Source organism: Pacificibacter maritimus (genome assembly GCF_003814915.1).
Classification (GTDB): Bacteria; Pseudomonadota; Alphaproteobacteria; order Rhodobacterales; family Rhodobacteraceae; genus Celeribacter; species Celeribacter maritimus.
In genome coordinates this window covers 125,184-182,230 of record NZ_RKQK01000002.1, presented here as the reverse complement: position 1 = coordinate 182,230, position 57,047 = coordinate 125,184, and the positions used below count along the sequence as shown (strand labels likewise).

57 protein-coding genes and 1 pseudogene (1 of these 58 only partly in view) are annotated in these 57,047 nt (G+C 52.4%); 34 read left to right on the top strand and 24 right to left on the bottom strand.

Annotated features, from left to right (window positions below; genetic code table 11):
• The 6 genes from EDD53_RS07430 to EDD53_RS07405 all read left to right on the top strand — a co-directional run.
• A protein-coding gene (locus tag EDD53_RS07430; protein WP_123792607.1) for an ATP-binding cassette domain-containing protein crosses the window boundary here: on the top strand, positions 1–668 show its 3' portion. It extends 151 nt beyond the left edge of the window; the window shows 668 of its 819 coding nt (coding positions 152–819); its start codon lies off the left edge, out of view; it ends in the stop codon at positions 666–668.
• A 74-nt stretch (positions 669–742) separates the two neighbouring features.
• Positions 743–2,683 (top strand): bifunctional 5-dehydro-2-deoxygluconokinase/5-dehydro-2-deoxyphosphogluconate aldolase, encoded by a 1,941-nt coding sequence (locus EDD53_RS07425; protein WP_123792606.1) that lies wholly within the window; start codon positions 743–745, stop codon positions 2,681–2,683.
• Between the two features lie 10 nt (positions 2,684–2,693).
• Positions 2,694–4,550, top strand: coding sequence for a 3D-(3,5/4)-trihydroxycyclohexane-1,2-dione acylhydrolase (decyclizing) (gene iolD / locus EDD53_RS07420; RefSeq protein WP_123792605.1), 1,857 nt, complete (start codon positions 2,694–2,696; stop codon positions 4,548–4,550).
• A gap of 18 nt (positions 4,551–4,568) precedes the next feature.
• Positions 4,569–5,474 (top strand): myo-inosose-2 dehydratase, encoded by a 906-nt coding sequence (gene iolE / locus EDD53_RS07415; RefSeq protein ID WP_123792604.1) that lies wholly within the window; start codon positions 4,569–4,571, stop codon positions 5,472–5,474.
• Between the two features lie 10 nt (positions 5,475–5,484).
• The gene (gene iolB, locus EDD53_RS07410; RefSeq protein ID WP_123792603.1) at positions 5,485–6,282 is read left to right on the top strand and encodes a 5-deoxy-glucuronate isomerase; all 798 of its coding nucleotides are present in this window, start codon (positions 5,485–5,487) and stop codon (positions 6,280–6,282) included.
• A gap of 29 nt (positions 6,283–6,311) precedes the next feature.
• Positions 6,312–7,091, top strand: coding sequence for a TIM barrel protein (locus tag EDD53_RS07405; RefSeq protein ID WP_211331598.1), 780 nt, complete (start codon positions 6,312–6,314; stop codon positions 7,089–7,091).
• A gap of 72 nt (positions 7,092–7,163) precedes the next feature.
• Here EDD53_RS07405 and EDD53_RS14825 read toward each other — a convergent pair whose 3' ends face one another.
• Together EDD53_RS14825 and truA are read right to left on the bottom strand one after the other, a co-directional pair.
• On the bottom strand, positions 7,164–7,313 hold the full coding sequence (locus EDD53_RS14825; RefSeq protein WP_170162714.1) for a hypothetical protein: 150 nt from the start codon (positions 7,311–7,313) through the stop codon (positions 7,164–7,166).
• A 102-nt stretch (positions 7,314–7,415) separates the two neighbouring features.
• Complete coding sequence (truA, locus tag EDD53_RS07400; RefSeq protein ID WP_123792602.1) at positions 7,416–8,186, bottom strand: tRNA pseudouridine(38-40) synthase TruA; 771 nt, start codon at positions 8,184–8,186, stop codon at positions 7,416–7,418.
• Positions 8,187–8,318: 132 nt separating this feature from the next.
• Here truA and EDD53_RS07395 point away from each other — a divergent pair, with 132 nt between their 5' ends.
• Complete coding sequence (locus tag EDD53_RS07395; RefSeq protein ID WP_123792601.1) at positions 8,319–9,722, top strand: YcjX family GTP-binding protein; 1,404 nt, start codon at positions 8,319–8,321, stop codon at positions 9,720–9,722.
• Positions 9,719–10,729, top strand: coding sequence for a YcjF family protein (locus EDD53_RS07390; RefSeq protein WP_123792600.1), 1,011 nt, complete (start codon positions 9,719–9,721; stop codon positions 10,727–10,729). Before EDD53_RS07395 ends, EDD53_RS07390 begins: the two co-directional genes overlap by 4 nt.
• Before the next feature lie 33 nt (positions 10,730–10,762).
• Here the strand turns inward: EDD53_RS07390 and EDD53_RS07385 are convergent, their stop codons facing one another.
• Complete coding sequence (locus tag EDD53_RS07385; RefSeq protein ID WP_123792599.1) at positions 10,763–11,959, bottom strand: FAD-dependent oxidoreductase; 1,197 nt, start codon at positions 11,957–11,959, stop codon at positions 10,763–10,765.
• A 47-nt stretch (positions 11,960–12,006) separates the two neighbouring features.
• Positions 12,007–12,429, bottom strand: a complete 423-nt coding sequence (locus EDD53_RS07380) for a group III truncated hemoglobin (protein WP_123792598.1) — start codon at positions 12,427–12,429, stop codon at positions 12,007–12,009.
• A gap of 278 nt (positions 12,430–12,707) precedes the next feature.
• On the opposite strand from EDD53_RS07380, the gene EDD53_RS07375 reads away from it, so the two are divergent.
• Complete coding sequence (locus EDD53_RS07375) at positions 12,708–12,893, top strand: hypothetical protein (RefSeq protein ID WP_123792597.1); 186 nt, start codon at positions 12,708–12,710, stop codon at positions 12,891–12,893.
• Between the two features lie 245 nt (positions 12,894–13,138).
• The gene (gene ileS, locus EDD53_RS07370) at positions 13,139–16,081 is read left to right on the top strand and encodes an isoleucine--tRNA ligase (RefSeq protein ID WP_123792596.1); all 2,943 of its coding nucleotides are present in this window, start codon (positions 13,139–13,141) and stop codon (positions 16,079–16,081) included.
• A gap of 52 nt (positions 16,082–16,133) precedes the next feature.
• On the opposite strand, the gene EDD53_RS07365 is transcribed toward ileS, so the two are convergent.
• From EDD53_RS07365 to fsa, 4 genes are all read right to left on the bottom strand, one after another.
• Complete coding sequence (locus EDD53_RS07365; protein WP_123792595.1) at positions 16,134–16,832, bottom strand: CDP-alcohol phosphatidyltransferase family protein; 699 nt, start codon at positions 16,830–16,832, stop codon at positions 16,134–16,136.
• 105 nt (positions 16,833–16,937) lie between these two features.
• On the bottom strand, positions 16,938–17,888 hold the full coding sequence (locus EDD53_RS07360) for a tyrosine recombinase XerC (RefSeq protein WP_123792594.1): 951 nt from the start codon (positions 17,886–17,888) through the stop codon (positions 16,938–16,940).
• A complete protein-coding gene (locus EDD53_RS07355) occupies positions 17,885–18,622 on the bottom strand; it encodes a DUF484 family protein (protein ID WP_123792593.1) in 738 nt (245 codons plus the stop codon). Before EDD53_RS07355 ends, EDD53_RS07360 begins: the two co-directional genes overlap by 4 nt.
• Positions 18,623–18,827: 205 nt before the next feature.
• A complete protein-coding gene (fsa, locus tag EDD53_RS07350) occupies positions 18,828–19,481 on the bottom strand; it encodes a fructose-6-phosphate aldolase (RefSeq protein ID WP_123792592.1) in 654 nt (217 codons plus the stop codon).
• Positions 19,482–19,606: 125 nt separating this feature from the next.
• Here fsa and EDD53_RS07345 point away from each other — a divergent pair, with 125 nt between their 5' ends.
• On the top strand, positions 19,607–21,802 hold the full coding sequence (locus tag EDD53_RS07345) for a primosomal protein N' (protein ID WP_123792591.1): 2,196 nt from the start codon (positions 19,607–19,609) through the stop codon (positions 21,800–21,802).
• A gap of 1 nt (position 21,803) precedes the next feature.
• On the opposite strand, the gene EDD53_RS07340 is transcribed toward EDD53_RS07345, so the two are convergent.
• The gene (locus EDD53_RS07340; protein WP_123792590.1) at positions 21,804–22,094 is read right to left on the bottom strand and encodes a DUF6958 family protein; all 291 of its coding nucleotides are present in this window, start codon (positions 22,092–22,094) and stop codon (positions 21,804–21,806) included.
• A 74-nt stretch (positions 22,095–22,168) separates the two neighbouring features.
• The gene (locus EDD53_RS07335; protein WP_123792589.1) at positions 22,169–23,386 is read right to left on the bottom strand and encodes a calcium-binding protein; all 1,218 of its coding nucleotides are present in this window, start codon (positions 23,384–23,386) and stop codon (positions 22,169–22,171) included.
• A gap of 142 nt (positions 23,387–23,528) precedes the next feature.
• Between EDD53_RS07335 and EDD53_RS07330 the strand changes: the two genes are divergently transcribed.
• The 22 genes from EDD53_RS07330 (at position 23,529) to folD (ending at position 42,470) form a co-directional block, all read left to right on the top strand.
• Positions 23,529–24,773 (top strand): MFS transporter, encoded by a 1,245-nt coding sequence (locus tag EDD53_RS07330; RefSeq protein ID WP_123792588.1) that lies wholly within the window; start codon positions 23,529–23,531, stop codon positions 24,771–24,773.
• A 72-nt stretch (positions 24,774–24,845) separates the two neighbouring features.
• Positions 24,846–25,505, top strand: a complete 660-nt coding sequence (gene msrA, locus EDD53_RS07325; protein ID WP_123792587.1) for a peptide-methionine (S)-S-oxide reductase MsrA — start codon at positions 24,846–24,848, stop codon at positions 25,503–25,505.
• 65 nt (positions 25,506–25,570) lie between these two features.
• Positions 25,571–26,443 carry a 50S ribosomal protein L11 methyltransferase gene (locus EDD53_RS07320; RefSeq protein WP_123792586.1) on the top strand — a complete coding sequence of 291 codons (873 nt, stop codon included), beginning with the start codon at positions 25,571–25,573 and terminating at the stop codon, positions 26,441–26,443.
• A gap of 102 nt (positions 26,444–26,545) precedes the next feature.
• Positions 26,546–26,893 carry a hypothetical protein gene (locus EDD53_RS07315; protein WP_123792585.1) on the top strand — a complete coding sequence of 116 codons (348 nt, stop codon included), beginning with the start codon at positions 26,546–26,548 and terminating at the stop codon, positions 26,891–26,893.
• A gap of 186 nt (positions 26,894–27,079) precedes the next feature.
• The gene (gene ruvC / locus EDD53_RS07310) at positions 27,080–27,652 is read left to right on the top strand and encodes a crossover junction endodeoxyribonuclease RuvC (protein WP_123792584.1); all 573 of its coding nucleotides are present in this window, start codon (positions 27,080–27,082) and stop codon (positions 27,650–27,652) included.
• Entirely contained in the window at positions 27,649–28,335 is a 687-nt protein-coding gene (gene ruvA / locus EDD53_RS07305; RefSeq protein ID WP_123792583.1) for a Holliday junction branch migration protein RuvA, read from the top strand. The genes ruvC and ruvA overlap by 4 nt, the downstream gene beginning before the upstream one ends.
• A gap of 3 nt (positions 28,336–28,338) precedes the next feature.
• A complete protein-coding gene (gene ruvB / locus EDD53_RS07300; protein WP_123792582.1) occupies positions 28,339–29,382 on the top strand; it encodes a Holliday junction branch migration DNA helicase RuvB in 1,044 nt (347 codons plus the stop codon).
• Positions 29,383–29,521: 139 nt separating this feature from the next.
• The gene (locus tag EDD53_RS07295) at positions 29,522–29,863 is read left to right on the top strand and encodes an ArsR/SmtB family transcription factor (protein ID WP_123792581.1); all 342 of its coding nucleotides are present in this window, start codon (positions 29,522–29,524) and stop codon (positions 29,861–29,863) included.
• Positions 29,860–30,327 (top strand): SRPBCC family protein, encoded by a 468-nt coding sequence (locus EDD53_RS07290; RefSeq protein ID WP_123792580.1) that lies wholly within the window; start codon positions 29,860–29,862, stop codon positions 30,325–30,327. The genes EDD53_RS07295 and EDD53_RS07290 overlap by 4 nt, the downstream gene beginning before the upstream one ends.
• A 95-nt stretch (positions 30,328–30,422) precedes the next feature.
• The gene (locus EDD53_RS07285; RefSeq protein WP_123792579.1) at positions 30,423–30,842 is read left to right on the top strand and encodes a VOC family protein; all 420 of its coding nucleotides are present in this window, start codon (positions 30,423–30,425) and stop codon (positions 30,840–30,842) included.
• Positions 30,839–31,321 (top strand): VOC family protein, encoded by a 483-nt coding sequence (locus tag EDD53_RS07280; RefSeq protein ID WP_123792578.1) that lies wholly within the window; start codon positions 30,839–30,841, stop codon positions 31,319–31,321. Before EDD53_RS07285 ends, EDD53_RS07280 begins: the two co-directional genes overlap by 4 nt.
• Positions 31,322–31,540: 219 nt before the next feature.
• The gene (locus tag EDD53_RS07275) at positions 31,541–32,182 is read left to right on the top strand and encodes a hypothetical protein (protein WP_123792577.1); all 642 of its coding nucleotides are present in this window, start codon (positions 31,541–31,543) and stop codon (positions 32,180–32,182) included.
• Between the two features lie 64 nt (positions 32,183–32,246).
• Positions 32,247–32,636: a tol-pal system-associated acyl-CoA thioesterase gene (gene ybgC, locus EDD53_RS07270; RefSeq protein WP_123792576.1), complete on the top strand. Its 390-nt coding sequence runs from the start codon at positions 32,247–32,249 to the stop codon at positions 32,634–32,636.
• A 148-nt stretch (positions 32,637–32,784) separates the two neighbouring features.
• Complete coding sequence (tolQ, locus tag EDD53_RS07265) at positions 32,785–33,480, top strand: protein TolQ (protein ID WP_123792575.1); 696 nt, start codon at positions 32,785–32,787, stop codon at positions 33,478–33,480.
• A gap of 3 nt (positions 33,481–33,483) precedes the next feature.
• Entirely contained in the window at positions 33,484–33,969 is a 486-nt protein-coding gene (gene tolR, locus EDD53_RS07260) for a protein TolR (RefSeq protein WP_123792574.1), read from the top strand.
• Positions 33,970–33,979: 10 nt separating this feature from the next.
• Entirely contained in the window at positions 33,980–35,101 is a 1,122-nt protein-coding gene (locus EDD53_RS07255; RefSeq protein ID WP_123792573.1) for an energy transducer TonB, read from the top strand.
• A complete protein-coding gene (tolB, locus tag EDD53_RS07250; protein WP_123792572.1) occupies positions 35,098–36,450 on the top strand; it encodes a Tol-Pal system beta propeller repeat protein TolB in 1,353 nt (450 codons plus the stop codon). Before EDD53_RS07255 ends, tolB begins: the two co-directional genes overlap by 4 nt.
• A gap of 84 nt (positions 36,451–36,534) precedes the next feature.
• On the top strand, positions 36,535–37,089 hold the full coding sequence (gene pal / locus EDD53_RS07245; RefSeq protein WP_123792571.1) for a peptidoglycan-associated lipoprotein Pal: 555 nt from the start codon (positions 36,535–36,537) through the stop codon (positions 37,087–37,089).
• A gap of 29 nt (positions 37,090–37,118) precedes the next feature.
• A complete protein-coding gene (gene ybgF / locus EDD53_RS07240; RefSeq protein WP_246002287.1) occupies positions 37,119–37,961 on the top strand; it encodes a tol-pal system protein YbgF in 843 nt (280 codons plus the stop codon).
• Between the two features lie 124 nt (positions 37,962–38,085).
• Complete coding sequence (gene tilS, locus EDD53_RS07235) at positions 38,086–39,381, top strand: tRNA lysidine(34) synthetase TilS (protein WP_123792570.1); 1,296 nt, start codon at positions 38,086–38,088, stop codon at positions 39,379–39,381.
• Positions 39,382–39,461: 80 nt separating this feature from the next.
• The gene (gene ftsH, locus EDD53_RS07230) at positions 39,462–41,396 is read left to right on the top strand and encodes an ATP-dependent zinc metalloprotease FtsH (protein ID WP_123792569.1); all 1,935 of its coding nucleotides are present in this window, start codon (positions 39,462–39,464) and stop codon (positions 41,394–41,396) included.
• Between the two features lie 171 nt (positions 41,397–41,567).
• Positions 41,568–42,470 carry a bifunctional methylenetetrahydrofolate dehydrogenase/methenyltetrahydrofolate cyclohydrolase FolD gene (gene folD / locus EDD53_RS07225; RefSeq protein ID WP_123792568.1) on the top strand — a complete coding sequence of 301 codons (903 nt, stop codon included), beginning with the start codon at positions 41,568–41,570 and terminating at the stop codon, positions 42,468–42,470.
• 88 nt (positions 42,471–42,558) lie between these two features.
• Here folD and EDD53_RS07220 read toward each other — a convergent pair whose 3' ends face one another.
• Positions 42,559–42,921, bottom strand: coding sequence for a hypothetical protein (locus EDD53_RS07220; protein ID WP_123792567.1), 363 nt, complete (start codon positions 42,919–42,921; stop codon positions 42,559–42,561).
• A 37-nt stretch (positions 42,922–42,958) separates the two neighbouring features.
• Positions 42,959–44,287: a P-loop NTPase family protein gene (locus tag EDD53_RS07215; RefSeq protein WP_123792566.1), complete on the bottom strand. Its 1,329-nt coding sequence runs from the start codon at positions 44,285–44,287 to the stop codon at positions 42,959–42,961.
• 156 nt (positions 44,288–44,443) lie between these two features.
• Here EDD53_RS07215 and EDD53_RS07210 point away from each other — a divergent pair, with 156 nt between their 5' ends.
• Positions 44,444–46,069 (top strand): hypothetical protein, encoded by a 1,626-nt coding sequence (locus EDD53_RS07210; RefSeq protein ID WP_123792565.1) that lies wholly within the window; start codon positions 44,444–44,446, stop codon positions 46,067–46,069.
• Positions 46,070–46,098: 29 nt separating this feature from the next.
• On the opposite strand, the gene EDD53_RS07205 is transcribed toward EDD53_RS07210, so the two are convergent.
• From EDD53_RS07205 to EDD53_RS07150, 12 genes and pseudogenes are all read right to left on the bottom strand, one after another.
• The gene (locus tag EDD53_RS07205) at positions 46,099–46,593 is read right to left on the bottom strand and encodes a prepilin peptidase (protein WP_123792564.1); all 495 of its coding nucleotides are present in this window, start codon (positions 46,591–46,593) and stop codon (positions 46,099–46,101) included.
• Positions 46,593–47,450 carry a tetratricopeptide repeat protein gene (locus EDD53_RS07200; RefSeq protein WP_123792563.1) on the bottom strand — a complete coding sequence of 286 codons (858 nt, stop codon included), beginning with the start codon at positions 47,448–47,450 and terminating at the stop codon, positions 46,593–46,595. The genes EDD53_RS07205 and EDD53_RS07200 overlap by 1 nt, the downstream gene beginning before the upstream one ends.
• A 124-nt stretch (positions 47,451–47,574) precedes the next feature.
• On the bottom strand, positions 47,575–48,165 hold the full coding sequence (locus EDD53_RS07195) for a tetratricopeptide repeat protein (RefSeq protein ID WP_246002286.1): 591 nt from the start codon (positions 48,163–48,165) through the stop codon (positions 47,575–47,577).
• A gap of 59 nt (positions 48,166–48,224) precedes the next feature.
• Positions 48,225–49,214 carry a type II secretion system F family protein gene (locus EDD53_RS07190; protein WP_123792562.1) on the bottom strand — a complete coding sequence of 330 codons (990 nt, stop codon included), beginning with the start codon at positions 49,212–49,214 and terminating at the stop codon, positions 48,225–48,227.
• A gap of 18 nt (positions 49,215–49,232) precedes the next feature.
• A complete protein-coding gene (locus tag EDD53_RS07185) occupies positions 49,233–50,201 on the bottom strand; it encodes a type II secretion system F family protein (protein ID WP_123792561.1) in 969 nt (322 codons plus the stop codon).
• Positions 50,202–50,215: 14 nt separating this feature from the next.
• Positions 50,216–51,679, bottom strand: a complete 1,464-nt coding sequence (locus tag EDD53_RS07180) for a TadA family conjugal transfer-associated ATPase (protein ID WP_123792560.1) — start codon at positions 51,677–51,679, stop codon at positions 50,216–50,218.
• Between the two features lie 33 nt (positions 51,680–51,712).
• Positions 51,713–52,960, bottom strand: a complete 1,248-nt coding sequence (locus EDD53_RS07175; RefSeq protein WP_123792559.1) for a CpaE/TadZ family protein — start codon at positions 52,958–52,960, stop codon at positions 51,713–51,715.
• Between the two features lie 195 nt (positions 52,961–53,155).
• Entirely contained in the window at positions 53,156–53,818 is a 663-nt protein-coding gene (locus EDD53_RS07170; RefSeq protein ID WP_123792558.1) for an OmpA family protein, read from the bottom strand.
• Between the two features lie 4 nt (positions 53,819–53,822).
• Positions 53,823–55,235 (bottom strand): type II and III secretion system protein family protein, encoded by a 1,413-nt coding sequence (locus tag EDD53_RS07165; protein ID WP_123792557.1) that lies wholly within the window; start codon positions 55,233–55,235, stop codon positions 53,823–53,825.
• Between the two features lie 283 nt (positions 55,236–55,518).
• Positions 55,519–56,367: a Flp pilus assembly protein CpaB gene (gene cpaB, locus EDD53_RS07160; RefSeq protein ID WP_123792556.1), complete on the bottom strand. Its 849-nt coding sequence runs from the start codon at positions 56,365–56,367 to the stop codon at positions 55,519–55,521.
• Positions 56,368–56,607: 240 nt separating this feature from the next.
• Positions 56,608–56,793 carry a hypothetical protein gene (locus EDD53_RS07155; RefSeq protein WP_123792554.1) on the bottom strand — a complete coding sequence of 62 codons (186 nt, stop codon included), beginning with the start codon at positions 56,791–56,793 and terminating at the stop codon, positions 56,608–56,610.
• Positions 56,794–56,834: 41 nt separating this feature from the next.
• Positions 56,835–57,047: pseudogene (locus tag EDD53_RS07150) on the bottom strand (hypothetical protein); the annotation flags it as partial.

The window sequence follows — 57,047 nt, the reverse complement described above, 5'->3', positions numbered from 1 at the left end:
GCGATAACGGCGCAGGTAAATCGACATTCATCAAAACGATGTCTGGGGTTCATAAACCCACCAAAGGTCAAATCTTGTTCCACGGTAAGCCGATGAATTTCAGCACACCGCGTGACGCGATGGAGGCAGGCATTGCGACTGTGTTCCAAGACCTAGCGATGATCCCTTTGATGTCTGTTACCCGTAACTTCTTTATGGGGCGCGAACCGACGATTGGACGTGGTCCTTTGAAGCGGTTCGATGTGAAGACAGCCAATGAAATCACGGTGTCTAGCATGCGTGATATGGGCATCAATCTACGCGGGCCTGATCAGGCTGTGGGCACTTTGTCGGGCGGTGAACGCCAAACAGTAGCCATCGCACGGGCTGTCCACTTTGGCGCGAAAGTGCTGATCTTGGATGAACCGACATCGGCTTTAGGTGTACGTCAAACTTCAAATGTTTTGGCCACGATCGACCGTGTACGCAAGCAAGGCGTTGGGGTTGTTTTCATTAGTCACAACGTGCGTCACGCTTTGGCTGTGGGCGACCGCTTTACAGTGCTCAACCGTGGTAAAACGCTCGGCACAGCTTCGCGCGGAGAAATTTCGCCAGAAGAGTTGCAAGAACTGATGGCGGGTGGCCAAGAGATGGCTGAGCTTGAAGGCTCGCTTGGCGGCACGATTTAAAGACCGACTCCATTTAAACTATGATTGCTCCGTGCCTTTGGGCACGGACGCCAAATTTGAGACTTAGGTGACCTATGACGACTGACATTGACGTAATCACACTCGGACGCTCAGGCGTTGATTTATACGGAGCGCAGATTGGCGGTCGTTTAGAGGACATGGGGTCTTTTGAAAAATATATCGGTGGCTCCCCCACGAATATCGCTTGCGGTACGTCGCGTTTGGGGTTGAAAACCGCTTTGATTTCCCGTGTTGGCGATGAACACATGGGACGTTTTATTTTGGAACAACTCGCGCGTGAAGGCGTGTGTACCGATGGGGTCGTCACCGATCCTGATCGCCTCACTGCTCTGGTGATCTTGGGCATCCGTGACGAAGACCAGTTCCCTTTGATTTTCTACCGTGAAGACTGTGCTGACATGGCGCTTTGCGAAGACGATATTGACCCTGATTTTATCAAACGCACGCGCGCTTTGGTGGTGACAGGTACGCATTTGTCGAACCCAAGAACGGCTGCGGCGGCGATCAAGGCATTGAAGATTGCGCGTGAAAACGGCATCCGCACGGCGCTTGATATTGATTACCGCCCGAATCTTTGGGGCGTTGCTGGCCACGGCGATGGTGAAAGCCGCTTTGTTGAAAGCCAAGCTGTCACAGATAAGCTTTTGGCAACGCTGCACTACTTTGATTTGATCGTCGGCACAGAAGAAGAGTTCCACATCGCAGGCGGCTCCACCGATACATTGGAAGCCCTGCGCATGGTGCGATCAAAATCGCCTGCGACTTTGGTGTGCAAACGCGGCGCCGAAGGTGCCAGCGCCTTTGAGGGCGATATTCCTGCCAGCTTAGATGACGGCCAAACAGGGCCAGGTTTCCCGATTGAAGTGTTCAATGTTTTGGGCGCGGGTGATGGATTTTTCTCGGGCCTTTTGAAAGGTTGGATGGAAGCTGACAGCTTGGATGATGTGAGTTGGCCGACAGCTTTGAAATACGCCAATGCGTGCGGCGCTTTCGCTGTGTCGCGCCACGGCTGCACGCCTGCTTACCCCAGTGTTGAAGAGCTAGAGTTTTTCCTAGAACGCGGCGTTGTGCAAAAAGACCTGCGCAATGATCCTGCGCTTGAGCAAATCCACTGGTCCACGACGCGCCACACGCGCAATGCAGGCGATTGGTCATCGGTCAAAACCTTTGCCTTTGATCACCGTCTTCAGCTCGAAGAAATGAATGGGTATACACTGGAAAAAGCAGGGGCCTTCAAAGAATTGTGCTTAAAGGCAGCTTTGGATGTGCAAGGCGGTGACAGTGGTTATGGCATTCTATGTGACAACCGCATTGGCCGTAAGGCTTTGCATGCGGCTTCTGGCACAGGCCTTTGGATCGGTCGCCCGACCGAATTGCCTGGCTCACGCCCGATTGAATTTGAACCTGAATTGGGTATCGATTTTGGTCAATTTAATGAGTGGGCCCGCGAAAATGTGGTCAAGCTTTTGGTTTTCTGTCACCCTGATGACGATGCCGAAACGCGCGCTTTGCAAGAAAAGCGTGTTAAGCGTCTGTTCACAGCAGCGCGCCGCAATAATCTGGAATTCTTGCTGGAGGTCATTCCATCGAAAGTGGCGCCAACCGATGACACAACCACAGCAACTTTGATCCGCCAATTCTATGAGGCGGGCGTCTACCCTGACTGGTGGAAGCTAGAGCCAATGGCGACAGATACAGCATGGCAGAATGCTGTAAATGCAATCGAAGATTATGATCTGCACACCCGTGGAATCGTGGTTTTGGGCCTAGATGCGCCTGAGGCCGAATTGGCTGCAAGCTTTGAAGTGGCGGCAAAATACCCGCTGGTCAAAGGCTTTGCTGTCGGTCGTACAATCTTTGGCGATGCTGCGCGGGCTTGGTTGTCAGGTTCCATGGAAGATGGCGCTGCAGTCGAACAAATGTCTGAACGCTTCGCGAAACTGTGTAAGATCTGGGATACTGCGCGCGAAAACGCTCGCCTGAACGCTGAGTGAGGAAAGTCACATGAGCAAAACAATTCGTCTGACGGCCGCACAGGCCATGGTGAAATGGCTTTCGGTTCAACTGACCGAAAGCGGTGAGCGCTATATCGAAGGCATGTGGGCCATTTTTGGTCACGGAAATGTCGCAGGGCTTGGGGATGCGTTGCATAGCAACAAAGAAGTGTTCCCCACTTGGCGCGGGCAAAATGAACAGACGATGGCGCATTCCGCTATCGCTTACGCAAAAGGCAAAAAACGCACCCGCGCGCAGGCTGTCACGGCCTCTATCGGACCGGGGTCAACGAACCTTGTGACGGCTGCAGCTTTGGCGCATGTCAATCGCTTGCCTTTGTTGATCGTGGCGGGCGATGTCTTTGCCAATCGCCGCCCTGATCCTGTGTTGCAACAGGTTGAGGATTTTGACGATGGCACAGTCTCAGCCAATGATTGTTTGCGCCCCGTGTCTCGTTACTTCGATCAAATCACACGGCCTGAACATATTTTATCAGCTTTGCCACGTGCTTTGCGCATGATGACAGATCCCGCCAATTGCGGCCCTGCGACTTTGGCGTTTTGCCAAGATGTGCAAGCTGAAGCCTATGATTACCCAGAGTCCTTTTTTGAACCACGGGTCTGGCATATTCGCCGCCCTGCGCCTGATGCGCGTGAGTTTGATGAGGTCACAACCCTAATCAAGGCAGCAAAACGCCCCGTGATTTTAGCTGGCGGTGGCGTGATTTATTCCCAAGCCGAACAGACCCTTGCGGATTTTGCCACCAAACACGGCATTCCCGTGGTGGAAACCCAAGCGGGGAAATCTGCCTTGGCGCAAAGCCATGAAATGAATCTCGGTGCCTCTGGCGTTGATGGCTCTGCCGCTGCAAATGCGGCGACCTCAGCGGCTGATTTGGTGATTGGTGTGGGTACACGTTTGCAAGATTTCACAACAGCTTCACGCACCTTGTTTGATGCGGATGCCAAATTGATATCGATCAATGTTCACGGCTATGATGCGGCCAAGCACGCGGCTGTCAGCCTTGTTGCTGATGCAAAAGTCGCACTTGAAGGTCTCTCTGAAGCGATCGGGCCCTACAAAGCGGATGTGGTTGATGCCGCGGCGCGTGCGGATTGGTTGCGCGCGGTCGATGCCTATTGCGCACGCCCCGATGATCAGACTGCTGTGCCAAATGACGGTCAGGTTATCGGAGCTGTCCAGCGCGCTGTTTCGGATACCGCGATTGCCATGTGTGCTGCTGGCACAATGCCTGGAGCGCTCAAACTTTTGTGGCAACCTGCGCAAGGCGGCTACCATATGGAATATGGGTTTTCTTGCATGGGCTACGAAATCGCAGGCGCCATGGGGCTAAAACTTGCTCAGCCTGAGCGCGAAGTGATTTGTTTTGTCGGTGATGGGTCATACATGATGGCCAATTCCGAATTGGCGACAGCCGTGATGCGCCGCATTCCTTTCACTGTTGTTCTGACGGACAACGCTGGCTACGGCTGTATCAACCGCTTGCAATCATTGGGGGTCGGTGGCGCGCCCTTCAACAACATGTACGTGGATTGCAACATCGAAGATCAACCGCAGATCGACTATGTGGCACATGCCGCAGCGATGGGGGCACATGCAGTTAAAGCGGCTGACACAGACCAGCTTGAGGCCGAAATCAAAGCGGCAGGCAGCCGCAATATTCCAACAGTTATCGTGATTGAAACCACTGCAAAAGAATTCCCAGGTACGGGACTTAGCACAACCGCTGGCGACCATGGCGCCTTTTGGGATGTGGCCGTACCAGAGGTATCGGACAGCGCAACGCAACGCGATTACTACACGCAATATATCAAAAATATAACAGGCCAAGCCCGCCTAAACTAGGCGCAGCGGAGACAAACTATGATCCAATTTGGAACAAACCCGATCGCTTGGGCGAATGATGACGACCAATCCTTAGGCAAAGATATCCCAACTGAGCGTATCCTTGATGAAGCAGGTCGTCAGATCGGCTTTGACGGCATCGAAAATGGTCATCGCTGGCCACAAGATGATCCAGAGGCTTTGAAATCATTGTTGGGTGACTACGGGATGAAATTCATCTCGGGCTGGCATTCTTTGAATGTTTTGACCAATTCCTTGGACGATGAAAAACTCGCGATCCAGCCGCATTTGGACAAGCTCAAACACAATGGCTGCAAGGTCTGCATTGCTTGTGAGACATCAAATACCATTCAAGGCGATGACAAACCTCTGTCAGAACGCCCTGTCTTGGATGCCGCAGGGATGAAAGACTTCGCAACTCGCGTTGAAGCCATCGCGCAATATTGCGCGGATCAAGGGATTGCTTTGGTCTATCATCATCACATGGGCACCGTTGTGCAAAGCCCTGAGGATATCGATGCCTTTATGGCTGAAACTTTGGCGGCAGGCGGCGCGACCAAATTGTTGTTCGATGCAGGCCATTGTTACTTCGGTGGCGGTGATCCGGTGGCAGTCTTAACAAAACATGCGGATCGTGTTGCACATTTCCACGCGAAAAATGTGCGCCCAGCAGTGCGCACACAGGTTGAATCGGAAGGCTGGTCATTCATGGACGGCGTGCGCGGCTCTGTCTTTACGGTTCCAGGCGATCAAGAGGGCGGGGTTGATTTTGAACCGCTTTTGCAAATCCTTAAAGACACAGGATATGAGGGTTGGATCGTGATTGAAGCCGAACAAGACCCTGATCTGCGCAATCCGCTTTTGTACCAAACTCTTGGATTGGCAACGCTGAAACGCCTCGCTGCTCAAACCGGACTTATTTAAGGAATTCCTCATGGCTGATCTCCTCAAACGCCCCTTTGGCACCCACGGCAAAGTGCATCAAATCACGCCTGAAAGCGCAGGCTGGCGCTATGTGGGATTTGATCTGCACAAGCTGCGTGCGGGCGATGATGTCTCTGATATTACAGGCTCAAACGAAGTCATTCTTGTTATGGTCGAAGGCAAAGCAACCGTGACCGCAGCAGGCAAAGACTGGGGCGAACTGGGCGACCGTATGAACGTTTTTGAAAAAACACCGCCCCATTGTTTGTACGTACCAAACGGGCAAGATTGGGCCGCGACTGCGACCACGGATTGCACCATCGCGGTCTGTAAAGCGCCCGGCATTGGCGGTCATGAAGCGCGCAAAATCGGTCCCGATGGCATCAGCCTGACCCAACGCGGTGAAGGTGCAAACACGCGCTTTATCAACAATATCGCGATGGAAAACGAAGATTACTGCGACAGTCTTTTGGTGACCGAAGTCTTTACACCTTCTGGCAATTGGTCGTCTTACCCAAGTCACCGACACGACGAAGATGACTTTCCACGTATCACATATCTCGAAGAGACCTATTACCACCGTCTTAATCCTGCGGATGGTTTCGGCGTGCAGCGCGTCTACACTGATGATTTGCAACTTGATGAAACCATGGCTGTGCATGACGGTGATGTGGTCTGCGTACCCAAGGGCCACCACCCATGTGGCGCGCCTTACGGCTTTGAAATGTATTACCTAAATGTAATGGCTGGCCCGCGCCGCGCTTGGCGATTTGTCCCTGCGCCGAATGTTGAACACCTGATGAAATAAAGGGCTAAGCCCTGATTGAAAGAGAAACTGTGACACATTCTTTTCCGTTAGCCGTTTGCGCTGAAATGCTTTGGCCCGATCACCCCATCGACTGGCGCGCAGCACGTTTGACTGAGCGCGGGTTGGGCGTTGGTCTTTGGAACTACCCCGATCACGATCTTGCCAAACTTGAAGCGGTCGGCGCAAATTACACGATCATGAACGGCTATCTTGAGGGGCGTTTGGCGGATGATGAAGGCGCAGACATGTTGCTGGCTTCGGCTCGTAAAACCGCGCAAGTGGGCAAGCGCTTGGGCGTTGACCGTTTGAACCTGCACGGCACAGGCCTTGGGGATGGCGGTATACCGATTTGGCAGCACGATGTCGTTGATGGCAAAATGTGGCTCAAAGCGCGCGACACTTTGAACCGTATTTGTGACATGGCCGAAGAAGAAGGCGTCGTGTTCACACTTGAGAACCTCAATCTACTTGATCACCCAGGGTGTCCCTTTGGGTCTACCGAAGATGTCTTGGCTTTGGTCAGCGCGATTGATCGGCCTCAGCTTAAAATCAATCTGGACCTGTATCATACCCAAATCGGTGAAGGCGACCTACTGCGTTGGTGCGAAAAATGTTTGCCTTGGATCGGTGAAGTCCAAGTCGCCGACAATCCAGGTCGCTGCGAACCGGGCACAGGCGAGATTAACTATGCTGGTATTGCGGCAGGTTTGAAGGCGATGGGGTACGATGGTCCTGTTGGTATGGAAGCCAATGCAAAAGGCGATAGTGACGCAGCTGTAGATGCTTTTGTGGCAGCCTTCACGCTCTAAGTTACAAAGGAACCTCCCGGAAAAGGGCTTGGCTTCGGCCACGCCCTTTTTTGGTCAATACGCCTTTCGGGTTTAGCTGTTTTCGCCAGCGGTCGTGTCAATGAACCAACCGTTTGGTCCCGCAATATGATCTGGCAGCACGACAATCATGATTTCACGAATAGCGATGACGGTCATGACTGACATGGCCAACTGGTCAAATGTGATCGATGAAAACTGCATATGCGCCTGCTTTGTTCGTTTGATGTGCCCTGAATTTGGCGACAAAATGTGTTTCAAACAGGGCAAGGCCTTGGCATGTTGGCGGCATATTGCATCGAATACTTAAAATCCAAACGGTTTTTCTTTATATCCTACGCCCGTCATAAATAGACCGTCAGGCGGGGTGACGGGGCCACAGGCGTTGCGGTCACGGGCCTCCAGCACTTCGGTGATTTTTTCAGGCGCCCAATGACCTCCGCCAACACGTTCAAGCGATCCCACAATGGACCGCACTTGATTGTGCAAAAATGACCGCGCCCGCAGGTGAAAGCGAAATTCCTTGCCGTAAGAATAATCATGTTCTTCGATGGTGATCTCATCCATGGTTTTCACAGGGCTTTGCGCTTGGCACATGGTCGAGCGAAAAGTGGTAAAATCATGCGTGCCCAGCAAACGCTTGGCACCCTCTTGCATTGCCGCCAGATCCAAAGGGCCACGTACTTGCCATGCAAGCCCAGCCGCATGGGCCGCAGGGGCACGTCTTGCGATCAAATGAAAGGTGTAGCGCCGCTCATAGGCAGCATAGCGTGCGTGCCAATCATCGGGCATGGGCACTGCATCCAAAATCGCAATCGGATTTGGTTTCAGGTGAAAATTCACCGCCTCCATCAGGCGAAAAGGTTCCCAATCGCGTTTCAAATCGCAATGGGCCACTTGGCCTTTGGCATGCACACCTGCATCCGTGCGCCCAGCTGCGCCAATCGTGGGGCAATCGGGATCAATCTTGCGCAAGGCTTCTTCGACGCATTGCTGCACAGAAGGGTGGTCCTTTTGGCGCTGCCATCCCGAAAAAGGCGCACCGTTATATTCTATGAGTAAAGCAAATCTAGGCATGTCCGCGATGTACCCAAAGTCATGCGCCGCGTCTAGTGTTTCAAAGCGTCAAAGCCAATGGCACCTTTTAAATCCTGTTGGCGCTGCTTATGTTTCCCTTACAAATATATCAAAACGCAAAGGGGCAGGGGTTTGATCATAGGTGATATTGCTGACCGTATCGTGCGCGGTGTTGAAACTGTGCAAGATGGTGTCAATGAGGCGCTGTTCGAACCCGTGATCCGCGTGGGGATAACAGGCCTATCGCGGGCGGGGAAAACCGTGTTTATCACATCGCTTGTTGCCAATCTTTTGGACCGTGGCCGCATGCCTCAACTTGGCGCGAGCGCCTCTATCACTGCCGCATATTTGCAGCCACAGCCCGATGATACTGTACCGCGTTTCGACTATGAAACGCATCTTGCGGCGCTGACTGCGCCTGATCCTCATTGGCCTGACAGCACGCGCACCGTGTCCGAACTACGCTTGTCATTTAAGGTGCAGCCGACAGGTATCTTGGGGGTCTTTTCAGGTCCGCGCACCGTGCACTTAGATATCTTGGATTATCCAGGAGAATGGCTGCTAGACCTTGGGTTGTTGGAAAAATCATACAGCGAATGGTCACAAGCCGCGATCAAAGCGGCGCAGAATCGTGACCAAGGGGCTGAATTTCTGACCGCATTAAATAGTATAAACGCAGATGAAAAGCACGATGAACAGGCCGCTAAATCCCTTGCGCAAAGCTTTACCTCATATCTGAAGTCCGCGCGCGAGGCGGGATATTCAGATTGCTCTCCGGGTCGGTTTCTTTTGCCTGGCGATCTAGAGGGCTCGCCTGTTTTGACTTTTGCGCCACTCGGTTCTAACGCGAATAAACGGGGCACGCTGGCACGCGAATTCGAACGTCGCTATGAGGCCTATAAACGCGAAGTGGTAAAGCCCTTTTTCCGCGATCACTTCGCCAAATTAGATCGCCAAGTTGTGTTGGTTGATGCACTAGGTGCCATCCATGCAGGGCCAAAAGCGGTTGAAGATCTGCGCCATACCCTTAGCGATATTCTGAGTGCTTTTCGTCCAGGTCGTGTGGGGCGGCTGCTTGCCCTTTTGGGGCAACGCCGTATTGACCGCGTGCTGTTTGCTGCCAGCAAGGCCGACCATATTCACCACAGCCAGCACCCACGTTTGACCGCCATCATGGAAGCCTTGGTGCGAGATGCGAAAGACCGCGCAGATTTTGCTGGCGCAGGTACAATGGCAATGTCCATCGCCGCCTTACGCGCAACAGTTGAAGAAACAATTGATCACAATGGTGATCCCCTTGACTGTGTTCGGGGCCGCACAAGCGATGGAAAACAAGCTGCATTTTATCCCGGTGAATTGCCTCAAGATCCCGCGCACATTTTGACGCCTGCGCGCAAAGGGGCCACGGATTGGCTGGACGGTGATTATGAAATCATGCGCTTTGAACCTGCACGCCTGACCCTAAAACCAGGCGAAGGCCCACCTCATATCCGTCTTGACCGCGCGGCTGAGTTTTTGATCGGAGACAAACTATGACCGACACGCCCCCCCGCAAGCCCAGCCGTGGTCCCGTGCGTATCGATCTGGATGATGCGCCCGCGACCGTCACGCCTTCGACGGCTGAACCTGTACCTGATCTCACACCATTACGCGCACCCTCTGCGATGGAGCGCGCTGCGGTTTTTGCTGCGCGCAAGCCATCGGTTCTGGCGCGTTGGTTCTGGCGTTTGTTGCTCACGCTGGTGACCTTTGCTGTGACTTTGGTCAGCTATGATTTTGTTGCAGCTTTGATCGCACGCAACCCGATTTTGGGCTACAGTGCCTTGGCGCTGGTGCTCGCATTTTGCGCGGTGCTCTTGACGATTGCGCTTAAAGAATTGGCAGGCTTTGCGCGCCTCAAGCGCATTGATACGTTGCAAAAAGCAGCTATCGATGCCGCGGCAGCACAAGATTTGAACGCCGCGCGTGTGGTTACTGAAAAACTGCAAACGGTCTATAAATCCCGCAATGATGTATCATGGGGCAATGATCGTTTTAACGAACGCAAAGGCGAAGTGTTTGATGCCGATGGTTTATTAAAACTTGCTGAAACCGAGTTTTTGATCCCGCTTGATACGGCTGCGCGCCGCGAAGTTGAAGCTGCAGCACGCCAAGTCGCTATGGTCACAGCACTTGTACCTATTGCTTTGGCCGATGTTTTCACAGCGCTCACGGCCAATCTACGCATGATCCGTCGCATTGCTGAAATTTATGGCGGGCGTTCGGGCACACTTGGGTCTTGGCGCGTCACGCGATCAGTCTTGACCCATTTGGTGGCCACAGGCGCTGTTGCTGTGGGCGATGATCTGATCGGATCACTTGCTGGCGGTGGTGTTTTGGCCAAAGTGTCACGTCGCTTCGGCGAGGGCGTGGTCAACGGCGCTTTGACCGCGCGTGTGGGCGTGGCTGCGATCGAAGTTTGCAGACCATTACCATTCTCGGCCGCTAAAAAGCCATCGGTGACAGGCACTGTGCAGCGGGCTTTAACAGGGCTGTTCGGGTAGGGGTAAGTACGGCCTGCGAACAGGGTGATTTGGCTATAGATCTGGTGTGATCTTCGCCTGTTCTTGTGGTGTAAGATACCCCAAAGGCGGTAAGATATTCCCACGTACCAAAGCTGTTAAAATCTGTTTTGTGGGCGGTAGAACTGACAAGGGAAACAGGATGCGGTCACGGATGAATGGCAAGATGCGGCTGTGCGATTGATACTGCGGTGTAAAGGCGGCCGACATAGCTTGATAGGCCATCACATGACCACGCCGCGCCCGCCCGTAAGCTGGCAAAGCTTTGGCGATAGGAAAGTGTTTCAAAGCTTCGCTGAGGGCCCATGCATCCAATAGTGCCATGTTCGCGCCTTGTCCTAATTGTGGCGAGGCACGGTGGGCGGCATCGCCGATATAAGCTATCGCGTCGCCATAAGGTTTGCGCAGCGTTCCATGGCTGTATCGCGCCATAACCATCTGATCGCGATGGGTTATTTGATCCAAAAAAGGTGCAAGGTCTGGCCAAAGTTTTAAGGCTTCGGCTTTCCACACGTCCAATCCTTGTGCATGCCAAGTTTTATATCCGTCACTGGGCAAAGAATAAAACAATGCCGCTTTTTTCGTCGAGTCATTGGGTAGCGTGCCGATGGGCATGACGCCAATCATGCGGTTCGCATGGCGGTATTTTTGCGTCAGTTGTTGCTGGGACAAGTGGGTGTCTGGCCAATCCACAGTGGTCCAAATAGCGCCAAAAGGCAGGTCGCGTGCGCTAAGCGGGCTGAGCACAGATCGCGCACCGCTGGCGTCGATGATCAGATCAAAAGGCTTGGACATCGCGCCATTTTCAAACACCAACTGCGTGCCGTCACGCCCCATCACTTTGTGGTTTTCGCACATCGAAATGTCGCGGCGTTGCGCGGCATTGAGCAGGCTTTGAAATAGGGCTGCGCGATGGATAGCCAAGCCGTAACTCTGGCCATAACTGACATCTAAAACGCGGTGTCCATTGCGGGTTTCTCGCCCCAGCATACGGTGAATTTTTTGTCCCATGGCGCGCGCATCATCGCCTGCGCCGAGGACGTCCAAAACCCTGCGCCCGACAGGCTGAATCACCAGACCTGAACCGACAGGTTTCGCCTGCTCAAATTGATCAAACAGAGTGATGTCATGGGATTGATCCGCAAGCAAGGATGCCGCTGCCAAGCCGCCTATACCTGCGCCTGTGATGCCAACTTTTAAAGACTGTGTCATTGAGAAATTTGACCTTAAGGAAAGACTATTGCACCGATGACATCAGGCTAGGACAGTTGAGGAGGCGCGTCTGTCGGGATGTCGCGTTGAGCAATACTTATTTTCAATGCACGCCCAATCCGATGCGCGAGCTCAGACCAGCATTGCGCTGTGTGCCTTGGAAGACAGTCGTATAAAACCTCATCAAAAATCGCCAACCAGATCGCAAAATGCGCTGTTTTGATATCACGCGCTTTCATATGCGTTTGCTGCGGATTTCCAGTATAGCCGCGTTTCATCCCAATAGCATTGTGCCAAAACTGAGAAATTTTATGCTCATGAGGCGGCCAATCTTCGATGTGGTTGGCAAAAATGGGAGCCAGATCTGGGTGGATGCGCAGGCGGGCGTAAAATTTGGCGACAACGAGGTCTATCTGCGAACTGGTGATCGGAAACTTTTGGGCTGGTTTAAGGCTGCGCTCTTGGTTCATCGTCGCTGTAATCCGTCAATTCATCGCACAAGGTACCCTAAGGTATGCGCTGTGGCAGTGCAATTGCGGTCATGAAGACGATTGAAAGCTGATCGCTTTAATCAGAATAAACGCGATATACCTGAGTGTTTTTATGGCCCGGTAAATCAGTCAACTAATTGATTTTAATGAAAAATAATTGACATTCATTTGCGCCTCCTCAATATTATCTTGGAGATAGCCAGCCAAATTGCCAGCCAGTCCTTGTTCAACTTTAAAAGTAAGTCTGGAGAGTTCCCGTGGCCGCAACAGCATGTAAATCTTGTTCCTATTTCGAAGCAGAACAATCCTTGACCGCTCAAGATGGCTTATGCCGCCTGAATCCACCTGTCTTTTTAACCGAAGATGAACTGCGCGGCGCTTGGCCAACTGTGAAAACCGACGATTGGTGCGGAAGTCACTCCAGCTCGAATACAGCGCATTAGGCACGTATTTTTTGCGAGTTTAGGTTGATGAAAAGGGGCATTGTTTGCCCCTTTTTTTGTGGCAACTGCTTAGAGGCTTTACCCCAGCTAAAGCGCGCCATATAAGGCCCGTATGAATTTTTTGGTGGCGATTATTATTCGAATTACCAGCCCGGCGCTCTAACATTGAGCCGCCGGGACAAGGCGTATGGACAGCCGCGCCGACCCACACCCTTTGACAGACTTATCTGACAGGATTAGACGCGATGTGCGCTGATACACCTTCCGAAACGATCGACTATAAATCCACTTTGAACCTGCCCCAAACGGACTTCCCAATGCGCGCAGGACTGCCAAAACGCGAGCCTGGCTGGCTAGAGCGCTGGGCGCAAATCGGTGTTTACGACCAATTGCGTGCCAAAGGCAAAGCTGACGGGCGCACGCCTTTTACCCTGCATGACGGACCGCCCTATGCGAACGGCAATCTACACATCGGTCACGCATTGAACAAAACCATTAAAGACATCATTGTGCGTTCTCATCAGATGATGGGCCACGATGCACGCTATGTGCCAGGTTGGGATTGTCACGGTCTGCCGATCGAGTGGAAGATCGAAGAACAGTACCGCCAAAAAGGCAAAAATAAAGACGACGTGCCTGTGGTGGATTTCCGCCAAGAATGTCGTAAATTTGCCGAAGGTTGGGTCGATATCCAGCGAGAAGAATTCAAACGTCTGGGCATTCAAGGCAACTGGGAAGACCCCTACCTGACGATGAATTACCACGCAGAAGCGGTGATCGCAGAAGAATTCACCAAGTTCTTGATGAATGGTACTTTGTATCAAGGCTCAAAACCTGTGATGTGGTCGCCCGTTGAAAAGACCGCATTGGCCGAAGCTGAGATCGAATACCAAGACAAAGAAAGCTTTGCTATCTGGGTGAAATTCCCTGTGCGCGATACAGACAATGAGGCGCTCAAAGGTGCCTCAGTCGTTATCTGGACAACGACGCCTTGGACCATACCATCCAACAAAGCTGTGGTTTACTCTGACACGATTTCTTACGGCGTTTATGAAGTGAACGCCGCACCAGAAGACAATTGGGTCCGCACAGGCGAACGCTATGTTTTAGCTGATGCCTTGGCGGAAGCCGTGTTTGCAAAAGCGCGCATCGACGATTTTACACGTCTGTCGGATGCGGGCGATATGAGCGGCACATCCTTGTCGCACCCTCTGGCGGGGACAGAAGGCTCGGGCGGCGAATGGGACACCCCACGTGATTTCCGCGCAGCGCCTTTCGTAACAGATGGCGAAGGCACGGGCTTTGTACATTGCGCGCCATCCCACGGTATGGATGAATTTGAATTCTACCGCGATCTGGGCATGCTCGAGACCATGATCACCTATAATGTCATGGAAGACGGGCGTTTCCGCGATGATTTGCCATTCTTTGGCGGCAAAGCGATCTTGCGTGAAAAAGCCAATAAAAAGAACAAAAACAACCCTTGGGAAGGCGACGCCAACACGGCTGTTATGGCCAAGTTGACTGAAGAAGACGGTCTATTTGCGCGCGGCGTGATCAAGCACAGCTATCCGCATTCTTGGCGGTCAAAAGCGCCGATCGTCTACCGCAATACGCCGCAATGGTTTGCCTCCGTTGACAAAAAACTCGATGATGGCATGGGCCAATATGGGGATAGCATTCGTGAGCGCGCCCTGCGCTCCATCGACGAATTGGTCGCTTGGACGCCTCAAACAGGTCGCAACCGTTTGCATTCCATGATCGAAAGCCGCCCTGATTGGGTGCTGTCGCGTCAACGTGCTTGGGGTGTGCCTCTGACATGTTTCACCAAAAAGGGCAGCTTGCCGACGGATGCGGATTTCTTGTTGCGCAGCGAAGAGTTGAATGCGCGCATCAAGGCCGAGTTCGAAGTGCACGGCGCGGATATTTGGTATGCGGATGGTTTCAAAGCCCGCATTTTGGACGGCATCGCCGACCCTGACGATTACGATCAAGTGTTTGACGTTTTGGATGTGTGGTTTGATTCTGGCTGTACCCATGCTTTCGTTTTGCGCGACCGTGAAGACGGCACCGAAGATGGCATTGCTGATGTCTACATGGAAGGCACCGACCAGCACCGTGGTTGGTTCCATTCGTCTTTGTTACAAGCATCGGCAACCAAAGGCCGCGCGCCCTATAAAAACGTTGTGACGCATGGGTTTACGCTGGATGAAAAGGGCATGAAAATGTCTAAATCCATCGGCAATACTGTGGTTCCTGAAACCATCGTCAAACAATATGGCGCGGATATCTTGCGTCTTTGGGTGGCCCAAACCGATTACACCAGCGACCAGCGTATCGGGCCTGAAATCTTGAAAGGCACGGCGGACAGCTACCGCCGCCTGCGCAACACAATGCGTTACATGCTTGGCTCATTGGCTGATTTTTCTGAAAGTGATCGTGTTGAACCAGCGGATATGCCAGAGTTGGAACAATGGGTTTTGCACCGCGTGCAAGAAGTCGATAACGCCGTTCAAAAAGGCTACCGCGCCTTTGATTTCTCTGGCGTTTGGCAGGCTGTTTTCACATTCGCTACGGTTGATCTGTCAGCGTTCTATTTCGATGTGCGCAAAGATGCGCTGTACTGTGACGGCGATACATTGAACCGCCGCGCTGCACGCACGGTGCTGGATCTGTTGTTCCACCGCATTACCAAATGGCTTGCGCCGATCTTGGTGTTCACGATGGAAGAAGTCTGGCTTGAACGCTTCCCTGCTGAGGGCAACTCAATCCACCTTGAGGATTTCGTCAGCACACCAAGCGCGTGGAAAAACGATGCTTTGGCCGCAAAATGGGCCAGTGTTCGCCAAGTGCGCCGTGTGGTCACAGCAGCATTGGAAATTCAGCGAACTGAAAAAGTTATCGGCGCATCGCTTGAAGCAGCACCGGTGGTCTATTTGCGTGATGAAACCACAGTCGAGGCACTTAAAACCGTGTCTTTCGATGATCTATGCATCACTTCTGGCGTCACTTTTTCAACAGATGCAGCCCCAGAAGGTGCCTTTACCTTGGCAGAGGTGGATGGCGTAGCGGTCGTGTTTGAAAAAGCTTCAGGCGAAAAATGTCAGCGCTGCTGGAAGATCTTGCCCGATGTCGGCACGCATAGTCATGATGGTGTGTGCGGGCGCTGCGATGCGGCGCTTGGCTAAATTCAAACCACATCCATAAAATGCAAAAGGGGGCTTCGGCCCCCTTTTTTGTTCAGTGTTTGCTGCTTTGGGCGGGCAGGATTTGTTGTATTCCGCCAGCTGTAAGCAAGTACAGACTGGTGATGATCAATCCCGTGCCGACAAAATGCGTATAGGTGCCAACCAATAAAATAACAGAACAAACAATCCAGACCAATGTGACGGGCAGCGTGATCATGCTCCACCTACGGGTGCGGACTGGGTGTACGAAATGCACGGGTAAAAACATCATGGGGGTGAGGATCAACATGATTGAAACCATTGCCCAAATCGGTGGTTCCATCGCGAAAAACACCAAGGCCACCATGTTCCAGCAGCCTGGAAAGCCATCAAAGCTGGCGTCTTCGGTCTTCATGCTGGTATCTGCAAAATAAAGCGCTGACACCGTGACAATGCTCAAGGCGCATAGCCATCCTGTCCAGCCGGGGATCATGCCAGATTGAACGATCGCAAAAACAGGCACGAAGACATAGGTCAAAAAGTCGACGACCAGATCAAGTAGCACACCGTCAATGCGCGGGGCGTTTGCTTTTGTGTCCACGCTGCGTGCAAGCGGGCCATCCACACCATCCACAATTAGCGCAGCAAGCAACCATAAAAACATATGGCTCCACTCTTCATGGGCTGCGGAAAATAGCGCTAAAAGGGCCAAAGCGGCCCCCGTCGCAGTTAGTAGGTGTACGGCATAGCCGTTACGGACATTGGCTTTCATGTAACTTTGATGCCTGCCTTCGCCGCATCTTGCAAGGGCTAGCGGCGCAATGTTGCACAAATTTTGTGCCGCTTGCCCACCGCTGGTACAAGGGCGTCAGGGGCGCTAAGGCGTGTTGGGTGCGGACTTGGCGCGGGGATGCGCTGCATCGTAAACTTCTAACAGGCGTGCCGTATCCACGGCAGTATAAGCTTGGGTTGTTGATAAAGAGGCATGTCCTAAAAGTTCTTGGATGGCGCGCAGATCGCCGCCTGCGGTCAACAGATGTGTCGCGAAAGAATGGCGCATCGCATGGGGCGTGACCGTGGCGGGCAGGCCAAGCTGCATCCGCGCCTGTTCTGTGACGCGCGAGATTAAGCGAGGGTTCAACGCCCCTCCGCGCTTGCCACGAAACAGCGCTGCATCATCGTGCAAATCATAGGGGCATTCTAAGATATACGCATCGACAGCTTTGCGCGCGACGGGCAAAACGGGCACAACGCGTTCCTTATTTCCCTTCCCTGTAATGCGAATGCTGTCGGATAAAGGTACATCTTTACCCGTCAAAGACAGGGCTTCAGAAATGCGCAAACCACAACCGTATAGCAGGGTCAAAACCGCCATGTCTCTTGCCGCGATCCAAGGTTCTGAATGCTGCAACTCTACCGTCGAAATCATGTCTTTGGCCGCCTCTACGGTGAGGGGGCGGGGAAGCTTTTTGGTGAACTTTGGCGACCGCGCTGACAAGATGCCAGTGGCGTCAAACCCGTCACGTTCGGCGATCCAACGGGTGAATGTTTTAACGGCTGACAATGCGCGCGCCAAAGACCTTGGCCCAACGCCGCGCCCGCGCTCTGATGCCATCCATGCGCGCATATCGGATATGGTTAAGTCTGCGATTTTCGCCGTGCCAAAGCCTGCGCCATGATGATGCATTAAAAACGATAACCAGCCCGTCACATCGCTGCGGTAGGCTGTAATTGTGTTTTCAGAAACGCCTTTCAGCGCGCGTTCCAAATCCAACCAGTCTGCGATTGCGATACGCAAACCATCTGTCAAAGAATAGGGCGCGGTCATGCCAGCCAGCGGCGCATGGTCCGTTCAAAAACGCCTGCAAAAAATGACAACAGATCAGTGCCTTGCGTGGATTTAAACATGTGGGGATCTTCTGCCCCAAGGATCAACAATCCAGGCAGGCGCCCAGAGCCGAAATCAAGCTTTAGACAGGCTTCGGAATGGATAAACCCTGTTTCGTCGCCGTAAATAATATCCGTGTCTGGGGCCACTTGACGAAGGGTAACAGCCCGCGCAGGGATGTTGCGCCCAAGTGTGAGATAGGTGTTGATAAAGCCAGGTTCGGCGGTGACCAAAACATCGCCCAATTTACGCACTACAGGATCATCGTCTTCGACCTTGGTTTCCAGTAACAACTTCACGCTGTCCACGCGCAAGATGTCAGAAACTTCGCCGCCCAAATCGCGTAGGAAGGTTTCGAAATCCAAAGGGTCCATCATGCGCAAAATGGCACGGTGAATTTGGTTGGTGCCTGCAAGGTTTTCATAAGCCGCCGCAATCACACCGCGATGGGTATCTTCGAGGCGATCAAGGCGATCTTCCAAGCGGTCCATTGCTATGCCGCGTAGGTCAACAATATTGCCGCCACCCGCTTTTTCATTGGCTGCGATCAAGGCTTTCATCACATCAATGTCGTCCAAAATCATATCCGGTTCGGAAATGATTTTTTCACGCAATTCCTCAGCCAATGGGGCCAGCGTTTTGGACGTGGGAGTCGTAGGGATCGTGGTGCTCATGTCTGTCGCCTCAAGCTATAGCTGGATTTTTCCAGTCTGTTGGGGGGCAATGTGACGGTTTTAACGGCTTTGCGCAAGAAAAATGCCAATCCGCGCATTGCATGACCCGCTCTGCGTTCTCAGCGCAACAGGGCCAAAATGCAAAACGCCCCGCAGGATTGACCTTGCGGGGCGTTTAATCAAATGGATGTGTCGCCAAATTGGCTTAAAGAATTTTGATCCCTGCGGCTTTGATGTCAGCCACAAATGCATCAAGACCTTTGTCTGTCAAAACGTGGTTTGCCATCGCTTTGATCACATTGGCAGGGGCGGTGATTACGTCAGCACCGATTTTCGCACATTCAGAAATGTGGTTCACAGTGCGGATAGAGGCAGCCAAGATTTCTGTGTCGTAACCGTAGTTATCGTAGATGGTGCGGATGTCTTCGATCAGGTCTAGACCATCGATGTTGATGTCATCCAAGCGGCCGATAAAGGGCGAAATGAATGTTGCGCCAGCTTTCGCAGCCAAAAGCGCTTGGTTGGCTGAAAAACACAAAGTGACGTTGATTTTGTGACCCTCTGAGGCAAGCACTTTACAGGCTTTCAAACCATCCAAAGTCAGTGGCAATTTAATAACCACGTTGTCTGCGATCTGCGCCAATTTGCGGCCTTCTGCGATCATTGTGTCTGCGTCTAGCGCGACAACTTCAGCAGAGACAGGGCCATCAACCAAATCACAAATTTCTTTCGTGACTTCCAGAATATCGCGACCAGATTTTTTGATCAAAGATGGGTTTGTTGTTACACCATCGCAAAAGCCAAGATCATTTAGCTCACGGATTGCATCAACATCAGCGGTATCGACGAAAAATTTCATAGGAGTGTCCTCTGTATACCTGTGGTTTCCTTGTCCTGATAGCGCAAACTTGACCTAGGAGAAAGGGGCTTTCGTGCAAAAGCGGCTCTGGTACGGGCGGCATAAAGCGCTTATTGAATTTGCCTATGACGCAAGACGATTATTTCCCCCAAGGCGCGTTGGTCGCTGTGCTTACGACAGAGCCGCTGGACCGCCCGCTTGATTACAAATCGCCAGGCGGCGGCTGCCGTTTGGGTGATTTTGTGCAGGTACCACTTGGTCCGCGCAAAGTTTTGGGCTGTGTTTGGGGGCAGGGAAAAGGCGGATTTGACCTCAGCAAAGCACGCAGCATTTCCAATATTTTGGATGTCGCCCCAATGCCCCCCGCAATGATGGAGTTTTTGGGAAAAGTTGGCAGTTATACCCTAACGCCCATGCCTGCGATGCTGCGCCTTGCCACGCGGGCGCCCGGCTTGCTAGATCCGCCGTCCATGCGCAAAATCTACCGTTTGGGTACAGGAGAAATGCCGCGCGAAACCGACGCACGAAAACGCGTGATTGCGGCCTTGAAAGAAACGCCCAACTTGGCCTTTACCCTAAAAGAATTGGCCGAACACGTGGGCGTGGGCACGGCTGTGATCAAAGGTATGGTGCCATCGGGTGCGATCCTTGAACAAGACAGCCCCCGTGATCTGGAATTTCCGCGCCTTGATCCCAGCCGCGATGGTAAAGTGCTCTCAGATGCGCAAGCCAGTGTCGCCACGGCCCTGCGCGCCGAAGTGGCGGCTGAGCGCTATAGCACGACTTTGTTGAAAGGTGTCACAGGGTCGGGCAAAACTGAAGTTTACCTAGAAGCCGTGGCAGAATGTTTGGCCCAAGGGCGCCAAGCTTTGGTGCTTTTGCCTGAGATTGCGCTGACCTCAGAATTCTTGGACCGCGTCGAAGAACGCTTTGGGTGCAAGCCTGCGGAATGGCATTCAGGTGTAACCATGACCGAACGCCGCCGTGTGTGGAAAATGGTCGGATCAGGCGGCGCACAAATGGTGATTGGCGCGCGCTCAGCATTGTTTTTGCCTTATCAAAACCTTGGATTGATCGTGGTCGATGAAGAACATGACACATCGTACAAACAAGAAGAAGGCGTGCTGTATAACGCCCGCGATATGTCCGTTTTGCGTGCATCTTTGTCTGGCGCTGCGGTGATCTTGGCCTCTGCCACGCCCAGTTTGGAAACATGGGCCAATGTGCAAGCAGGCAAGTACAAACGTCTCGATTTGGAAAGTCGTTTTGGGCCAGCTGTAATGCCTGAAATGCGCGCCTTAGATATGCGCACAGAAAAGCTGTCAGCCACGCGGTTTATATCCGATCAATTGGTTGCGGCAGTCAATGAACGCATTGAAAAGGGAGAACAATCCCTGCTGTTCATCAATCGTCGCGGCTATGCGCCTGTGACGATTTGCAGGGCGTGCGGCTTTCAAATCGCTTGCGATGATTGCGATGCGCGCATGGTGGAACACCGCTTTTTAAACCGCCTGATGTGCCACCAATGCGGTGAAACCAAAGAGATGCCGACGATCTGCCCATCCTGCCAAGTTGAGGGGCGGCTGGCCCCCGTTGGTCCCGGTGTGGAACGCTTGGCTGAAGAGGTGGCCGAAAAGTTCCCCGATGCAAAAGTCGCAGTTTTGTCATCTGATTTGTTTGGCTCTGCGCGAGCCTTGAAAGAACAAATCCAACTGATCGCCAACGGCGACACCGATATTGTGATCGGCACGCAACTTGTGGCCAAAGGGCATAACTTTCCCAACCTCACTTTGGTGGGTGTGATTGACGCCGATCTTGGCCTGCAAGGGTCAGACCTGCGTGCAGCCGAACGCACGTTTCAATTGATGCGCCAAGTGGCCGGACGGGCAGGGCGCGCCGAAAAGCGCGGCACTGCCTTGTTGCAAACCTATCAACCCGAACACCCTGTTATTCGCGCTATTTTAGCAGGCGATGAAGAAGGCTTTTGGCAAGCCGAGGCCGATGAGCGTAGGCTGGCAGGCGTGCCCCCATTTGGGCGTATGGCAGGGATTATTTTGTCAGGGCCCGATTTGGGTGATGTAACGCGCGCCGCCGATCTGATGGCACGCAATACGCAGGCTTTGCAAAGGGTCGGTGCGATGGCGTTTGGGCCTGCACCTGCTCCAATCGCGCGGGTGCGCGGCAAGCATCGTGTGCGACTTTTGGTAAAAGCTGACAAAGCTGTGCCGCTGCAAGCAGCGCTCAGTCAATGGGCCGCCGGTTTGCGATTGCCGAAACACGTTAAACTTCAAATCGATATCGACCCACAAAGCTTTTGGTAGGCTAGGTCAAGCTAAAGGTCAGGGGCTTGGTGGCGTGGCGTTGCATCACGCCCTTTGCTTCTAAATCCAATTGTACCGCTTTCAACCACCAGCCTGCTGTGGCTCCTTCAGGGAATAAATCCTGCGGCAGATATGACTTGGCCGCCTCTTTCAATTGGGCGGCTGTCTGGGGGGCACTGGTCTGTGCAAAGGCCTGCAATATGGCGGCTTTCATCGCGTTATATTTGGCTGCATTCACACGCGATGTTTTTTCGGGCGTGTTCACATTTTGAATTTCGATCATATCAGCCATGTTTTTATCTTTATACTTTTACGGGTTTCCCTCCGTTCAGGCGCGCCAAAGCGGAGGGAAGTCGCGTCTATGGATTAGCCGACGATTGGAATGTCGTATAAGCCGAGCGCAAAGGCGTCATCAGTATCAAGCCCAAGAAACAGGGCCTCTGCGCCGTTATCAAAGGCGACTAAAAGGCCGTCTTCGGTGTCTTGAAGATCCACAAATAGGCCGTTGAAGGAGCCATTCAAAACCAATGTGTCTTCGCCAATCTGGAAATCTTGCACGACGGCCGACCCTGAGTTGGACGCGTTGTTAGAATAAAATTCAAAAACATCGCTGCCTTGTCCGCCTGACAAAATATGTTCGCCATTGCGGCGCAGATTTGCCATCAGCCAGTCATCGCCCGCACCGCCATTCAAAACCGATGCATGGGCACCGCTGTCCAGAATGTCGTCGCCATCTTCACCGTAGAGCATGTTGTTGCCTTTTTGGCCGCGCAGTTCATCATTTCCCGCGCCACCAAACGCAATGTCATCGCCTTTGCCCAAGCGCACAAAATCATCGCCGTCGCCCAAGAAAATGATGTCATCTCCATTGGTGATCTGGGCGCCATTCGTATCGCTGGACCCAAGGGTGAATTGGTCGTTACCATCGGTGCCTTGGATGGGTGTCTCAAAGAGCGAGGTGTCGACGTCTAAAAATAGGTCTTCGAACAAAGCAAGACTGGTGTCGCCCAAACGCAGGTAGACATCAGCCCCATTCACGATGACATCGGAGGTATCTAAATCCAGATCGGTAATGTCGATGCCGTCAATTTCTACGCGGTCCTCAAGCTCATTAAAATCCGTAATCGTTGTCAAAGACGCACGGTTATCCGCCAGTCCAGTGATTGAAAACAGGTCCGCACCAGCACCACCAGAGGCAGTGTGATCCGCGCCAATAGAAACATCAAGGATCAGATCATCATCGCCGTTTCCGCCAAACACAGCGCTGTTCATTGTTCCTGTGTCGATGACATCATTGCCACCATTGCCGTTTAAAATATTATAGCCCGTTACGCCCATCAAGGTGTCGCCACCGCCGCCGCCAGTCACATCATTGTGGCCAATGCCGCCGATGAATGTATCCGCGCGAGACCCGAGTAAAACTGTGTTGTACCCACTCAAAAGATAGTCGCCGTCAGCATCAACATAATCTTCATCAACATAGTCTGCCGCACTGGTTCCATTGACGATCGCGCCCGTTGATCCCTCTGCCGGAACAATCGGAATTAAGACCGGATGAATTGGTTCAAAGTTGTAATTAACCATTAGAATATTCCCCACCTAGAAATGATAATGGTTAAAATTTGACCAAGCGACGGGCGTTGGTCAAATAAAAGCGACGCGTTTGTGCATGTTTATTTGGTCGTTTTATCTTTTCAGACCGCAAGTAAAGGCCTAAACCATGCGCATGAAACAGCCTATTCCTCTTGCGCAAACGCGCAGCTTGCCTTGGTGGCGTCGTCCTATATTTTTACTCGTCTTAATGGCTTTTGCCATGCCGATTGGCTTTAATACATGGAATGCTTTGCTCAATAATTTCGTGATTGAAATGGCGGGATTTACCGGTGTCGAAATCGGTTGGCTTCACACTGTACGTGAAATACCGGGCTTTTTGGCAATCGGGGTTATTGCGCTTTTGATGTTTATGCGAGAGCAGATATTGGGGCTGGTTGCGCTGCTGATGCTAGGGGTTGCGACCGCGTTGACAGCGTATTTTCCGTCTTTTGGCGGCATACTGACGTTAACAATGTTGTCGTCTATTGGGTTCCACTATTACGAGACCGTTAACCAGTCATTGCAGTTGCAATGGGTCGATAAGGCACGCGCGCCGCAGGTTTTGGGCTGGTTAATGGCCGCGGGATCTGCCGCATCACTCTTGGCCTATGGATCGTTGGTGCTCACGTGGAAAACGTTCGATTTGTCCTATTCTTTGGTCTACATGGTGGGTGGCGGAATTACCGCACTTATCGCCATCTATGCTTTGTTTTCTTTTCGTCAATTTGAATCGCCCCACCCCCAAGTCCGCAAACTGATTCTAAAAAAACGCTATTGGCTGTACTATGCATTGCAGTTCATGGCGGGGGCGCGTCGTCAGATTTTTGTGGTTTTCGCAGCCTTTATGATGGTCGAAAAATTCGGGTTTGATGTGCATGAAGTCACATCCCTGTTCATGATAAATTTTTTGATCAACATGTTTGTGGCCCCTTTGATGGGGCGCGTGGTTGGACGGAAAGGCGAACGGTTCGTTTTGCTGTTTGAATACGCAGGCTTGATTGTGGTGTTTTTGGCCTATGGTGGCCTGTACTGGCTAAGCTGGGGTGTCGCGGTCGCATCGGTCTTATATGTGGTCGATCACATGCTGTTTGGCTTGGCGTTTGCTTTGAAAACCTATTTCCAAAAGATTGCGGACCCGCAAGATATCGCCCCAACGGCGGCAGTCGCCTTTACCATTAACCATATAGCGGCGGTTTTTTTGCCCGCAGCCCTTGGGTATTTATGGCTGGTATCGCCTTCAAGTGTTTTCGTTTTGGCGGCAAGCATGGCTGGGGTTTCATTCGCCTTGGGGCTATTGATCCCACGCCATCCTCGCAAAGGGAATGAAACGATCTTTGCACGCGGCGACTTGGCATCTGTCTCAAGCACATCCCCGTGAAGCTGAGGCCCGCAGCCTAGAACCTTGTGAAAAGAGGGCTATATTGAAGGCAACTTAGAAAAGGATGCCATCATGTTTTCTCTCTTTTCCAAAACAACCCCACCCACGGCGCAGACAGCCCTTGAAGGGCGTGCAGAGGCGATCCCAACGGCACAAACCCATTTTGTTTACGGCAACGCTTTGAAAGCCGCAGTGGATCCCGCGCATGAGGTGGTGATTTTCGGCATGGGATGTTTTTGGGGTGTCGAACGCATTTTTTGGTCGCTCGACGGTGTGGTGAATACATCTGTGGGCTATGCGGCAGGTTTCACGCCAAACCCGACATATGATGAGGTTTGCTCTGGTCAAACGGGGCATAACGAAGTGGTGCGCGTGGTATATGACCCCGCGGTCATTTCGTTTGACGCTTTGCTTAAGACCTTTTGGGAAGGGCATGATCCAACCCAAGGTATGCGCCAAGGCAATGATCGCGGCACGCAATATCGGTCTGGTATTTATGTCACCACCCCCGCACAAATGCAGGCGGCACAAGCAAGTCAAACCCTCTATGCGCCAAAGCTTGCGGCAGCAGGCTATGAGGCAATTACAACGGAAATTTTGCAAGCCCCCGCCTATTACTATGCAGAGGATTACCATCAGCAGTATTTAGCCAAAAACCCCCAAGGCTATTGTGGCATCGGCGGCACGGGCGTTAGCTGCCCTATTGGGGTGGTGCAACGCACGGCCGACTAGGTGCTAAACCTTGCTCCAACACGGGGATCGGGCTATGGCAAGGCAACATATTTAGGAACCACGCCATGCCCACATTTACTGCTTTTACCAAAACAACAGGCCGTCTGCCCGCAGAAGCCATCAGCGCTTTGTTGGAAAACGTCATCCCTGAACCAACTGGGGTGGGGGTTTTCGAAATCGAAGACGGTTCAGGTCTGTGGGAAGTAGGGGCTTATTTCACCGAAAAGCCCGATGCTGTTGGTTTGGCTTTGATCGCGGCTGCCAATGATGCCAAAGATTTTATCATTTCAGAGCTGCCTGACACAGATTGGGTGGCAAAAGTGCGCCGCGATCTTGCGCCTGTCGAGGCAGGGCGGTTCTTTGTCTATGGGTCTCACGATGCGGATAAACTGCCAGATGACAAGATCGGCTTGCTGATCGAAGCTGCGATGGCTTTTGGCACGGGGCACCACGGCACGACACTGGGATGCTTGCGCGCCTTTGACCGCTTGCTGACAAATGGTGGCACTTATGAAAATGTTGCGGACATCGGCTGCGGGACTGCGGTCTTGGCGATGGCGGCTGCAAAAGTGAACGATACGCCCGCCTATGCATCTGACATTGATGAAGTCGCAGTGGCTGTCGCGCAAAGCAATGTGGACGCAAATGGATTGGGCGATCAGGTGATCTGTTTAGAGGCCGCAGGCTTTAGCCATGAAGTTCTTGAAGCCAAAGCGCCCTTTGATTTGGTGTTTGCCAATATCCTAAAAGGTCCGCTTGTGGCACTTGCCCCTGATGTTGCCGCACATACCAAAACAGGTGGTGCGGTGATTCTGTCTGGCATTCTCAATCCTCAGGCATCAGAAGTGATCGACGTTTATACACGAAATGGGTTCAATCTTATTCACCACGAAGAGATTGTTGACTGGTCAACGCTGACATTGGAAAAATCCGCCTAAAAATAGTCACAAAAACCTTGGTTATGCCCTTATTGCCCCATTCTCGCCACATTTCGGCGCGATAAATAGCTCACTGGTGGGGGCCGGTATGAGGGTGTTGCCATGGCCTATCTGGGTGCACAGCAATTAGAAAAAAGATTGACGCGGATCGACGTTAAGCGGCGTGCGATGGCTAAGGGTGCGATCTTTTCAGTTAACCATGACGGTTTGATCATCGCGCGCCCACGGCGTCGCGGTCCACGCTTTCCTGTGAAAGGCATGTTCCTTTCGCTACTGGGTCTGATGATATTCAAAGTTGGGCTCGTTATTGTCCTCGGCGCCAGCACTTATGGACAGCATGTTCAAGAACTGGCTGAAGGTTCTCCAGTCGAGCGCGCAGGCGCTTGGGTGATGGAAGCAGGCCCCGCAACTCTATGGGCTGCAAAACAGGTTAAATCCTTCGGGATTTGACGATACCAAATTTTAGATCATCTGCCGCTTGTTTCCCCTTGCGCTGCTTTTGATCTGTCCACGTAGGAACCCGCATCTGCATAGGTGCGGGTTTTTTCACGCTTTGGCGGTATATCGGCATATGTGTTTGCAATGTTCTTGTTTCGTGCTAACCGTAAAGAAAACGAAAACAAGAGCAGGATTAACATGCGCGTATTGGGAATAGACCCCGGACTTCGCAATATGGGCTGGGGCATCATTGATGTTTCTGGGCCGCGTATCACCCATGTGGCCAATGGTATCTGTCATTCTTTGGCCAGTGATGATCTGGCGATCCGCTTATTGTCTTTGTTCGATCAGCTTGCCGATGTCGTTCATACCCATCAGCCGACCTGTGCCGCAGTCGAGCAAACCTTTGTCAACAAAGACGCCGTCGCCACTTTGAAACTCGGCCAAGCGCGGGCTGTTGCTTTGCTTGTGCCTGCGCAATTTGGCCTGCCCATCGGGGAATACGCGCCCAATGCGGTGAAAAAAGCCGTCGTCGGCGTGGGGCATGCGGCCAAGCAGCAAGTGGAACACATGATCAAACTGCAATTGCCCGGCGCAAAATTGGCGGGCGCTGATGCTGTTGATGCTTTGGCTATCGCCATTTGTCACTCGCACCACGCCCAATCTGGCGCACGTCTTGCTGATGCGATCCAAAAAGCGGGACGTCCAAGAAAGCCCGCAGCCCCCAAATATGGGGCCCGCAAAACCACACCCAAAGGGGCAAGCGCATGATCGGCAAACTCACAGGCATTGTTGACTACATCGGCACAGATCACGCGATGATCGATGTACGCGGCGTGGGGTACATCGTTTTCGTCTCTGAACGCACCCGTATGGCCATGCCGCGCGCGGGCGAACCTGTGGCGTTGTACACCGATATGTTGGTGCGCGAGGACAATATGCAGCTGTTCGGTTTTACCTCTTTGTTTGAAAAAGAATGGTATCGTTTGTTAATTTCAGTCCAAGGTATCGGCGCGAAAGCCGCCATGGCTATTTTGGGCACGCTTGGCGCAGAAGCCACAGGGCGCGCCGTGGCGCTGGGCGATTGGAACGCGATCAAAGCTGCCCCTGGCGTGGGGCCCAAAACGGCGCAACGCGTGACAATGGAGCTGAAAGACAAAGCGCCGAAAGTCATGGCCATGGGCGGCGCTTTGCCCGAAACTTTGGATGCGGCCGATGCCGCTGAAGTGATCGAGGCTGCAACGCCCCAAGCGCCGCGCAAATCCGCCAAAGCAAAACCCGCTGCCAAAGCCAATGCAGCTGCCGAATCCGAAGCCCTGTCCGCTTTGCAAAACCTAGGATATAGTCCTTCTGATGCGGCGGGCGCTGTGGCACAATCGGCCATGGATGCCCCCGATGCGGACACATCAACCCTGATCCGCGCTGCCCTTAAACTGCTCGCGCCAAAGGATTGATAGATGGACGAATTTGATCCGATTGAGCCCGACGATACTCTGCGCGGGGAGCGCCAGCCCCAAGATGCGGATCGTGCCTTGCGCCCGCAAGTGCTGGACGAATTTATCGGCCAACACGAAGCACGCGCTAACTTGCGTATCTTTATCGAATCCGCGCGCAAACGCGAAGAAACCATGGACCATGTGCTGTTCTACGGCCCGCCGGGTTTGGGCAAAACCACACTGGCGCAGATCATGGCGCGTGAGCTTGGCGTCAATTTCAAAATGACTTCAGGGCCAGTTTTGGCCCGTGCGGGTGATTTGGCGGCGATCTTGACCAATTTGGAAGCCCGCGATGTCTTGTTCATCGACGAAATCCACCGCATGAACCCTGTTGTCGAAGAGGTTCTCTATCCCGCGATGGAGGATTTCGAGCTGGATCTTGTCATCGGCGAAGGCCCCGCCGCGCGCACCGTGCGCATCGAATTACAACCCTTCACGCTGGTGGGCGCGACCACGCGTATGGGGCTGCTCAGCACGCCTTTGCGGGATCGTTTCGGCATTCCCACGCGGCTGCAATTTTACACCACAGATGAGCTGCACGAGATCGTCACACGCGGCGCGCGTATGTTGGGTGTGCCTGCTGACGATGCGGGTGCCCATGAAATCGCCAAACGCGCGCGTGGCACACCGCGCATCGCAGGTCGCTTGCTGCGCCGTGTTCTGGACTTTGCCGTAGTTGAGGGCGACGGTCGTATCACACATGCCATTGCCGACAATGCCCTGACGCGTTTGGGCGTGGATCATCTGGGGCTTGATGGCGCCGACAGACGTTACTTGATGCTGATCGCCGAAAACTACCAAGGCGGACCTGTTGGGGTCGAAACGCTCGCCGCCGCTTTGTCCGAAAGCCGCGACGCGATCGAAGACGTGATCGAGCCTTACCTCCTTCAGCAGGGCCTGATCCAACGCACACCGCGTGGTCGGATGCTGACGCAAAAAACATGGCAGCACCTAGGCCTGACGCCGCCAAAGAAACCAGATCAAACGGAGCTGTTTGGCAAGTAGGGACGGGGACCAGTGCAGCCAGCGGCGCCACTGAGCCCAGAGTGACTGACGCTGCGTGGTGAAGCGCGGCGGCTACTCTATCAGTTAGGCTTTTCCCTAAATGTCTTGATCGCATACTCCCGAAATGTTACTTAGGGATATGTCTAAGTATGAATCGCACCTTGATCTTTGTTTCTCTGCGCTTGGTGATCCGACCCGACGCATGATCCTGCAACGCCTTGCGCGTGGTGAAGCGTCCGTGAGCGAGTTGGCCGAGCCGCACGACATGGCGCTGCCGTCCTTCATGGAGCACCTGAAGAAACTTGAAGCGGCAAACCTCATCACGTCGAAGAAGGAAGGGCGGACGCGGATATGCGAGTTGTCTCCCGATGCGTTCACACCAGCCAAAGATTGGCTAAGCGAGCAAAGCACGACTTGGGAAGGACGGCTCGACCGCTTTGACGATTACATTAAGAACCTCATGCAGGAGCGCAACAAATGAAACTCGACCCGAAGACCGATCTGACCTTTACCCGCACACTGAACGCGCCACGTTCGCTGCTTTGGGAATGCTGGACAACGCCAGAACACATCAAACACTTCTTTGTGCCAAAACCGCATGGAATAGACGCTTGCGAAATCGACCTGCGTGTTGGCGGCAAATTCAACACAACGATGAATGTCGCGGGCAACGTCATGGAAAACAACGGCGTTTACCTCGAAGTCGTGGACGGTGAGCGACTTGTCTTCACCGACACCTACAGCGAGGGCTGGAAGCCCGCTGCTGATCCGTTCATGACCGCGATTGTCGAATTTGCAAACGATGGCAAGGGCGGCACCATCTACACCGCGACCGCCCGTCACCGCTCGCCTGAAGCCCGTCAGACCCATGAAGATATGGGGTTTTATGACGGCTGGGGCACTGTCGCGACGCAGCTAGAGGATTACGCTCAGTCACTCAAGTGACCGACAGCGGACATCGCATCTAAGACCGCTTTGGTCGCTAAACCGAGGTACTTTAACAGCAGCTCCGTATTCGGCTGCACGGAAAGGACGCTACAATGCCAAAGATGATTTTCGTAAATCTGCCGGTAACCGATTTGCCAAAGGCGATGGCATTCTATCAAGCTATCGGGTTTGAGAATAATCCGCAATTTACCGATGATACAGCGGCTTGTATGGTTTGGAGCGAGGCAATCTTTGTAATGTTGCTGACCCATGACAAATGGCGCACGTTCTCCAAGCGCCCAATACCGCCTGCAACGTCAAGCGAAGTGCTTTTAGCGATTTCTTTCGATGATATAGCTGCCGTTGATACAGTAGTGGACGCAGCAGCAGCATTTGATGGCGCACCAGATGTCAACGCCAAACAGGATTACGGATGGATGTATAGCCGCAGCTTTGCCGATCCGGATGGGCATGTATGGGAATGCATGTGGATGGATATGGCTGCGGTTGGCGAACAGGAAGCAATATCATGACGACCGCCAAAAACACCATCTGCATCTGGTATGACAAAGACGCAGAGGCTGCCGCAAGGTTTTACGCCACTGTTTTTCCTGACAGCGAAGTCACGGCGGTGAATTTCGCGCCTACCGACTATCCTTCGGGCAAGGCTGGTGACGTTTTGACCGTTCAGTTCACCGTCGCGGGAGTGCCCTGTATCGGCCTGAACGGCGGGCCAGCATTCAAACAGGATGAGGCGTTTTCATTTCAGATAGCCACGGACGATCAGGCCGAAACTGACCGCTACTGGAATGCAATCGTCGACAACGACGGGCAAGCAAGTGCCTGCGGCTGGTGCAAGGACAAATGGGGAGTTTCTTGGCAAATTACGCCGCGTGTGTTGATCGCTGCTTTAGCCGCCGGCGGGGATCCGGCGCAACGTGCGTTTGAGGCGATGATGCAGATGGGCAAGATTGACGTGGCCAAAATCGAAGAAGCTTTACGGGACAAGTAGCTCCAGCATGTCCACCAAGGCGGGTCGCTTTCGCCTAAAAGACTCTGCTGTAAGCAGACTTTGGCGCGAATGCGGCAAACGGCAGCAACGTCCGCACAGCGGTCATCCATATCAAATCAGGCGCGGCGGCCATAAGGTTCCAAAGGTTGCCTTGCGACCGAGGGCTGGACATCTTGCACGGTTTTGACAAAAAGAGGCACAACGCGTTGGAGATATGCCATGACCGAAGACACCATAGATTACACCCCCGAAGCTGTTGAAGCTTATTTTACCCGCGCGAGTGGCGATTACGTGTTTGCGCGCTGGGGGCGGCCGATTGCGCCGGTGGTTTTTGGGGTCACAGACGCGTCAATGTCGGTCATCAAGGGCGCGATAGAAACCGCCGTTGTTATTGCTGGTGCCGAGATTTCCGAGACTGATCCTGAGCTGGGGTCCAACCTGATGATGTTCTTTTTCTCGGATTGGAAAGAGCTGTTGGATGTGCCCAATATGGGCGATATGATCCCCGATCTGGAAAGCCGCGTGGCCACCTTGATCGACCGCAATGCGCATCAATATCGCGCATTTCGTTTCGATGATGATGGCGCAATCAAGGCCTGTTTCACATTCGTGCGGATGGGCGGCGCAATGGACGAGGTGCCTGCGGATGTCATCGCGCTATCGCAGGCAACGCAGGCTTTGTTGTTGTGGTCTGACACGGTGTTCACCCAAGACAGCCCGCTGGCACAAACCGAAAGCGGTGCCGTGATCCGCCCTGATGTGGCGAATGTTCTGCGTGCGTCATATGATCGGGTGCTGCCGAGTTCTGCGCGCGATACATCCCATGCGCTGCGGCTTTATGCGCGTTTGATTGCAGGCTAACTGTCTTGCGCTTGTGATCTTTGCCCCATAGCTTGATCAAAATTGATACTATCGGAGCCCATGCATGTCTCACACGTTTCCTGTTCATGTTTACTACGAAGACACCGATCTTGCGGGCATCGTTTACTATGCCAACTACCTAAAATTCATTGAACGTGCGCGTACGGAATGGGTGCGTGCTGCGGGGATAGATCAGGTGGCGCTGAAGGCCGATGAAGGCATCGTGTTTGCTGTGCGCCGCATCGAAGCTGACTATCTGGCACCCGCGAAATTTGACGACGAATTGACCGTCGAAACCGATGTCGAAGCCATGACGGGCGTGCGTATCGTGTTGAATCAGGTCGTCAAACGCGGTGGTGAAGTGGTGTTTCAATCGCAGGTCACGCTTGTGGCACTCTCTGACACGGGGCAACCGACACGCCTACCAGCAATTATTCGCCGAAAACTGCACTGAAAACGCGGTAAACAGCCGTAATTTGGTCGATTTACCCCGTAAATCACGGGGCTATCACATGTAAGTGTTGGCGTGCCCCCTGCTCATGAGGTAAATCATGAGATAACAACAAGTCGCGAGACAGCGACACAGGCGAAAAGAGCAGGCTATGGAACAAACAACCCTTGCGATGGCGCAGGAGATTGATTTCTCCTTTTTGGCGCTTTTTATGAAGGCGACCTTCACCGTTAAAATCGTTATGCTGATGCTGATCTTCGCGTCCTTTTGGTCGTGGTCCATCATCATACAAAAACATATTGCTTACCGTAAAGCGCGCGCCAGTGCCGCTGTGTTTGATCAGGCTTTTTGGTCTGGTGAGCCTTTGGATGAATTGTTTGATAAAATCGCAGGTGCGCCTGCGAGTGCCCCCGAACGTGTGTTCGTGGCGGGTATGACCGAATGGCGTAGATCACACCGCGCCGATGGCGGCTTGATCGCTGGCGCTGGTGCACGAATTGATCGGTCTATGGATGTGGCTATTTCAAAAGAAGCAGAACACATGAACAGCCAGTTGTCTTGGCTCGCTACCGTGGGGTCCACTGGACCTTTCATCGGCCTGTTCGGGACTGTCTGGGGTATTAAAACAGCATTCGAAGATATCGCCTTGGCGCAATCCACCAACTTGGCCGTTGTTGCTCCAGGTATTGCCGAAGCGTTGCTCGCCACGGCTTTGGGCCTCTTGGCGGCGATCCCCGCGGTTGTGTTCTACAATAAACTATCGTCAGACAGTGATCAGATTCTAGGCGGATACGAAGCCTTTGCTGATGAGTTCTCTACGATCTTGTCGCGCGAATTGGACGCTTGAGCCATGGGTGCAGGTGTCGTTAAAGGCAAATCTGGCGGCGGACGGCGTGGTCGTCGTCGCGGTCATTCGGCCGCGATGAGTGAAATCAACGTGACGCCCTTTGTTGATGTGATGCTGGTGCTTTTGATCATTTTTATGGTCGCAGCCCCTATGATGACCGTTGGCGTCCCCGTTGAGCTGCCTGAGACAGCCGCCACAGCTTTGCCCCAAGAATCCGAAGATCCGTTGTCAATCACGCTGACAGCAGATGGCCGTGTCTTGCTGATGGAAAATGAAGAAGACCAAGACAATCTGGTCACAAAGCTGCAAGCCATCGCAGCTGAACGCGACGATGACAAAGTGTTTTTGCGCGCAGACGGATCGATCCCTTATGAACGCGTTGTGCAAGTCATGGGCGCTTTGAATGCGGGCGGTTTTCGCAATATCGGCCTTGTGACAGAGCAGGGCGGTCCACGTTTGGACGGCTCTAGCGTTAGCACGGATAACTGAGGCGCAACGCGTGAATACGGGTCAATATATTTCGGCTGGGGCCCATCTGGGCTTGGTTGCCTATGTTTTGCTGGGCGGGTTTTTCTTGTCTCCCAAAGACAGCGAACCTGTGCACACGCAAGAAGTCTCGTTGATATCAGAATCTGATTTCGCCTCACTGAGCCGCGTTGAAACCTCACCTGAGGTGCCCAATGAGGCCCCAGAAGTGACAGCCCCTGAAGTATCCACGCCAGAACCTACACCGCCTGCGCCGAGCGAACCTGCCGCGGCACCACCTGCGCCAGCCGAGCCTGCTCCCGAGGTTGACGTTACACCAGCGCCCAATCTAGCGCCCAGCCCTGATCCCGAAATTTCGCTCGAAGATCCAGGCGCAGGACTGCCTGACATCGCAGGGCAGCGCCCGACACCGCGCCCCGTGCCGCGCATCGCCCCTGAAGCTGTGGTGAACCCTGAAAAAACACCTGAGATCGCAGATCAAGTGGTGCCAGAAACATCACCTGATGCAGCCCCTGCAGCCGAACCTGTGCCTGAGGAACCCGCCGCAGCACCGCAAGAGGCTGTGACCGAAATCGTGACCGAAGCGGAAACCCCATCAGGAATGACGCAATCGCCACGGCCAAAGTCACGCCCAGCTGCAGCCGCGCGTCAAGTGGCCGAGCAAAAAGCACAAGAAGACGCCGCGCAACAGGCCGACGATCAAGCGCAAAGAAATGCGGATGCGGCCGCCAAGGCAGCCGCAGATGCCGCTGCGGCATTGGCGGCGGAATCAGTATCAGGCACGCCTGCTGCGCCATCACGCCCTGCTGGTCCGCCCTTAAGTGCTGGCGAAAAAGATGCTTTGCGTGTGGCTGTGTCACAATGTTGGAACACAGGATCAATGTCGACCGAAGCGCAGCGCACGACTGTGACTGTTGGCCTGTCGATGAACCCTGACGGGACGCCGCAAGCGGGGTCTCTTAAACTTCTAAGTTCTTCTGGCGGGTCTTCAGCCGCCGCAGAACAAGCTTTTCAAACCGCGCGCCGTGCGATTATCATCTGCGGCAAACGCGGCTTCCCGCTTCCTGCTGACAAATTTGATCAGTGGAGCTCGATCGAGATGACATTCGATCCCGAACAAATGAGGTTCAAATGACACGTTTCTCTGGATTAGCCAAAACCTGTGCTGCCACGTTCTTGGTGGGGCTTTTGTCGTTAGGTGCTTTTACAAGTGCCGCCGCGCAAGATACAGGGCCCTTGCGGATCGACATCACCCAAGGTGTGATCGAACCCTTGCCTGTTGCTGTGCCTGATTTTATCGCGCAGTCTGCGCAGGCTGCTGAATTTGCTAAGCAAATATCAGATGTGATCGCCGCCGATCTGGTGGGCACTGGTCTGTTTCGTGAAGTCCCTGAAAGTGCGTATATTTCAAACGTGACCTCCTTTGACAGCCCCGTGCAATACGCCGACTGGAAAGCCATCAATGTGCAAGGTTTGGTGACAGGGGCTGTCAGCGTTGATGCAGCTGGCAATCTGTCCGTAAAGTTCCGTGTGTTTGATGTGTTCTCAGACGGTCCATTGGGCGAAGGGTTGCAGCTCGGTGGATCGACTTCAAGCTGGCGCCGCATCGCGCATAAAGTGGCGGATGTTGTTTACAGCCGCATCACGGGCGAGGGCGCTTATTTCGACAGTCGCGTTGTGTTCGTTTCTGAATCAGGCTCAAAACAGGCGCGCAAAAAGCGTTTGGCTGTAATGGATTATGATGGTGCAAATCTTCAGTACCTGACAGATGATGCCTCAATCGTTTTGGCACCACGGTTTTCACCCACAGGTGATCGGGTTTTGTACACCTCTTACGAAAGTGGTTTCCCGCAAATTATGATGTTGGATGTGGGCACAGTGACGCGCCGCCAATTGCCAGTGCCGACCGAAAGCATGTCTTTCGCACCGCGCTTTTCGCCTGACGGCAACTCAGTTGTCTATTCAGTGTCGACAGGGGCCAACACTGATCTCTACCGTATGGATATTGCATCTGGGCAGGTGGCACGCTTGACCAATACGCCCGCGATTGAAACGGCCCCTTCATTTTCGCCTGATGGGTCCAAGATTGTTTTTGAAAGTGACCGTTCTGGAACGCAACAGCTTTATATGATGTCCGCGTCTGGCGGTGATGCGCAGAGGATTTCCTTTGGCGATGGGCGTTATGGCACGCCCGTTTGGTCGCCGCGTGGTGATTTGATTGCCTTTACCAAACAGGCCAATGGGCGTTTCCATATCGGCGTGATGCGCACCGATGGGTCCGAGGAACGCTTGCTGACGGCATCGTTTTTGGATGAAGGCCCCACATGGGCCCCCAATGGCCGTGTTGTGATGTTCACACGTGAAACTCAAGGCGCATCAGGCGAGTCCGCGCTTTATTCGGTTGATATTTCAGGGCGCAACCTGCGCCGTCTGCCAACCAATTCAGGCGCTTCTGATCCCGCATGGTCGCCTTTGTTGAAATAGAATACTTGCAGCATTCCCCAATCTGGGTCTTGGATGCTATACTAAGAAAAACGAGCAGCTAGATTTTCCGCACAGGAGAGACATATGACACAAACACATTCGACAAAACGGCGTAGCGCAAACGGCGTCAAAGCCCTCATTTTGGTATCTGCATTGGCTTTGACAGCCTGCACCAACCCTGATCGCTTTGGTGGATCAGATGCAGGCGCGATGGGCGCAGGCGCAGGGGCAAATGGCGGGATTATCGCAGGTTCAGCCAACGATCCGACATCTGTAGCCTACTTTAACCAAACCATTGGCGACCGCGTGTTGTTCTTGGTTGACCAATCAACATTGAACGATAACGGTCGTGCTGTTTTGGCGCAACAAGCCCAGTGGCTTTTGGCCAATCCAGGCTACACAGCGATCATCGAAGGCCACGCCGATGAACAAGGCACACGGGAATACAACCTTGCGCTTGGCAGCCGCCGTGCCGCCGCGGTGCAAGATTACCTGATTTCCCAAGGGATCAACCCATCACGTTTGAAACCAATCACATACGGCAAAGAACGCCCGATTGAAGTCTGTTCAAGCGAAGCATGTTACGCCCAAAACCGTCGCGCAGTGACAGTGTTGGCGGCTGGCGCAGGCGTAAGCTAAGGTTTGATATCATGGTAAAGGGTGGTGGAATGAAACGTATTTTGATGACGAGTGTTGTGGCTTTAGGTTTGGCTTTTGGCCAAGCGGCACAAGCACAAGACGCGCAGACATTGGCAGATATCCGTCAAGAGGCGGCTATTTTGTCGGTGGAAATTGTCAAACTGAAACGTGAACTTTCCACCACCGGTGCGCCAAATACCGCATTCGCGGGGGCGTCTACATTGGAACGTGTCGACACGATGGAAGCCAGCTTGACCAAGCTGATTTCCAAATTGGAACAGCTAGAATTCCGTATCGGGCGTATTGTCGATGACGGCACGCGCCAATTGGATGATATTAATTTCCGCCTATGTGATCTGGAAGCAGGCTGTGATATCGCCAATCTTCCAGTGCTTGAACCTATCGGTGGGGCGCCTGAAAATGGCGCAACTGATGTCATTGCTGTTGGCCCTGGCTCGCAAGCCCCGATGGAAGGTGGCGGCCAATTGGCCGAAGCCGAACAATCCGATTTTGATGCTGCCAAGGCAGCCTACGACGCGGGTACTTATCAACAAGCGGCTGATTTATTTGGCACATTTGCGCAAAATTACACAGGCGGCTTTTTGACAGCGGAAGCACATTTCATGCGCGGCGAAGCACTTAGCCAATTGGGTCAAACCTCAGAGGCTGCTAAATCATATTTGGATAGCTTCAATGTGTCGCAAGAAGGCCAGCGCGCCCCCGCAGCTTTGCTGCGCCTTGGTAGTTCTATGGCTTCATTGGGTCACATCGACAAAGGGTGTGTTATGCTGAGTGAAGTTGGCAACCGTTTTGCTGGGGCCCCAGAAGCCTCCGAAGCACAGGCTGCGCGTCAGTCGTTGGGCTGCCAATAGTTACGCCCACCAGACAAAACCGCGTAGGGCAGAAAGCTGGCCTGCGCGCAACAACTTTAGCGCGAATAGGTATTGGCACGACCAGCGCCTTGATTGACCAAAATATTTCGCTCATATCGGTGCCATGACTGACCAAAATTCCAACAGCGCCATGCTAAAGCATTTCTTTGCCTCTGCATTCACTTTTGACAAGCCTAGCCGCGTTGGCGTGGCTGTCTCAGGGGGCGGCGATTCAATGGCGCTTTTGCACCTTATGGTGGATTGGGCTGCTGAAAATAACGTTTATTTATATGCCGTTACGGTTGATCACGGGCTGCGTTCAGAGGCCAAGCACGAAGCAGAGTTCGTTGCGGAAACCTGTGAAAAACTGGGCGTAAAGCATAAGACACTGCACTGGACAGGCTGGACGGGCACAGGCAATCTACAAGACGCTGCACGCCGTGCCCGATACGCCCTGATGGCCGATTGGGCCAAAACGGAAGACATCACGACCATCGCTTTGGGTCACACGGCTGACGATCAAGCTGAAACCTTTTTTATGCGCCTAGCGCGTGCTTCGGGCATCGATGGTTTGACAGGCATGCAGCGCAGGCGTTTGTCCCATGACATCACTTGGGTGCGCCCTTTGTTGATGCAAGAACGGTTCGAGTTGCGGCAATATTTGCGCGATCTTCGCCAACCTTGGATCGACGACCCAAGCAATGACGACGAAGCATTTGACCGTGTCAAAGCGCGTAAAGCAATGGCGGCTTTGAGTGATTTGGGCATTGATGCGCATGTGGTCGGGCGTGTGATGGATCATCTATCTCAGGTGCAATCTGCATTGGATGTCGCAACTCATGATCACGCGATTGACTGTGTGAGCGAAGATCACGGCGACCTGATTTTAGATCGCAAAGCCTTTGCTCATGGCGCGCCAGAGGTGAACCGTCGTCTGATTTCACATCTCCTGAAATGGATTTCATCGTCGGATTACGGTCCGCGCGGTATGAAGCTGCAAGAATTCATGTCAGCCATTTTACGCGGCAAAAACGCGACATTGCACGGCGTGCGCCTGACTGTTCGGCAGGTTGATGGGGCGAGTGAAATGCGTTTATCGCGGGAATTTTCGGCTGTTGCTGATGAAATTTGCACAATCGACGACATTTGGGACGGGCGTTGGCAAATTACCTGCGACAAAACGCAAGACTACTTGGTGCGTGCTTTGGGCGAGGACGGAATGCAACAATTGGACACGCAGACGGGTAAAAATCTACCTAGAGAGAGCTTAAAGTCCACGCCTGCGGTGTTTTTAGGCGATAAATTAGTTAGCGCTCCCTTGGCTGATCCGCAGGTTCCACAGGGTCAACCTAAGATTTTGACCAGTGCAAAATTGATCCACCCGCGTGGACAGGTGTATACTTCTCTTTTATCGCATTGAACTTACCCCGCTGATCCCTATTTTAAGGGCAACCGCTTAGCGCCCCCGCGCTGAGTCTGAATTTTCGAGGAGACCTCACTTTGGGTAATGCACGAAATCTTGCGTTTTGGCTGGTTCTGTTGATGCTGGTTGTTGCGCTGTTTAATGTTATCGGCGGCAATCAAACCACATCTGCATCAGATGAACGAGATTATTCCGAATTTATGACCAGCGTTGACGCAGGCAATGTCAATTCCGTCTACATCAACGGCGAGAAGGTGACCTACACTTTATCCGATGGCACCGAACTTTACGCGATTAACCCAGGCGATGATGCTTTGGCGCGTACCTTGGTTGAAAAAGATGTCACCGTTAAAGGTAAAGCGCAGCGTCAAAGTGGTTTCCAATCCTTGCTGATCACCTTCTTGCCTTTCGTTCTTATCATCGGGGTTTGGATCTTCTTCATGAACCGCATGCAAGGCGGCGGCAAAGGCGGCGCGATGGGCTTTGGCAAATCGAAAGCCAAGCTGTTGACCGAAAAATCCGGACGCGTGACATTTGATGATGTGGCTGGCATCGATGAGGCCAAAGAAGAGCTCGAAGAAATCGTAGAGTTCTTGCGCAACCCGCAAAAATATTCCCGCTTGGGCGGTAAAATTCCAAAAGGCGCATTGCTTGTTGGTCCTCCCGGTACGGGTAAAACCTTGCTGGCGCGTGCGATTGCGGGCGAAGCTGGCGTGCCATTCTTCACCATCTCAGGGTCTGATTTTGTTGAAATGTTCGTTGGTGTCGGTGCATCTCGTGTGCGCGACATGTTTGAACAGGCCAAGAAGAACGCGCCATGTATTGTCTTTATCGATGAAATCGATGCCGTGGGCCGTGCCCGTGGCGCAGGTTACGGCGGCGGCAATGACGAACGCGAACAGACACTCAACCAATTGCTTGTTGAAATGGATGGCTTTGAAGCCAACGAAGGCGTGATCATTGTCGCCGCGACCAACCGTCGTGACGTGCTTGACCCCGCTTTGCTGCGTCCAGGTCGTTTTGACCGCCAAGTCACCGTGCCAAATCCAGATATCAAAGGTCGTGAAAAGATTTTGGGCGTGCATGCGCGTAAAATCCCGCTCGGGCCTGCGGTTGATCTGCGCATCATCGCGCGCGGTACGCCGGGCTTTTCGGGTGCTGATCTCGCCAACCTTGTGAACGAAGCCGCTTTGATGGCCGCCCGTGTGGGCCGTAATGTGGTGACGATGATTGATTTCGAATCTGCGAAAGACAAAGTCATGATGGGCGCAGAACGCCGCTCAATGGTGATGACGCCCGAGCAAAAAGAAATGACAGCCTACCACGAAGCAGGTCACGCTATTGTCGGCATCACTTTGCCGAAATGTGATCCTGTCTACAAAGCGACAATCATTCCACGCGGCGGCGCTTTGGGCATGGTGATGAGCCTGCCTGAAATGGATCGCTTGAATATGTTCAAAGATGAATGTCATCAGCGTTTGGCCATGACCATGGCGGGTAAAGCGGCTGAGATTTTCAAATATGGTGAAGATCAAGTGTCCAACGGGCCTGCAGGTGATATTCAACAGGCGTCTAGTTTGGCGCGTGCGATGATCCTGCGTTGGGGCATGTCAGACAAGATCGGCAACATCGATTACGCTGAAGCCCATGAAGGATATCAAGGCAACACAAGTGGTTTGTCTATGTCTGCTGCGACCAAAGAATTGGTCGAGGACGAAGTGCGTCAGTTCATTCAAGATGGCTACGATACAGCTTATAAAATCTTGACCGACAACACTGAGGCCTTTGAACGTCTGGCGCAGGGCTTGTTGGAATATGAAACACTCACAGGTGATGAAATCAAACGCGTGATGGCAGGTGAACTGCCCCATGTGGATGAAGAGGCCGAAGACGCGAAAGACGCGGATAAACCATCTTTGATGGCCGTGCCTAAAACGCGCAAACGCAAGGTTGAAATCGTCAAAGACGAAGACGTGAAACCCGATGAAGACGAGGCGGATAAAGACGCATAAGCGTCGCCTGTGTCACAGTATTAAAAGCCGCTCCCAGTCATTGGGGGCGGCTTTTTTAATATCGGGGCGCAACTTGTGTGATGTCAGACTTTCTAAAATCCACGCCCCATGCTAAACGCCCCTCAAATGCAGCGCGCGTGCGCCGCTTCGTTCTTTTCGCAGGAGACAGTGATGACAGCCCAAGTGATTGATGGAAAAGCCTTTGCGGGCACAATGCGCGAAAAAATCGCAGCCCATGTGGCGCGCTTGAAAGAAGTGCACAACATCACACCTGGATTGGCTGTGATCCTTGTGGGCCAAGACCCCGCATCAGAAGTTTATGTGCGCAACAAAAACAAATCCACCATCGAAGTGGGTATGAATTCTTATGAGCACAAGCTGCCTGCGGATACATCCGAAGCTGATCTTTACGCGCTCATCGACAGGCTGAACGCCGATCCTGCCGTCCACGGCATTCTGTGTCAATTCCCTGTGCCAGACCATTTGTCAGAGCGCGATATCGTCGCCCGTATTGATCCAGCTAAAGATGTTGACGGCCTACATGTCTTGAACGCTGGGCTTTTGGCAAGCGGTCAACGCGCGATGGTCAGCTGCACACCTTTGGGCTGCTTAATGTTGTTGCGCGAACAACTGGGCGATCTGTCTGGCAAAAACGCAGTTGTGATCGGACGGTCCAATCTTGTGGGGAAACCAGTGGCTCAGCTTTTGCTGCGCGATAGCTGCACGGTGACCATTGCCCATTCGCGCACCGCAAATATCGAAGAGGTCGTGCGCGGTGCTGATATCGTCGTGGCCGCAGTTGGCCGTGCTGAAATGATCAAAGGCGATTGGATCAAATCGGGGGCCACAGTGATCGACGTGGGCATTAATCGCATTCCAGCCCCTGAACGTGGCGAGGGTAAAATGCGCCTTGTGGGCGATGTGGACTATGCTGGCGCGGCCAAGGTCGCAGGCGCTATCACCCCTGTGCCAGGTGGTGTTGGGCCCATGACCATTGCCTGTCTTTTGGCAAACACAGTGACGGCGTGCTGTCGCGCAAACGGCTTAGCAGAACCCGAAGGCCTGACAGCGTGATTCTTAGGCTTTGCATCAAAGTCATGGCGCAAACGGTTTGGTCTGTTTGCGCCATTTTTATGGGTATGCAGAGAAAAACGATACGCACCTAAGCATCCAGCGCTTGTGCATCTCGCTTCCAGCGCTTGTCAGACCATAACGCCAACAGAATTCCGATTGCGATCTGAACGATCAAAACCGCGAACACGCTGCGCGGGGCAAGGGCGCCTAAGCTCAATCCGTACATATAGCCTATCATCAATAAAATGCTGACTGCTGCGAAATGTGCAGCGACCAACACATCCATTGTTCGTTTCTGAATAAGCGACATAATCCAAAAGGTCAGCCCGCAGATCAAAGCTGTGGATACGATGGTTGACGTCAAAACTGGGTCCATGCGCGATGTTTCAATGATCGGCACCAAGACGGTCATGATGACGCGTGCACCGAAACGAGCGAATAGAAATGCCATGAAAAATTGGCCCGATATTGCTAGGTTTTCTTTCATATCAATGGGCAAATTCACTGGCCGCGACAAACATATTGGCCCATGCACGATCAATCAAATCAGGGGTCATGTGATAGGGCTCACCTTCAAATTCGCAAATCGCGATGATCTGATCGATCAAAAATATCGGCTGATAATTGGCGTAAATATTGTCAATTGTTGGATATTTCTTTTTCAGAAGATGCACCAAGGATGCTTCATCAAGAGGCATCTTTTTCTTGCGTGCCATCATCGCGAAAATCTTGAGAAAGCCTTCTTGGTCAGGGCCGTCGATTTTGATTTTGTAAAAAATACGGCGCAGGGCGGCAGTGTCGAAAATCTCATTGGGATGGAAATTGGTCGAGAAAATCACCAAAGTATCAAAAGGCACTTCGAATTTTTCACCCGATTGCAGCGCTAAAATATCTTTGCTTTCTTCCAGTGGAACAATCCACCTGTTGATGAGTTTTTGTGGTGGTTCTTCTTGGCGGCCAAGGTCGTCAACAATGAAAATCCCGCCATTAGATTTCATCTGCAAGGGGGCTTGATAGGTGCGCGCTGTCGGGTTGTAGACCAGATCAAGCATGTCCAAAGTCAATTCCCCCCCCGTAATGACCGAAGGCCGTTCACAGCGCACATAGCGGCGATCAAATCTATTGGCTGTACGGCGCAAAGCGGTGGCGCTGTCTTCGGCTTCTTCGCGGATCACATGCACAATCGGGTCATAGACCGTGATCACTTGCCCGTTGTATGACAAGGCGCGCGGCACATAGATCAGATCACCCAACGCGTCGCGAATACCGTTTGAAATCGATGATTTCCCGTTTCCTGGAGGTCCGTACATCAAAATAGACCGCCCCGCGCCAACAGCTGGGCCTAGCTGGTCCAGCAATGTAGGCGGCAAAATCAAATGCCCCATCGACCCCGTCAGGGCCTCGCGTGTAATGCGCATATTGCGCACAGATTGGCGCTTGATCTGGTTGGAATAATCTTCAAGTGGCACAGGCATAGCGCCATAATATTCAGATTGAGCCAAAGCATCCAAAGCCCGCGCCTTGCCTGTATCGGACAAGCGAAATCCCATTTCAGACCCAGAGCCCGCGTGCAATGTGCCTGTGGCCTCAACAAGTCCTTGTTCGCGGGCGAGATCGACCAACTCTTGCGTGACAGGAACAGGCAAAGCCAATGTCGCAGAGAGCACAGAAACCTGTTCTTGATTGGTGCGGAACATGGTTTTCAACAAAATATCGCGCATCATAACGATGCCCAACCCAGTGTCTGCAATACTGCGCGGCACAGTTGGCGCAATCACATTTGGCGTGATCCCGTTTGGTGGCGTGTCATTGGTCATGCGTGGTGTCCCTGCTTTACTGCTCAGTGTCGCCTGTGGCGACCTCTTTGCATCACTCTATCTTTGTGGCGGCGTGAGGCCAACAATTTACCGCGCAAATCTTTGCAAAGTTTTGTATTTCCCAATAAACATATAGAAAAATGAAAAGGCATTGTGATGCGTAGACTTTCTCGAGCTCAATATGGTTTGGTTCTGATCGCGGTGATCGGCGTTTTGGGTGGAATTTCTATCGCCAAAGGTGGGCTATATGTTGATCGCTACGAAGGCGATTTAGTGCATATGCTTGATATCGTCATGCGTTTAACACAAGGTCAAATACCGCATATCGACCTATCAACCCCGCTTGGTTTGGCCGCATTCTATCCGATTGTACTCTTTACTAAATTGGGCGTTGGGGCTGGTCTTAGCTTTATCTACGCGCAGATCCTCATTGCTGTTTTGATGTTGCCTATCGTGATGCGCACGGGACTTTCACGCCTGACGGGTTTGGCCGCTTGGCTGTTTGGGATCGCGACCATGGTGATGATCTTGGCCTTGGTTCACGGCGAAGCCGTCGCGTCGCAATCCGTGTCGATGTATTACAACCGCTGGGCATGGGCACTGACATTCTGTCTTGTCTTACTTGCAGTCATTCCCGCCCACAAAAATGTCAAAAAACCCTATATTGATGGAATCATAATTGGCGGTCTTTTGGCGGTGCTGGCGCTCCTCAAGCCCACATATTTTATTGCGCTTGCCATCCCTGTGACGCTTGCTTTGGGGCTGCGGGGCGCATGGCGGTCGTTGGTCATTGCTGTGCTGGCGGGCCTTGCGGTTGCGCTGGCGGTTTGGGCCTATTTTGGCACAGACTTCTATATGTATTATGTGACCGATTTGCTTTCTGTCACGGCCTCTGAGACGCGTGCTGCACCTGGGGCTGAGTTAAGCGAAATCCTGAATGGACCACGGTTTCTCATCGGAACATTGACCTTGGTGTTAAGCGTTATTGTGCTGCGCCAAGGCGGGCAGGGGCGCGCAGGACTTGCGTTGCTGGTGTTTGCGCCTGCGTTTGTCTATGTGACCTATCAAAACTTTGGCAATGACCCCAAGTGGTTGTTACTGCTTTGTATTTACCTCATGGCACATCGACCCAACGCGGGGCTGCGTGTGATTTTCAATGCGGATGCACGTCATGCGACTGCGGCCTTGGCCTTGGTCAGTTTTGCGCTGATCGCGCCGTCATTTCAAAATATGATCACCAGCCCGACACGTCATTTGGGAGAAGATGAAAGTGGGTATCAGCTTTTGATCAAGGACGTCGATATAGCGCAAGATCTTTGGGTCTACACAGACCGTATGGCTGTGATGAGTGAAAAGCGGCCACTGACGGATCGCTTGCCTGCCTTGGCTGCCTACGGCAAGCCTGCGCCAGAACCGACCCAATTTATGGGTGAAAACCTGCCCAATTGTTCGCTCGTCTCAGGGGATACAGTCGTTCAAACATATATGGCGGATCGTTTGAAAGAAGCCCCCTTCGGCTATGGTCCTGAGACGCAGTTTTTCATCGCAGATACAGCGACTTTGATATGGATGGCAGGCGGATTTGCGCCGCTGACAAGAGGCGCACCGTGGCACTATTCTGGTGCGCCTGGCATTGAGCATGCGGATGTTTTGGTTGTCCCGCTTTGTCCAATTGATGCACGATCCCAATCGGATACTTTGGCTGCGATCGAAGCGGCGGGCGTGACGATAGATCCGCCAATCAAAAACGATTTGATGTGGGTTTATAATATCGTCAAATAAACTTGGGGTGCTTTTGCAGATCTGTAAACTTAGCTGGAAAACGCAACGATACCAAAATAAGCCACAAATGTTCCCGCAAGCGCGAGCCCTACAGGGAATTTTTTATCGTCCCATGACACCCAGTCTGATGTGGCGCGGCGCACGATGGGCAGGGCGCGAAAAATGCGGTGGGTGACGAAAGCACCCAACACAAAGGCGCAAAACAACGGCACGACAAAACGCGCATCTGCGGCTGGAATAAACATCGCCATGGCTGCTGCAAATTTTCCATCGCCCGCGCCGACCCCCATAAACATAAAGGCGAACATGCCCAAGAAATACATGATCGCGCCATGGGAAAAGCCCCATAGGTACATGTCAAAGGAAAATAGGAACGGGCCGATAATGATGTATAATCCGACCACCGCAATCGCGATGGCATTGGGCAATTTCATGCGCGCCAGATCGTTGAATGCGGCAAGAAAACACAAAGGCGTTGTGACGATCAAAAGCCAGATCGCGGCAGTCGGCTCTAACGTCAGCATTAGTTTGTGACGTTGGCTTCAAGGGCGCGCAATGACCGCACAGCCGTTTCAAAGTGCTGCGGGTGCGTGTCGATGGATTCCTTGATCAACCCTTTGCCGATGGTCACATCGCCTGATTTCACAGCGGACAGGCCAAGCGTATAAAGCAATTGAGCGCGCTCAACTTGGGTCATGGTCACCACTGGCAATTCATATTTGCCCTGCGCGCCACGGGATAAAACAAGGTTGTTTTTCGCTGTGAACAGTTTGGGGTCGTATGTGATTGCTTCGGCAAACAAACGTTCTGCTGCTGAGTATTCACCGCGGGTCAATTTTGAATAGCCCCAGTTGTTCAGCACGGATGACGGCTTGGTCGTGAGACCAACCGCTGTTTCGTAAAAACTATCTGCCTTGGTCCAGTTTTGTTTGCTGTCTGCAACCATGGCTTCCAAACGGTAGCGTTTGTATGTTTCATGGGTGGGGGGCACTTGGTTCAACTGTTCTTCTGCGCCATCCCAATCGCCAGAGCGGATCAAGGCATCTGCCAGATCAACGCTATCTGTGCTGGTCGAGTCTTTGTGTTTGACCACGTTTTTCCATGCGATAACAGCCGCATTTGTGTTGCCAGCTCGGATCAAAGACTTGGCTAGGCCTCGTTGCAAATCAATACGATCTGGATCGGCGTTTAGGGCGCGTGAGAAGTAGGATGCGGATTCATTGGGATCTGACGCTGCCAACATCACATCGTTGAGATTGCTCTCATCAATGACATTGACCGAGGTTTTCGCTCGTTTCACATCGCCAAATTCGGATTGACCACAATTGGCCAAAACCATCGCGCCCGAAAGGGTCAGCGAAATCATAAGTAGTTTACGCATGGTGCCTGCCACCTCTTTGACTGCTTGATTTGCCAGCTATCGGCCTTTTTGCATCCAAACGATCTATCGCACGCAATTTAAGTGCAAAAGATCAATTTGCCGCTGGGTTAATCCCAAGGTCCGATTAGCGCGCCAAGATTAGGTAATCACCCGTTCCCCTACGCACCAAGGCAAAATCACTCTCATTATCGATGATTGTATCAGGGTTTTTTAATTTTGCGAGTGCCAAGCGCAAATTGTCGCGGATTTCGGCAGAATCGCCACTATCGAGGGCAAAGGCTGTGCGGAACACGCGTTCTGCTTCGCCGAAGTTGCCTTGCTCCATCAACACCACGCCCAAGTTGTTCCATGCAGGCACAAAGGTTTCATCGGCTTTCACAGCTCGGCGCAGAATTTTTTCTGCTTGGCCCAAGCGCCCCAATTTGAGATTGGCAGAGCCGATTGCAGACATAACATCGACATCCAAACCACGTCCAACAGCAGCGCGCAGGTAGGCGGTGAGGGCCAACTCATATTCACCAGCAGCCATCAATCGGTGACCGACGATCAAACCATCGACAGAGGTCTCACTGGTATCGATGCCCTTAGGCGCATATAGGCCGTTGTCCTTGAGGGGCGTAAGGCGATCTTGACTGCAGGCTGACAGGGCCAACATAAAACAGAAAACCGATAGGACATGCCCACCGAAAGGGCGTGTTGCTCTGTTAAATTGCATCTGTCATCGCCAGTTGTATAGAGGGCACCTAAGTGCCACCCTATATGAGTTTTCATAGCTCAGAAAGAGGAAGATCCCAGCAGCACCGAAATGTCGTAAACCGACGGGCCGATTAAGATGATTAGCAGCGGTGGAACAGTCAACATCATCGTGGCCAAAGTCATTTTGGTCGGTAATGTGTTGGCCTTTTCTTCGGCGCGCATCACCCGTTTGTCGCGCATTTCATTGGCATAAATACGCAAAGCATCCGCAATAGATGTCCCGAAGGCTTGCGATTGAATGAGTACAGTCACAAAGGATGCAACATCGGCGACACCCGCGCGATCTGCCATATCGCGTAGAACGTTGATCTTGTCTTTACCCGCTTTGATTTCATAGCTGACGATTTCAAATTCATCCGCAAGGGCGGGAAAGCCAGCGCGAATTTCGCGTGCAACACGAACAATGGATTGATCCAAAGATTGCCCTGCTTCAACGCAGACAAGCATGAGATCCAGAGAGTCGGGAAACCCGTTGGTGATTTCTTCTTTACGGGTCTCGACGCGGCGCGTGATCCAATATTTCGGAGCCATGTAACCGATTGCAGCGGGAATGAGCACTGTCAAAATCATTGACTGGGTGGTCACTTCTGCATTGCCGCTTTTGATCAGGGCCAAGATCATACCAAAGGCCAGCAGCCCCAAGCCCAAGGCGAATTGCGCAAAATGGTACATACGCACAGCGTTCTTGCCGCGATACCCAGCTTGGATCAGTTTGAGTTGAACGGCTGAATATTCTTCTTCGTCTTGTGGCTCTAGAAAGCCCGCATATTTTTCCAGCTTGTCCTTTTTCTGAACATCACGCAGGCGGGTCTTTTTGCTGTTTTTTGCATCATGCGCTTGGGTTTCTCCGCGCACTTGGGCGCGCAGGCGGTCCAATGGATCGTTGCGTTTTTTCAACAAGGCGGGGGCGGCGATCAGCATCAACACGACCCCCAGAACACCCATCAAGATAAGCGGGCCAAAGGGGCCAAGTTGTTCGCCAAAAATCGCAGTAAAGAAATCGAGCATGATAGGTCCTTTCCCTGTCTAGACTTTGATGTCGACAAGAGAGCGCATGATGAAAATATTGGCGACAAGGAAGCCGGCAACCACAAGGCAGGCTGGGATAAAGACGGATGTGTCTTTTACCGTGTCGTAGTAATCGGGTTTGGTCACAGCAATCAGCAAGAGGCAGCCCAGGGGGAACATAGATAAGAACATACCTGACCACTTTGCCTCGGCGGTGATCGCTTTGACGCGGCGAAACAGTTTGAACCGCGCGCGGATCACTTTGGCCAAGCCATCTAGGACTTCGGCCAAGTTACCGCCAGATTGTTGTTGAATGGAAACTGCCACCGCAAGAAACCGTAAATCTTGCATGTCTAGGCGTTCTGCCATGCTTTTCAGGGCCTCACCTACGTCACGACCGTAAGCGGATTCATCGGCGATCACGCCCATTTCGGTGCCCAAAGGATCAGGGACTTCTTTGGAAACGATTGTCAGCGCATTGGAAAATGGATGACCAACGCGCAAAGACCGCACCATCAATTCCACCGCATCGGGCAATTGTTCTTCGACCATTGCCATGCGTTTTTTCGCTTTGTTGGACACCCAAACAAAAACAGATGCCACACCCATAGCCAAGGCGATACCAAGACGGATCGGCGCCGATGTTGATGTGCCAACTGTGAGGCCCACGAATGAAATCATCGCCAAAAGCATCATGACCATAATCAATTGCGCTGGGCTAAAAGCGATATTGGCCTTTTGTGCTTTCTCGGCCAAAATCGAATACAAAGGCATCTGGCGCGACTTTAGGTGTTGCCCCATTTCTTTGCGCAACTGGTTTAAAACCTCTTCGCGGTTTCCGCCTTTTTCAAGCAATTCAAAGCGGCGGTTTACCTTGCTGTTGAGCGAAATTGATTTGCCGAACACCGTGAGATAAATGCCTTCGACCAGCAAAAGCACGGCGACAAAGACGATGATATAGATGATAAGGTCTGTTGAAATTGTCATGACGTCTATCGCCTTTACTGAGGTTTCGTTGGCTCAAACAATGAAGGCGGTAAGTCGTAGCCCCACATTTTGAACCGTTCGGAAAAGTGACTGCGCACGCCTGTGGCGGTGAAATGGCCGATAATTTTATTGTCGGGCGTCAGGCCAGTGCGCTGATAACGGAACACTTCTTGCATCGAAATGACATCGCCCTCCATGCCGGTGATCTCTGTGATAGAGACCATGCGACGCGAACCGTCTTGCAAACGCGAGGCCTGCACGATCAAGTTCACAGCGCTGGAAATCTGACTGCGCACCGCTTTTAGCGGCATTTCAATACCCGCCATCGCGACCATATTTTCAAGACGCGACACACCATCGCGCGCAGAGTTGGCGTGAATTGTGGTCATCGACCCATCGTGGCCCGTGTTCATCGCTTGCAACATATCGATGACTTCTTCGCCGCGGGTCTCACCCACGATGATGCGATCTGGACGCATCCGCAAAGCGTTGCGCAAACAATCGCGCTGCGACACGGCGCCTTTGCCTTCGACGTTGGCAGGGCGGCTTTCCATGCGTCCAACATGTGTTTGTTGTAGCTGTAGTTCCGCCGTGTCTTCGATTGTTAGAATGCGTTCATCGTCATCAATGAAAGATGACAGGGCGTTCAAAGTGGTGGTTTTACCAGAACCCGTACCGCCCGACACAATCACGTTTAGACGCGTGGCCACAGCCGCTTGCAAATAGGCGGCCATTTCTTCGGTGAAGGCGCCGAATTGCACCAAATCATCGATGGCCAGTTTTTCTTTCTTGAACTTACGAATGGACACCAAAGACCCATCAACCGCAACAGGGGGCACCATGGCGTTGAAGCGCGATCCATCCGCCAAACGCGCATCCACATAGGGGTTGGATTCATCAACGCGGCGGCCCACGGCGGATACGATTTTATCGATGATCCGCAGCAGGTGCTTTTCGTTTTTAAAGGTTACGTCAGACAGTTGTAGTTTGCCGTTGCGTTCCACGAAAATCTGCTGAGGGCCGTTGACCAAGATATCGTTGACGGTGTCGTCTTTTAGCAAAGTTTCCAAGGGCCCAAGGCCTTTGACTTCGTCAAATAGATCTTGGTTCAACGCCATCCGTTCGTCGCGGTTCAGCACCATGCCTTCTTCGTTTAAAAATTCGGTGGTGATATTTGCGATCTCAAGCTTCAGCTCTTTCTCGGGCGCATTTTCAAGGGCAGCAAGGTTCAAATCCTCTAGCAAACGTTTGTGCATCGATACTTTGATGTCAGAGATACGTTCTTTGCGCTTTAGCTCTTTTTCAACAGGCGCGACCTGCGCCACGCGGGTTGATTCGCGGCGTTGAATTGTCGGCTTTGCTGCAGGTGCCACTGTGGTTTCAGGTGCTGTTGCCGCCTGTTTTGGCATGTCAGGTGCCGGCGCGCCTGTCACGGGGCGTGCTTGTTTTGCGTCTGATTTTTTGTATCTCGAAAACATTTGGTTTTCCCTAACTTCACCCAAGATCGGGTTTTATTGCGCAGCTGCGCTCATTTGTTCGCTTTGACGTGCATGAATGGAGGCTGCGAGTTTTTGAATCTCTTTTCGCAGTGGATTTTTCGCGGCACTAACCCCCAAAGGCGCGCCTTGGTCGTTGGATTGCAGCACTTGCTTACCGCCATCGGGTAATTGAACATCGACGGCGATTTCCAAGCTTTCTGACATACGTTTGATCCTTGATTTCGCTGACAAATCCATGCCTTTCGGCGCGCGGTTTAGTAGGAAACGGAATTTTTCAAACGGCAATTCTTCGGCTTTCAAAGCAGAGCGTAGACGCAAGATGTTTTGTGCAGACCTCATGTCCAGTTCGAATGGAGAAAAGATTATGTCGGCTTGGGTGAAAATCACCTCTGACCAGTTCACCAATGTCGTCGGCATGTCGATCAGAACGTAGTCAAAATGATGACGCGCCATTTCCATGATCCGCTCTAAATCTTCCGTGTCGATAAAATCGAGTGGCAATAGATCCGCGGGGGCCGTGAAGACCGAAAACTGATCGTTGTAATTGGTCAAGGCCTGCTGAAACGCTTCGTCATCCATATGATCAGTCGACGACAAAAGTTCATAAATCGCCTCGCGGCGGGGCAGGTCAAGGTAAGTGGAAACCGAGCCAATTTGCAGATTCAAGTCGATCAAAAGCACGCGTGGCTTTGGGGCTTTCTTTTCGACATTTGCCAGTTCCCAAGCCAAATTCACGGCCAAAGTCGTCGCACCTGCGCCGCCTGCTGCTGCTAAAATGGGCAACACGACACCGGAAGCATTACGCGATGCCTTGGTGCCAGGATCAACGAAATCCGCTGCAATCACTTTTTGCGGCGCATCCAGCCGTTCGATGGCTTCTTTCAACGCGTTTTCAGGCAAAGGGTAGGGAATGAAATCTTCCGCGCCCAGTTGCAGCAGTTGATGCAGCGCCATTGGGCTGACTTCATCAACGACCAAAATCACCTTAACATTCTGATTTTTAATTGTTTTGATCAAGTCAGCGATCAGCGCAAGCAAACCTTCGTCTTGCTGATCAATCGCGATGGCAACAAACTTTAGGCCGCCAGATTCCGCTTGGCGGAAAAATTGTCGCGCATCTTCAAAGCTAAGATCGCCCCAGGATTCTCCTAGTTCGTTCTCCATGTCTTCGATCAACAGATCGAAATTCTGAACATCGCGCGAAATCGTGCACGCAACCAATTGGTCCTGTTCAGACTGCAATGCAGTTTCACTCGTCATTGCCGCGTCCCTCTTTACCTTGGGGCGCCAAGTTCCAACCGGGTCTGTACTAAAGCACAAAGCCCGCCCCTTTGGTCCTTGGCGCATACCACCCGACTCACTGTCGGATAAACTGCTCCTATTAGGACTAAGGTGACGGGCAATGTGGGCAACAATAGGGCCAAAATCGCGTAATAATTCGCAATTGCGATACGATTACTCTGGTGTGATTTTAGATTCTCCAAAATCAACCAGATCAGATGGCGCTGTACCGCTTTCGATGTACTCGCGGTGAATGATATCAGCGTAGCGGCTGTCCATAATCAGAGGATTGCTTTGCACAAATCCTGAAACTTCAGTGACAGTGCGGCGGTTGCGGCGCTCTTCGGTTTGAACTGCGACCAGTGGTCGTGTTTCGCCTTCTGAAATCACAGCTTCAACGCGAGATTTCGAAATGCCGAGACGCGCCAGCTCATTCACAACAGCGTGCGCACGGCGCAATCCGAGTGATTTGTTATAGGCGTTTGAGCCAACAAGATCGGTGTGCCCAAAGACACGGAAGCGGACTTCTGGGAATTGCGCAATAAAGCGGGCCTGTTTCTGGATGATCTCGCGGGCAGGTCCATCCAAAATCGCAGAGTTGAATTCAAAGTTAACGGTTGTATCAACTTCGGCTGCGAAGCGTTCGTTTAGGTTGATCGCATAGCTCAGCTCGCCGTTTTGAATCATCGTGTTGTTCAAGGTGGCGTTGCCGAATGTGCCATTGTCCATGTAGCCGCCAGCCTCTTGAGTCCAAGAGGAAAAGATCTCTGAGTCTGAACAAGCTGTGAATGCCAAGAGTGCAGAGATCGCCACTGTTATTTTTAGGGAATTACGCATCATCTTACTCCATCACGTAGCCGTAAGACCCCGAAAAGTCCTGCTTGGCCACTTCAGCTGCCACACCGCTTTTCGCGTTTTTCGTACCGCCGAAAGTTTTACCAAATAGGAACAGTTCAGATTCTGTAGGGATTTTCACGCGATCTGTCGGCAAAGCCAACGCAAGACCGCTTGTTGGTGTCACCAAATGCGGCGTGACGATGATCACAAGTTCAGTTTGTTGACGTGAATAATCAGCAGAGCGGAACAGAGATCCCAAGATTGGAATATCACCCAACCATGGGACTTGGCCCGCGAGGTCTTGGAAATCATCTTGTAGCAAACCTGCGATCGCAAAGCTTTCACCATCACGCATTTCTACGGTGGTCGATGTTTCGCGACGCTTGAACGAATTTAATGTGAACCCTTCAAGGCTGTAGTTCACCGTTGTGTCGATACCTGATACGGCAGCTTTCAATTCAAGGTTAATCTGGTCGCCGTTTACAACCCGTGGGATGAAATCAAGTTCAACACCAAAGGGTTTGTATTCGATAGTGATACCGTTGGTTGTCGCAACAGGGATTGGGTACTCCCCACCCGCAAGGAACTTGGCCTGCTGGCCAGATAGAGCCGTGAGGTTTGGTTCCGCCAAGGTGCGCACAATACCTTTGTTTTCCAAGGCTTCCAACATGACAGCAATTTCAGTGCCACCAATTGAGCCGCCCAGTTTCAAAACGCCGAGTGCGTTTTCTTTAGAAGTGATCGCGCCTGTGACGCCGTTGTTACCACTTAAGAATGTACCAGTTTCACCAGCTGAAAAGTTTCCAGCCGCATTTGCAACGCCAGCAAAGCCCAATGATCCTGAAAGATTTTTAGACACAGACCGCGACATTTCCGCAAAGCGCACTTTCAACATAACTTGTTGCGTGCCGCCGATGTTGAGTAAGTTAGATACGCGGTCGGGCGCATAGCGATTGGCCAATTCCACCGCACGTTCCATGCTGGTGACCGAACTCACAACACCAGACAGCACAATACCGTCATTGGCTGTGCGCACTTCGATCGGCTCATTTGGCATGATCTGACGCAGGCGTTCTTTGAATTCTGAAATATCAGGTGTGACCTGAATCTGTACGTTGGTGATAAGCGATCCATCGGGGGCCAACAGGGTCATCGTCGTCAGGCCAGGAGACCGACCCAGCACGTAAATCGATCTGTCAGACAATGTCGAAATATCTGCGATTTCCGCGTTTGCGACTGAGATTTCCGCAAAGGGTTCGTCGCTTTCAACAACAACCGCCCTGTTCATCGGCACATTTAATGCACCGGATGGGGACCCTGTCATCACACGTAGTTTTTCAGCATAGGCCATCGGTGGCACCATGCTTGCAACAGCGCAGCCCAAGAGGGCCGCCTTTATAATATTCATCATTTTCATGTGACCTGCCTCTGGTTGATCACGCCTCTAAATATGGGTTCTAGCGACCCGATTGCCTTTACCATGGGACAAAATCATTTTTTTTGCAAGAATCAATCGCTTGTAGGTCAGTGGTGATGTGGACAAGTTACAGTCGTGGCGGCGTTTGCAAGGCGAATGGTGAGCAGTTCATTGGGCAACCCTTTGAAAAAAAGCGACACCTTATCAAAAGATGCCGCTTTCGGATTTTACGAATGAGCGCCCACTGAGCACCCACATTGGTAACTTATGGGCGAGTTAAGGGTCAGTCGTTACACGGAATAGGTGTTTCGATGATTTCCGCGCCCTTGCGGGTCCGAACCGTACAGACGCGCTTAGCGGGGGCTGCGGCGACTTCGGTTACCTGTTCGATTCCCAAAAGTGTCTTCTGATCGATCTCAACATTGCTGATCACAGTGTCGTCGTCACGACCGACAAGGGATAAAGATAAACGACCTGATGACTGCGCCTGCGCAAGCGCTGCAACCTGTTGCGGCGTGACTTCCACAGTGACTGTGCGTGCAATCGTCGGCGTTGCGCGTTCACCATCTGCGATTTGGTCGATGGCCACAAGAGGAACAGACGATTGAATGAGCTTGGTGACATCCCCAGAGCTACGCCCAGGTAAGCGGCCGGACCAGTAGACATCTACGCGGTCTCCCGCACGTAGAAAGCCAGATACGCCAGTTGACACATCAACACGAATTGCGAATGCGCGCATACCTTTGCCCAAACGCGAGGCAACGCCCGCACTTTCGCCTGGTTCAGTGACTTTTACCTCGAGCAGCGGTTCTTTTGGCTCGATCGTGCGCAAAGCTATGCGCGGTGTGTCGAGACCCAGTGGAAACAAGCTTTCTTCGGTTTGGAAAATACCGTCAGGCATAGAGTCGACTGGCCATTTGACCAAAGCCACAATATCCGATGAAATTGCATCGCCATAGGCAACCTTTTTGGTCACAATGTAGATGTCTTCGGTTTTAATTACTTCTTGGCGGAGTGACTTTTCGTGGTTCAACTCAGCTTGATAGGTAGATAAAAAACCCCGCGTCATGTGGACAGCAAAACCTGCAAGGGCCATCCCGAACACGAGTACTAATCCAAAAATAATACGCATTTTACGCCCTCTTACTCTTTGACCCCATTCGGGCCTTCGTTCTCATGTGTTAATCTGGATGCGAAATGTGGCGATTTGTTGGTTGTGCAGTGTCACAGGCAAGGATTTTATACAATCAGGCGTCAATCGCATCGATTGTACTCTTTTGGGGAACGCGCGCTGTGTCGTGACTGGGGCGCAACGAAAAAGACCGCACCCTAAGGCGCGGTCTTCTATCTAGTTCGTTGAAGCAAACTCAGCTTAGCCAGCTGTACGTGTTGCCAAATCTTTAGAGATTGTTTCACCCAAAGTTTTTGTACCGTTTGATACGGTTGCAAGAACAGCAACACCGAGACCAACGATCGCAGAAGTCAAAACTACCCAGTCAACAGTAACCGCGCCGTCTTCGTTTTCGTTGTAGTTTTTGTAAAGCTTGAAGAATTTCATGATGTATTTCCTGATATTTGAGAAAGTTAGGTCTAGCGGGCTTAGCCAGCTGTACGTGTTGCCAAATCTTTAGAGATTGTTTCACCCAAAGTTTTTGTGCCGTTTGATACGGTTGCCAGAACAGCAACACCGAGACCAACGATCGCAGAAGTCAAAACCACCCAGTCAACAGTAACCGCGCCGTCTTCGTTTTCGTTGTAGTTTTTGTAAAGCTTGAAGAATTTCATGATGTATTTCCTGATATTTGAGAAAGT

What these genes read in the sequence shown, in the direction of transcription:
- EDD53_RS07425 (WP_123792606.1), top strand. Translation starts at nt 743, where the DNA reads ATGACGACTGACATTGACGTAATCACACTCGGACGCTCAGGCGTTGAT.
- iolD (WP_123792605.1), top strand. Translation starts at nt 2,694, where the DNA reads ATGAGCAAAACAATTCGTCTGACGGCCGCACAGGCCATGGTGAAATGG.
- iolE (WP_123792604.1), top strand. Translation starts at nt 4,569, where the DNA reads ATGATCCAATTTGGAACAAACCCGATCGCTTGGGCGAATGATGACGAC.
- iolB (WP_123792603.1), top strand. Translation starts at nt 5,485, where the DNA reads ATGGCTGATCTCCTCAAACGCCCCTTTGGCACCCACGGCAAAGTGCAT.
- EDD53_RS14825 (WP_170162714.1), bottom strand. Translation starts at nt 7,313, where the DNA reads ATGCAGTTTTCATCGATCACATTTGACCAGTTGGCCATGTCAGTCATG.
- truA (WP_123792602.1), bottom strand. Translation starts at nt 8,186, where the DNA reads ATGCCTAGATTTGCTTTACTCATAGAATATAACGGTGCGCCTTTTTCG.
- EDD53_RS07390 (WP_123792600.1), top strand. Translation starts at nt 9,719, where the DNA reads ATGACCGACACGCCCCCCCGCAAGCCCAGCCGTGGTCCCGTGCGTATC.
- EDD53_RS07385 (WP_123792599.1), bottom strand. Translation starts at nt 11,959, where the DNA reads ATGACACAGTCTTTAAAAGTTGGCATCACAGGCGCAGGTATAGGCGGC.
- EDD53_RS07380 (WP_123792598.1), bottom strand. Translation starts at nt 12,429, where the DNA reads ATGAACCAAGAGCGCAGCCTTAAACCAGCCCAAAAGTTTCCGATCACC.
- ileS (WP_123792596.1), top strand. Translation starts at nt 13,139, where the DNA reads ATGTGCGCTGATACACCTTCCGAAACGATCGACTATAAATCCACTTTG.
- EDD53_RS07365 (WP_123792595.1), bottom strand. Translation starts at nt 16,832, where the DNA reads ATGAAAGCCAATGTCCGTAACGGCTATGCCGTACACCTACTAACTGCG.
- EDD53_RS07360 (WP_123792594.1), bottom strand. Translation starts at nt 17,888, where the DNA reads ATGACCGCGCCCTATTCTTTGACAGATGGTTTGCGTATCGCAATCGCA.
- EDD53_RS07355 (WP_123792593.1), bottom strand. Translation starts at nt 18,622, where the DNA reads ATGAGCACCACGATCCCTACGACTCCCACGTCCAAAACGCTGGCCCCA.
- fsa (WP_123792592.1), bottom strand. Translation starts at nt 19,481, where the DNA reads ATGAAATTTTTCGTCGATACCGCTGATGTTGATGCAATCCGTGAGCTA.
- EDD53_RS07345 (WP_123792591.1), top strand. Translation starts at nt 19,607, where the DNA reads ATGACGCAAGACGATTATTTCCCCCAAGGCGCGTTGGTCGCTGTGCTT.
- EDD53_RS07340 (WP_123792590.1), bottom strand. Translation starts at nt 22,094, where the DNA reads ATGGCTGATATGATCGAAATTCAAAATGTGAACACGCCCGAAAAAACA.
- EDD53_RS07335 (WP_123792589.1), bottom strand. Translation starts at nt 23,386, where the DNA reads ATGGTTAATTACAACTTTGAACCAATTCATCCGGTCTTAATTCCGATT.
- EDD53_RS07330 (WP_123792588.1), top strand. Translation starts at nt 23,529, where the DNA reads ATGAAACAGCCTATTCCTCTTGCGCAAACGCGCAGCTTGCCTTGGTGG.
- msrA (WP_123792587.1), top strand. Translation starts at nt 24,846, where the DNA reads ATGTTTTCTCTCTTTTCCAAAACAACCCCACCCACGGCGCAGACAGCC.
- EDD53_RS07320 (WP_123792586.1), top strand. Translation starts at nt 25,571, where the DNA reads ATGCCCACATTTACTGCTTTTACCAAAACAACAGGCCGTCTGCCCGCA.
- EDD53_RS07315 (WP_123792585.1), top strand. Translation starts at nt 26,546, where the DNA reads ATGGCCTATCTGGGTGCACAGCAATTAGAAAAAAGATTGACGCGGATC.
- ruvC (WP_123792584.1), top strand. Translation starts at nt 27,080, where the DNA reads ATGCGCGTATTGGGAATAGACCCCGGACTTCGCAATATGGGCTGGGGC.
- ruvA (WP_123792583.1), top strand. Translation starts at nt 27,649, where the DNA reads ATGATCGGCAAACTCACAGGCATTGTTGACTACATCGGCACAGATCAC.
- ruvB (WP_123792582.1), top strand. Translation starts at nt 28,339, where the DNA reads ATGGACGAATTTGATCCGATTGAGCCCGACGATACTCTGCGCGGGGAG.
- EDD53_RS07295 (WP_123792581.1), top strand. Translation starts at nt 29,522, where the DNA reads ATGTCTAAGTATGAATCGCACCTTGATCTTTGTTTCTCTGCGCTTGGT.
- EDD53_RS07290 (WP_123792580.1), top strand. Translation starts at nt 29,860, where the DNA reads ATGAAACTCGACCCGAAGACCGATCTGACCTTTACCCGCACACTGAAC.
- EDD53_RS07285 (WP_123792579.1), top strand. Translation starts at nt 30,423, where the DNA reads ATGCCAAAGATGATTTTCGTAAATCTGCCGGTAACCGATTTGCCAAAG.
- EDD53_RS07280 (WP_123792578.1), top strand. Translation starts at nt 30,839, where the DNA reads ATGACGACCGCCAAAAACACCATCTGCATCTGGTATGACAAAGACGCA.
- EDD53_RS07275 (WP_123792577.1), top strand. Translation starts at nt 31,541, where the DNA reads ATGACCGAAGACACCATAGATTACACCCCCGAAGCTGTTGAAGCTTAT.
- ybgC (WP_123792576.1), top strand. Translation starts at nt 32,247, where the DNA reads ATGTCTCACACGTTTCCTGTTCATGTTTACTACGAAGACACCGATCTT.
- tolQ (WP_123792575.1), top strand. Translation starts at nt 32,785, where the DNA reads ATGGAACAAACAACCCTTGCGATGGCGCAGGAGATTGATTTCTCCTTT.
- tolR (WP_123792574.1), top strand. Translation starts at nt 33,484, where the DNA reads ATGGGTGCAGGTGTCGTTAAAGGCAAATCTGGCGGCGGACGGCGTGGT.
- tolB (WP_123792572.1), top strand. Translation starts at nt 35,098, where the DNA reads ATGACACGTTTCTCTGGATTAGCCAAAACCTGTGCTGCCACGTTCTTG.
- pal (WP_123792571.1), top strand. Translation starts at nt 36,535, where the DNA reads ATGACACAAACACATTCGACAAAACGGCGTAGCGCAAACGGCGTCAAA.
- ybgF (WP_246002287.1), top strand. Translation starts at nt 37,119, where the DNA reads ATGAAACGTATTTTGATGACGAGTGTTGTGGCTTTAGGTTTGGCTTTT.
- tilS (WP_123792570.1), top strand. Translation starts at nt 38,086, where the DNA reads ATGACTGACCAAAATTCCAACAGCGCCATGCTAAAGCATTTCTTTGCC.
- folD (WP_123792568.1), top strand. Translation starts at nt 41,568, where the DNA reads ATGACAGCCCAAGTGATTGATGGAAAAGCCTTTGCGGGCACAATGCGC.
- EDD53_RS07220 (WP_123792567.1), bottom strand. Translation starts at nt 42,921, where the DNA reads ATGGCATTTCTATTCGCTCGTTTCGGTGCACGCGTCATCATGACCGTC.
- EDD53_RS07215 (WP_123792566.1), bottom strand. Translation starts at nt 44,287, where the DNA reads ATGACCAATGACACGCCACCAAACGGGATCACGCCAAATGTGATTGCG.
- EDD53_RS07210 (WP_123792565.1), top strand. Translation starts at nt 44,444, where the DNA reads ATGCGTAGACTTTCTCGAGCTCAATATGGTTTGGTTCTGATCGCGGTG.
- EDD53_RS07205 (WP_123792564.1), bottom strand. Translation starts at nt 46,593, where the DNA reads ATGCTGACGTTAGAGCCGACTGCCGCGATCTGGCTTTTGATCGTCACA.
- EDD53_RS07200 (WP_123792563.1), bottom strand. Translation starts at nt 47,450, where the DNA reads ATGCGTAAACTACTTATGATTTCGCTGACCCTTTCGGGCGCGATGGTT.
- EDD53_RS07195 (WP_246002286.1), bottom strand. Translation starts at nt 48,165, where the DNA reads ATGCAATTTAACAGAGCAACACGCCCTTTCGGTGGGCATGTCCTATCG.
- EDD53_RS07190 (WP_123792562.1), bottom strand. Translation starts at nt 49,214, where the DNA reads ATGCTCGATTTCTTTACTGCGATTTTTGGCGAACAACTTGGCCCCTTT.
- EDD53_RS07185 (WP_123792561.1), bottom strand. Translation starts at nt 50,201, where the DNA reads ATGACAATTTCAACAGACCTTATCATCTATATCATCGTCTTTGTCGCC.
- EDD53_RS07180 (WP_123792560.1), bottom strand. Translation starts at nt 51,679, where the DNA reads ATGTTTTCGAGATACAAAAAATCAGACGCAAAACAAGCACGCCCCGTG.
- EDD53_RS07175 (WP_123792559.1), bottom strand. Translation starts at nt 52,960, where the DNA reads ATGACGAGTGAAACTGCATTGCAGTCTGAACAGGACCAATTGGTTGCG.
- EDD53_RS07170 (WP_123792558.1), bottom strand. Translation starts at nt 53,818, where the DNA reads ATGCGTAATTCCCTAAAAATAACAGTGGCGATCTCTGCACTCTTGGCA.
- EDD53_RS07165 (WP_123792557.1), bottom strand. Translation starts at nt 55,235, where the DNA reads ATGAAAATGATGAATATTATAAAGGCGGCCCTCTTGGGCTGCGCTGTT.
- cpaB (WP_123792556.1), bottom strand. Translation starts at nt 56,367, where the DNA reads ATGCGTATTATTTTTGGATTAGTACTCGTGTTCGGGATGGCCCTTGCA.
- EDD53_RS07155 (WP_123792554.1), bottom strand. Translation starts at nt 56,793, where the DNA reads ATGAAATTCTTCAAGCTTTACAAAAACTACAACGAAAACGAAGACGGC.